A 50,789-nucleotide genomic window follows, 5' to 3' on the forward strand; every position below is an offset into this window, starting at 1 on the left:
ACGGTTATAGCGATCATGTGGAGGACATCGTCAGCGCTGCACCCGCGTGAGAGGTCATTAGCGGGTTTGGCGAGGCCCTGAAGCACAGGGCCTATGGCCTGCGCCCCACCAATACGCTGGGCGATCTTGTAGCCGATATTGGCGGCTTCGAGATTGGGGAACACAAAGACGTTGGCATTGCCCTTGAGCGGTGAATCCGGCGATTTGGCATGGCTGATTGCCTCGACGAATGCCGTGTCGAACTGTAATTCTCCATCGATGCACAGAGCAGGCTTGCGCTCCCGCACCGTCCGGGTTGCCTGAACGACCTTTGATACGCGCTCATGCGCAGCACTGCCGCCGGTGGAGAAGGACAACATGGCAACGGCCGCATCTTTTTCCGTGAGCTGGCGATATGAATCGGCCGACTGTATGGCGATATCGGCAAGTTGCGCGGAATCCGGTTCCACCACGAGGCCGCAATCGGCAAAGACGAAAGCGCCTTTCTTCTGATGATGAGACTGGCACAGCAGCATCAGGAAGAAGCTTGAGACGAGTGATGCGCCTTCGGCCTTACCAATGATCTGCAGGGCATGACGCACCACATCGGCAGTCGTTGCAACTGCGCCAGCCACCGTCCCGTCCGAATCGCCTTCGCGTACCATCATGGCGGCGAAGCCGAGTGGCGTCTTCACGATTGCCTCAGCCTGCTCTTCCGTCATGCCTTTGGCCTGACGCAGCCGATAGAGTTTTTGCGCATAATCCGCGCTTTTGTCCGATACTACTGGATTTATGATCGCGATCTTTGAGCCGTCAATCTGCCTGCTGATGACGCTTTCGGAGCCCAGAAGCGTAATGCGGGCAATGGCTTCACGTTCGGCACGCAGCGCCGCATCGATGATACGCGGATCTTCGCCCTCGGCCAGCACGATGTGACGTGGCCTCGAACGGGCTTTCTCAAAAATCTTTTCCAACGGCAGCATGGCGCAATCTCTTCAAAAGGCCGGGAGTTGCGCTCCCGGCCTGATCACTGACGGACTGGTTCAGACGGGCATTTGCTGGCACATGTCGGCCTTGTCGATGCCGGCCACGACAACGGGCTTCTTCATCGCATCACGGCGGAATGGTTCGCCCAGTTCCTGATTGAGCACGACTTCGATGAAGGTGGTCACCCCCTTGGCCTGCTCGTCGATTGCCGTCTGCAAGGCTTCGGTCAGCGCCTGCTGGCTATCGACGGTCACGCCTTTCAGGCCGCAGCCATCCGCCACCTTGGCGTAGCTCAGGTTCGGATTGAGCTCGGTGCCGACGAAGTTGTTGTCGTACCACAGTGTCGTGTTGCGCTTTTCGGCACCCCACTGATAGTTGCGGAAGATGACCATGGTGATCGCAGGCCAGCCCTTGCGACCGATGGAGGTCATCTCGTTCATGGATATGCCGAACGCGCCGTCGCCTGCAAAGCCGACCACTGGCGTGTCAGGCTGGCCGATCTTGGCGCCGACGATGGACGGGAAGCCATAACCGCAGGGGCCGAACATGCCCGGTGCCAGATATTTGCGTCCGTGTTCGAAGCTTGGATAGGCGTTCCCGATGGCGCAGTTATTGCCGATGTCGGTGGACATGATGGCGTTCTTCGGCATTCCAGCCTGTATGGCACGCCATGCCTGCCGCGGCGACATGCGGTCCTTCTCGCGCTCGCGCGCACCGGCATTCCAATGCGTGCCCGGATCGTCATCCTCATGATCCATCGAGGAAAGCTGCTGCAACCAGGCGGATTTGCGCTGATGGATGAGCTGCTTGCGCTCGTCGCGACCGGCATTGCCCGCATTGGCTCCCATCTGGTCGAGAATCTGCTGCGCAACCTGCCTGGCATCGCCGCAAATGCCGACCGATATCTTCTTGGTGAGGCCGATACGATCAGGATTGATGTCGACCTGAATGATCTTTGCATCCTTCGGCCAATAATCGATGCCATAGCCGGGCAGGGTCGAGAACGGATTGAGACGGGTACCGAGCGCCAGGACCACATCGGCCCTGGAGATCAGCTCCATCGCGGCCTTGGAGCCATTGTAGCCGAGTGGACCGGCGGACAGTGGATGGGTACCGGGAAAGGCATCATTATGCTGATAGCCGCAGCAGACCGGCGCATCGAGCCTTTCGGCAAGCGCGATGGATTCAGGGATCGCACCGCCGATAACGACACCGGCCCCGTTAAGGATGACCGGGAATTTCGCATTGGTGAGAAGCTTTGCAGCCTCGGCAATGGCATCGCGTCCGCCGCTCGGGCGTTCCAGCCGGACGATCTGTGGCAGGTCGACGTCGATGACCTGAGTCCAGAAGTCACGGGGAACGTTGATCTGTGCCGGTGCACAGCCGCGCCATGCCTTCTCGATCACGCGGTTCAGCACTTCGGGAATGCGGGTCGCATCGCGCACTTCTTCCTGATAGCAGACCATCTCTTCGAACAGCGACATCTGGTCAACTTCCTGAAAACCGCCCTGACCGATGGTCTTGTTGGCAGCCTGTGGAGAGACAAGCAGCATCGGCGTGTGGTTCCAGTAAGCAGTCTTGATGGCAGTCACGAAGCCGGTTACGCCGGGCCCGTTCTGAGCAATCGCCATACCCATCTTGCCCGTCACGCGGGTATAACCGTCGCAGATCAGCGCCGCATTCGTCTCATGGGCGCAATCCCAGAAGGTAATGCCCGCCTTCGGAAACAAATCCGATACCGGCATCATCGCGGAGCCGATGATCCCGAATGCATGTTCTATCCCATGCATCTGCAAAACCTTAACAAATGCTTCTTCCGTCGTCATTTTCATGGCAGTGAATTCTCCTAAGCTACTTTCTCATAGGTTGGCGCGGTGGCGTTTTGGGCCGTTAGCGCGTTTTTCCTGTCTTCAAGGACCATCTGGGCGAGCTTTGCGCCGATCATCATCGCCGGTGCATTTGTGTTCCCGGAGACGATTTCCGGCATGATCGAGCAGTCCGCGACGCGCAAACCTTCAATGCCGCGCACACGCAGTCGATTGTCCACAACGGCGCGTTCATCGATGCCCATCCGGCAGGTGCCGGTCGGATGGTAGATCGTGGTGGAATTGTTTCGCGCCCAATCGAGCAATTCGTCATCGCCATCGAGATCGGCTGCCGGTCTGAACTCCTGCGAAATTGCAGACTGGAGAGGTTCAGTCCGGGCGATGCGGCGTGCAATGCGTATTCCCTCAACCAATGTCTGCTGGTCATTTCTTGTCGCCAGGTAGTTGGGTTGAATGACTGGATGGTCGAACGGATTACCGGAACGCAAAGTGATCGTTCCACGACTTTCCGGTCGTAACTGGCACACCGATTGGGTGAAAGCGGAGAAGGGATGCACACCTTCGCCAGGGCTATCTGCCGACCATGGCTGGATGTGAAACTGAATATCTGGCGTGGCGAGCTCCGGTCGCGTCTTGACGAAACCGAAGACCAGGCTGGCGGCCATCGTCATGGGGCCGGTTCGGAACAACGCATATTCGAGACCTATGGCGGCCTTCCTGAAGAGACTGCGAACTTCATCGTTCAGTGTCGGTTCGTTGCATTTGAAGACCAGTCGGGCCTGTAAATGATCTTGCAGGTTCTGGCCCACTTCCGGCGCGTCACAATGCACAGAAATGCCGTGAGCGGCCAGTTCTTCAGCCGGACCGATGCCTGACAGCATGAGTATCTGTGGCGAGCCGATTGCTCCTGCGCACAAGATTACCTCATGCCTGGCTTGGATCGTACGACGTGTGCCGTCCGGGCGCTGATATTCCACGCCAGTCGCCCGACCATTCTGGATGACGACACGCATGATATGGGCATCGGTTTCAACATTCAGATTCTGTCGGTGACGAACCGGGCGCAAGAATGCGGCTGCAGACGAGCATCTGCGTCCTTTGTGCATAGTCAATTGAAAATGCCCCACGCCCTCCTGTGTTGCCCCGTTATAGTCCGGGTTGTAATCGTAGCCATTCGCACGGGCTGCCTCGATCCACTTTTCGCAGATTGCCCGCTTCAGGCGTGGATCCGATACTTGCAATTCACCCGCGGTCCCGCGGTCTGCGGTCGCCGGACGATGGAATGTTTCGAAGCTCTCGAAAATGGAGCCCACATCCTGCCAGGACCAGCCGGAATTGCCAAACTGCGCCCAGCGATCATAGTCTTCTTTCTGCCCGCGCACATAAAGAAGACCGTTGAGCGACGATGAGCCGCCGAGCACTTTGCCACGTGGCCAGTTCAGGCTGCGTCCGTTCAAACCTGAATCGGGCTCTGTCTGATAACACCAGTCATAGTCGGGGTTGTGCATTGTGCGAAAATAGCCAACCGGAACATGGATCCACGGATTGCTATCCTTATGACCGGCTTCCAGCAGGTGAACAGTGACCGAAGGGTCTGTGCTGATCCTGTTGGCCGCAATACAACCCGCCGAACCAGCGCCAACTATGATGTAATCTGCTATTTCATTCATAAAGAACTTCCTCCTGACAGGATCCGTATCGCGGACGGAAACGGATTCCCTGTCTTGCACCTGCCTCAACCCGTGTGTTCTGCCAGTGGTTTGAATTTGACGTTTGATACCCGTCCGAAATGGAGCTTGTTTCAAACGTCAAATCCGAAAAATCCAATTGATCGTAGATTCTGACATTTGCCCGGCGCGAATATACCAAAGGTGCAAACGTCAGGTTCAGACCACTAGATCCGTTTTCGCCTGCGCTCGATTGCAACAGCGGAAGCCAACGACACCGCAGCGGCAAACACTACGTAGACACATACCCAGAAAGGATCGTTGTTATTGATGGACATCAGATAGGTGGCGATCATTGGTGTCAGACCGGACGCAATGATGCCTGAAAACTGATAGACGAAGGATATGCCGGTATATCTGACGGTCGGATCGAACAGATCTGCAAACAGGGCGGCTTCTGGCCCGTAACACATCGGATATATGATACCGAAAGGCAGTACGATACCCAGAACGATCAGTACCGGCTCGCCTGTCGACATGAGCCAGAAAGCGGGAAATACGCTCAAACCCAGCAGGAGAGATCCCCATGCGTAGGTGACAGGTCGTCCGATCCGGTCCGACAGGCGCCCGAACAGCGGAATGAATACGATCATAACCACAGCGGCGGCGCAGACCGTCCACAACGCAGCCGTACGATCAAGCCCTGCAAAACGGGTCAGATACAGGATCGAGAAAACGGCAAAGATGTTGAAGAACACGCCATCTATATAACGGGCACCCATGCCGAGAATGACATTACCCGGGTAACGTTTGATCATTGTCGTAAAGGGGATCCCCTGGTCTCGACCGCGAGACGCCGCCTTGGCCTTTTCGAATTCCGGGCTTTCATGGATGTTCGAGCGAATCCACGTACCCAGAAAGACCAGGACGATCGATCCGATAAAGGCTGCACGCCAGCCCCATGCCATGAACTGCTCATCCGGCAGAAGCGACAGAAGCGCCATGACGCCTGACGACAGGAACAAGCCAAGAGACAGGCCGATCTGTGGCAGGGAAGCGTAGAAGCCACGCTTGTCCTTCGGCGCATATTCGTAAGCCATCAGCACCGCACCGCCCCATTCGCCCCCGATACCGATACCTTGAAGTATACGAAGGAACAAAAGAGCCACGGGCGCCATCAGACCGATAGATTGATACCCGGGCAAGAGCCCGATGGCGACAGTAGCGCCACCCATCATCAGCAAGCTGATGATCAGCATTGCCTTCCGACCGATACGGTCGCCGAAATGCCCGAAGACAAGCCCGCCCAACGGTCGAGCGACAAATCCTACCGCAAAGGTCGCGTAGGCCAGCATGATGGAAACTGTTTCGTTATCCGATGGGAAGTAAAGGTGGTTGAAGACGATGCCTGCCACCACGCCATATAGAAAAAAATCGTACCACTCGACGGTCGAGCCGATCAGGCTGGCAATGACGACTTTCCTAACATCATTCGTCTGGCTGCTGCTCCTCACAGCATCCATTGTTGTATCCGACATGACGCCCTCCTGCGTTTTGACGGTTATGGTCCGATCCACACTCCTCCTGCGGATCGCGACGCCTTTAGCCTTCGTTCAAAACGTATGAGAGTCAATCATTTTTTGAGACGTTATGTCTCAAAAAATATCAACCTGTTGAATTTGCCGGATATAAATTCACTTGGTTACGTCTTCCGGCTGGGTTAAACCACTAGGAAGCCCCACTGTGACGTAGTGTTTTCATGAAGAATGATCCCAATAATCTGATTGCCAGCCCAAGTATAAGAAACCTGCAGATTCTTGAGTTGCTGGGCCGTCAAAGACGCGCAATGACACCCGTAGAAATTATTGAAGAACTCAAGCTTCCCAAGCCGACCGTGCACCGTTTGCTGGCCTATCTGGAAGAGCAGGGATTTATCGCCAGGAATATTGATGGGAAGAGTTATTTGCCCGGTGCTCGGTTTCGCGAGATGGCAATCGGTGCCATGCATGCTTCGCTGAGCAGCCTTCCGAGCAGAAACGTTCTGATTTGGCTCAATCAACAGATCGGCGAAACATGCAATCTGGCGGTTCCCGACAATGATGCGATGATTTATGTTGATCGCGTGGAAACGCAGTGGCCGCTACGTATAGCTCTTCATATCGGTTCCCGTGTGCCGCTCCATGCCACTGCGGCCGGAAAAATCACACTCAGCCTGCTTTCAGAGGAAGCGTTCGAACGTTATCTCCTTACTGGAGACAAGCAGTCCTTTACCAACAAAACCATTATCGACGCAACGATGCTTCGAGAGGAAATAGAGCGTGTCAGGGCGCGTGAGTTCGCAACAGATCAGGAAGAGCTTGTTGATGGCATGATTGCGGTTGCGGTACCGGTCATGGATGCGCGGGGAAATTTTTGCGCGACCCTGTCGTTCCACGCGCCCACCCAACGGTTATCTCTGGAACAGGGGCTTACTCATCTTGATGAGCTTCGACAAGCAGCGGAAAAGCTCGGCAAGTTTATTTGAGTTATCGCCGTCGTGTAATCCCGCGCAAGATTCGTTTCCGCTCTGTCAGGTGTGATGAGGAGTTGTTCTTCGATCAGGCGGATATCACTCGGCTGAAAGTGCCTTCGACCAGATCGGCGGAGACCGTCATCCCGCCGGTCTGAGGATGGGGGACTGCTTTTTCCTACGCTGTCGCCACCGTCAACAAGGCGCCCCTTATGTTCATGAGGCCGGATTTCGGGATGCCATCAATCTTCAGACGCATTGGGATGACAACAGTTCAATTCCTGGGTTCGTAACCAGTCGAGCAACTTCTGCAATCGTTCTTTCGCTGGATGGCTGGTCAGAAATACCGCCCAATAGGTTGGACCGGGCAAGGATATATCGGATAGCAAAACCAGCGTACCTGCATCTAGTTGATCAGCAACAAGAAGCTCAGAGGCGAGCACCGCTCCCTGACCCGCTACAGCAGCTTCGAGCGCGTGGACTTCCTCCGAAAATATCTGGGCGATGTGCGGTCGGTTACCATCCACTTGTGCAAGAGATTGCCATCGTTCCCAGTTTGGAGCATTGGCCGATGCGGATTTCCAGCGGTAGTGCATTAAAGGCAATGTGAGTATCCGGTCCGGAGAGAGCATTTTCTGGTCTGCCAGCAGCGAAGGGGCACATACCGGCACGATCCGGTCCTGAAAAAGCCGATGCCATTCGCCGTCCGCTCCCGGTTGTTCTGCGTATCGGACAGCCATATCGATATGTGAGGCGTGCAGATCCGCTACATCATCATCTGCTTCAACGGCAACGCCGAACCCGATCTGCTCGCGTATTTGCGGAAGTCGCCGCATAAGCCACCGGCTGGCAAAGGCCATGGTGACTGAAATATTCAGCGGCCGGTCGTGGTCTTCGAATAGCTGATCCAGAGCAGCTGCGATCTGGTCGAGTGAATCGCGAAGCGCCGGAAACAATTTTTCTCCTGCCGGCGAAAGTCTGATCGGACGCGGGTAACGCTGAAACAGCTCCACCCCGAGTATTTCTTCCAATTGTCTTATCTGATGACTGATCGCCGTCGGAGTTAGATGTAGTTCTTCAGCCGCACGCGTGAAATGCAGATGACGGGCAGCGGCTTCAAAAGCCCGCAAGCTGTGAAGTGGCGGAAGCTTTCGCAAGTGCACACCCTCCGTACGTTCAGATTGGCTATGATGAATCTAATTCATCCAGCCCCTGAGATATACGCTTTCGCCAGATCTTCCCACAGCTGATACTTCAACTGTCAACAGGCATCTACACCTTCGGAGGCACGCAATGTCCAGTGGCGTTAACCCGAAAGCGGACCAGAGCGGTCACCCAACAGGCAAACGCCTGTCTCTGGAAAAACCATGAAAGGTAAAACTGATGAGTTGGCTATATCTTGGAATTGCCGTGATCCTGGAGATCACGGTTGCAATGAGTGCGGGCAAGGCAAAGGGTTTCACTGACCCTGGATGGACTGCGATGACACTTGTCAGTGGTGCCGTCGCAACGTTCTTTCTGAGCCTCGCGCTCCTGACCTTTGACGTCGGTGTCGGCTACGCCATCTGGACATCGGCTGCTGGCGTCGGAATCGTTGTTCTGGGAGTATTGTTCTTCGGCCAAACTCTCAACTGGAAAAAATCTCTCGGCATTCTCCTCGTAGTTGGGGGTGTCGTTGGCCTTCGCCTGAGCGGCGCGGCGTGAAGTTCCACTGATCGCTTTTCCTCGATCCATTCATCCTGAAAGGATTATCTAATGACAATGACAGACCAGAAAAATACCGGTAGCGCCCGGGCATGGATAAGCTTGCTTCTCGCCGGAGCTTTCGAGATTGGATACGCGCTGAGCGTTGGTGGCAGTCAGGCATTTACCATCATGGGCTGGTCGATAGCAGCGCTCCTGTTCTTCCTGTTGACGCTATATTTTCTCAGCGTTGCCTTACGAACGATAGATGTGGGGATCGGTTATGCCGTGTGGGCTGGCATCGGTTCTGTTGGCGCGGCCCTTTTTGGCAGTATCCTGCTCAACCAGTCCCTCACCCTGATCCAGGCCTTCTGGCTTGCAGTCATAATTAGTGGCGTCATCTGGCTGAAGCTTGCCGACAGTGCAAAGCTTCAAGAGCAGTGCTGATGGATAACCTGATCGGCTTTGATTTCAAGAAACTCATGGAAGAGGCCGTTGCCTTCTCCGAAAACATGCTTTTCGGAGAAGGCATTCCATTTACCACCTTTGTAGCAGGCAGAAATGACATTGCTCCCGGAAGCATTATGACCGGGTCCAGGAGCTCCATGATCCGACCGCGCATTACAAAAATTGAGGCTATGAGCAAAGGCCAGGTCTGGGGCACATCACAAATCTTCGTCAGAAACAGTACTTCTGGCTTCAGGCAAAGCTTGTACTCTGTGCTGTATGAGCGTGCGGCTCGCAGGCATCTGGCAAATGTTCCCTGCAGCAGATCGCGACGAAGCAGCAGGGGATGGCATCCAGCAGGCAACCGGATGCTCCGTACGTTTTTAGGCTAGATCTTGCAATGGCGTGCCATCATTTCGGCCAGCTCGTACCGTCCTTCGTCCCTAAGCTTACTGATAGCTGCTTTCATGTCTGTCGATCTCTCATCCTGACCGAGTTTGAACTTGATCTCCATGTTTTCAACCGGCATTTCGTAACCGACAATGTTGGGCAGGCGCCGCTCCAGGCCGCCGGGGCCGAGTTCTTTCATCTGCCATGGCTTGTCACGTTCCTTTTCCATATGCTTGACGAGTTCATGGAGGTGTTTCGCCGTCGCTGCTTCCGACAGTATATTCGGAACACCGTGGATATGAGCCACCATGAAGCTCCAGGTCGGCGCGCTGTCTCTGTGTGGATAGCCCGGATACCAGGATGAAGACACATAATGACCAGCATCCATCAGAATTGCGATCGATGGCAAGCCGCGCCTGAGAAAATCGGCGTGATTGTTAGCTGAAGCCACGTGCGAGACCAGCGTGCCGTTCGTGCCTCGTGTTCGATCGATCATGAAGACAGGATGAGAGATTGCAATGCCACCCTCATGGCTGGTGAGCAGGGTACCGAGCACCGTCCTGTCAACCAGATCAAAGACTTCTGTCATGTCGGACGGTTGGAAATAAGGTTTTGTATAGAGCATAGGACATCTCGTGGATTCAGGAATGTATCGGGGGCAAGCGATCAGACCATGGGCATTTGGCTTCCAGCTGGCCTGCGAGTTCGAACAGCAGATTCTCGGCCCCATAGGGGCCAATGAACTGGCTACCAATCGGGAAGCCATCAGACGTTTCGTGAAGTGGAACGCTCATCGCAGGCAAGCCGGCAGCGTTGACCGGATGGGTGAAAGCGGTCAGAGCCAGAAACTGCCGGGCAAAGCTCTTCCAGTCGGGCGAACGCACATCGAGCAATCCGAGTGAAAATGATCCAACCGGCATAACCGGGCATAGCACCACATCGCATTCTTCAAAAAGACGACCAAAACTGCGCGCCGTGCTGTTGGCCGTCAACCGGGCCTGAATAACCTCCGTCGCGGCCAAACCATCGCCGTAGGCGGCCAGCCCCAGATTTGAAGGCTCAAAATAGAGATCATTGGCAGGTTTTGCCATTGTCGCGGCAACATCAGCCACTTCAATTGCCGTGTAAACGGCAATCAGTTTTTGCACGGCATCCGCCAGCTCAACACCGTCAAAATCAGGCTTCACCGAAACAACGCTATGTCCCAGCCGTTCGCATAGTGCAATCGTCGCCTCAAGTGCCATCACTGTCTGCTCATCCAGATCATTGTGAAGATCAGACCGCTTCCAGACGCCGATACGAAGCTTCCGCGGTGCCGTTCTGACACTGTTGACGAAAAGGTCCGTCTTTGCGGGAGCTGCATAAAGCGAACCCGGTTCAAGCGCATCTGTCAGATCAAGCATAATCGCGGAATCGCGAACCGAACGGGTCAATACATGATGGCTAACCATTCCGCCCCAGTTTTCTGTCGAGACCGGACCGCACGGGACACGCCCGCGCGACGGACGCAGCCCGAAAAGCCCTCCACAAGATGCTGGAATGCGGATTGAGCCTGCACCGTCATTGCCATAAGCCACAGGCACCATACGTGCAGCGACGGCTGCCGCTGCACCGCCAGAAGAACCACCGATGCTGCGCGTCACATCCCAAGGGTTGAGAGCCGCACCATGCAGCGAGGATTCCGTCGCGATATTGCAGGAAAACTCAGGCAGGTTGGTCTTGCCCACCACCACAAGCCCCGCGGACTTGTACCGTTTGACGAGTTCATGATCGCGCTTTGAGATACTGCCATATGCCGCACGGCATCCGAAGGACATGGCCGCACTGGCATAGGAAGGACAGTCATCCTTCAGCAAAACAGGAACACCGCTCAGCGGACCCTCTGGCAGCGTCTGGAGTTGTTCCTCCGCTTGATCGCGCATCTCATGAATAACCGCATTCAGTTCAGGATTGCACCGATCAATCGCTGCAAATGCTTCCTGGACAGCCTCACGCGGCGACAGAATTTTTTCACGAATGGCCTCTCCCAGACCGACCGCGTCAGTCCGGGTGTAGTCAAAGGATATAGACGTCATGGGTTATCCCAATGCCAAGCTTACAAAATGAATCGTTCTACTGTGTCTTGCTGACCGTCCAGAAACGGTGCGTGTCGCCAGCCCATCCTTGATAATCATTCACTTTTGGGCCGATGGCGGTGATTGACGGGAGGTTCACCAGACCGAGGATCGGTACTTCCTCGCCCATCAGCTTGTTGAGTTCGTTGAAGAGCTTCTTGCGTTCTTCGACATCGCTGGTAGCTGAAACCTGTTTGAGAAGATCTTCCGCCCTGGCATCATCCCACTGGCGCGCAGCATCGGCCTTCTTGTCTCCAATCATCGACTGGAAAGACAACAACGGATCAAGGCGTGCTGAATACGCGAAAACTGCAAGTTCATATGCTCCACGGCGATACTGATCGAGCTGGGTCGCCCAGTCACGCACTTCGAGTTGCGCATTAATGCCGGAAGCCGCAAGGAATGCCTGAATGATTGTGGCAACCTGCACACGGTTCTGGCGATTGGCAACCAGAAGACTGATCGGCTCGCCCTTGTATCCAGCCCTGGTCAGCAGTTCCTGCGCTTTTGCTGGATCGTAAGCAGGCCATGCGGCTGCCTGATTATCTGAATAGATGGTGTTTGGTGCGATGACTGACGGGTTCGGTTTGTACATGCCTTCGCCAATCGCCACAGCCAATTGGTCAAGATCGATCGCGTGAGCAATCGCCTGGCGCATCTGCGGATTTTTCAGTTTATCGGATGCTGACTGAATCTGAAGGACCATCCATGCGGGTGTCTGCTGCACTTTGACCTTCATGCCCTTCGCTTCCAGATCCTTGACGCCAGTTGGCTCCACTTCATCGATGAAGTCAATTTCACCGGAAAGCAGACCATTGGTGCGCGTGCTTGAATCGGGAACAGTCATGAACTGAATAGTCTTTACATGACCCTTCTTGTTGCCAACCAGTCCGTCGGCATCGCCGGGCAGAGCCACATATTGATCGAAACGGATCAGGTCCAGATAACGACCACGCTCCCATTTGGAAAAAGTATAGGGACCGGTGCCAATCGGCTTCACAAACTTGCCATCTGCATCAACGGAATCCGGGCTCAATATCCATGGGGTACATTGGATCGTAGCCATGGTGATGACGAAGTTTGGTGCCGGTGCTGCAAAGCTGAAACGTACCGTGCTGTCATCGACAGCCTCGACCGACTTCAGTTCGGAATCGACCTTGCCATTGTAACGATTGACGCATTGAAACGCCGTGTCCGGCCTGAGATAGCGCTCGAAATTCCATACTACATCCCTGGCGGTCAACTCTTTGCCATTCTGGAACTTGATGCCTTTGCGCAGTTTGAAGTCATAGACTGTATGATCGGTATTTGCGGTCCAGCTCTCCGCAAGCATTGGCTTGACGGCGAGATCATCGCCATAAGCGACCAGACCTTCAGCAATATGCGCCACAACCATATCAGCGTTGGCATCACGATTGACGCCCGGATTGATGCTCGCAACATCGGAATGAATGGCGACGCGCAAGATCCCGTCTTCTGCGGCATGAGCCTGGAAGGATGTGGCGCTGAGACCAAGAAGCGCGATGCCAAATGCAGCGCCTGGTGAAATTCGATAGGTCATTTTGGTTTCCCCTTTTGTTTTTGATTTTGCGGTATGGTCAGCTTTGTGACCTCAGAACATCCGCGAAAAATGCTTCGACGGGCTCAAGCACTTTGAATGGCTCGTGAGCCACACCCGGCACCCTGTCCCTGCGAACGGCGATGCCTTGCATTTCAAAAGACTTTGCCAGAGCTTCAATGCGGTCGATGCGGCAATCGCCCTGAAGATCCGCGCCCTCCATCCAGAAGGCGCTGCCACGTGGGATGGCTATCTCCCAGGTCGCGGTGTCCTCCTCTCCGATCACCGTATGAACTGTAACGGCCTTCATCGCTTCAAGATCAATGTGGCAGCCAAAACGCGTTTCAACATCGCGGACACCAACCCACCAGTCATAATCGGGATCCAGCAGGGTTACGACGCCTGGCGCCCCGATGGATACAGCCTTGAGCCTGTGAGGATGCAGCATGAAAAAGCGCTGGCAGAACTGACCGCCGCCCGAAAAGCCGTACATAATGGCACGACTGCTTTTAAGGCGATATTTGGCCGCCACTTCGTCGATCATCGACAGCAGAATATGGTCAAAGCGAATGCCGTGGAACTCGATGCGTTTGTAGTTGGCAAGATCTTCCTGCACGACGATGCCTGCAGGGAACAGCGGTGCCAGCACGATGCAGCGGCGCTCTCTCGCAAAATTTGCGAAGTAATCCCGGTATTGTGCTGCTGTCCGTCCTGTGCCGTGCACGATGACGATCAGTTCATGCGTTTCGGTGCCGTCCTCATCATAGTCTTCGGGGACGAAGAGGCAGTAGCTGAAACGCTGATCGAACTGGCTAGCAAAGAACGTGGTTGCCCCGAAATCGTAGAAGCTGAGTTTTTTGCCATGGCCCTGCCGCCTGGTGACTGGATTCTCGTCAGTGATGGACATGACCGCCCTCCTCTCCGGAATTCGTATTTGCATTCTCACCGCGCCATTTGAGTTTGACACCGCCCTCGCCCGTCAGTTCGAGCATCGGAATGGCTGACAAAAGACGGCGGGTATAATCGTTCTTCGGCGCGTCAAAAATTTCATCGCGCGTTCCTTGCTCGATAATGCGACCGTCGTTCATGACGACCACACGATCGGCAATCTGTTCGACCACACCCAGATCGTGGGTAATGAACAGGCAGCCAAAGCCATAGCTCTTCTGCAGCTTTGCGAAGAGGTCGAGAACCTGCGCCCGCACAGTCACGTCAAGTGCCGAAACTGCTTCATCGGCAATGACAAATGCCGGTCGGCGCACGAGAGCACGCGCAATCGCCACGCGTTGACGCTGGCCACCCGACATTTCATGAGCATAGCGATTGGCATAATCTCCACCCAGGCCGACATCCTCCAGTGTTTCGCGAACACGGTCCACTTTCTGGCCGGACGAAAGCTCTTTCGAGAAGCGCAGCGCCTCACCGACCAGCTCGCCTACTTTCATACGCGGGTCGAGCGATGAATAAGGGTCCTGAAACACCATCTGCGTGTGATATCGATAATCCTGATAACGGGATGAACGTCTTTCAACAGGTTGCCCCTTGAACAGCAGCTTACCTTCGTTCGGCCTGATCAGCCCGGCCATCACACGAGCAGCTGTGGTCTTGCCCGAACCGGAGCCGCCAACCACGGCAACAACCTCGTTCGGCAGAACCTCAATCGTAACCCCATGCAGGGCTCGCTTGCCGCCAGCTTTCCTGAACCAGCCTCCCCGGCCCTCAAAATCAACAACAACATCGCGCACGCTGATCAGTGGATCAGCCTTTGGAACTGTGCGCGCAGGCCCACGAACCGGCAATGTCGAGAGCAGTTTGCGTGTGTAGTCATGGCGAGGTTTTGCGAGCACATCAGCGGTATCACCTGTTTCAACCACTTCACCATTGCGCATGACAACCACACGACTGGAATAGCGCGCAATCATTGGAAGATCGTGGCTGATCAGCAAGACAGTCGTGCCACGCTCCTGCGTGAGACCAACCAGCAGCTCCATTACTTCGCGCTGGATAACCGCATCAAGCGCCGTGGTCGGCTCATCCGCGATCAGCAGATCAGGCTTCATCAGCATCGCACAGGCGATCATGATGCGCTGACGCATTCCGCCTGAGAACTCATGTGGAAATGCCTGTATCGCCCGTTCGGGATCGGCAATACCGACACGCAACAACATGGCTCTGATCCAGGCGGCATGTTGCATTTTCTCTGCTGGAAAATGCAGTTCAAGGCCTTCTTCAAGCTGGCGCCCGATGGTCAATGACGGTGTAAGCGAGGTCATCGGCTCCTGAAAGATCATGGCAATGCCATCGCCGCGAAGCCCGCGCAACGCAGTCGGCGACATTGTTGATACGTTCTGTCCCTTGAAGCGGATCGAACCATGGCCTGTTTTGATGGACGCCGGAACCAGCCCCATAATCGCCCGCGCGAGCATGGTTTTGCCGGAGCCGGATTCGCCAACGATACCGAGAATTTCGCCAGCGCGTATGGAGAAGGAAGCGCGCTTTACGATCTCCAGCGCACTATCACCGACACGCAGGCTGACATCGTCGATTTCAAGCAGGGGTGCAGAAGTCATGAGCGCTTCCTCATGCGTGGGTCGAGGCGGTCGCGCAACGCGTCACCAAGAAGATTTATGCCAAGCAGCGACAGCGAGATTGCAAGACCGGGGAAGATACCAAGCCAGACGGCCTGCTCAATGAAATTGCGGCTTCCGGCCAGCATGTTACCCCACGTCGGCGCTGGCGGCGGCACACCCAGGCCCAGAAAGCTGAGAGAGCTTTCTGCCAGAATTGCCCAACCGCACATTGAGGTCGCCATGACCAGAACCGGCGCCAGACAGTTCGGCAGAATATGACGCACCATGGTATAGATTTCCGAGTTTCCCATGACGCGGGAGGCCTCAACGAACTCTCGTTCACGCAGGCTCAAAACCGTACCACGAACCACCCGGATGACCGACGACATATAGGCCAGAGCGAGCGCGAGGATGATGCCATTCTTGTTAGCTCCAAAGACAGCCAGCAAACCGAGCGCCATCAATATCCCCGGGAATGCCAGCAGCGCATCATTGACCATCATCAGTAACCGGTCGAACCAGCCTCGCAGAAAGCCACTGATAGCCCCGATCAGCACACCGCCGAGCGTTGCGAGGAAGACCGTGAAAACGCTGATTGAAACACTGGCGGATGCGCCTTGCATCAGTCGGCTCAGCTGGTCACGTCCGAATTCATCTGTGCCCAGCCAGTGTGCAGCATTTGGCGGAGCAAGACGGGCAGCAAAGTCGAGGCTCAGTGGATTGTAAGGCGTCCAGAAGGAACCCACGACCGCCACCGTGAGAAGCGTTGCAGTCAGGGTTCCGCCAATCAGCGCGTTGAGAGAGAGATTTTTCATTTCGCCGTCACCTTCGGGTCGAAGAACGGATACAGAAGATCCACGATCAGATTGACCAGCACATAAACGCAGGCTGTGAACAGCAGACAGCCCTGAATGACGGGATAATCGCGGGCAAAGATCGCATCGACGAGAAGCCTGCCAAGTCCAGGAATTGTAAAAACCGTTTCCACAACAGCGATACCGCCAAGCAGATTGCCAAGGATCAGCCCCAATAATGTCCAGGTCGGGCCGAATGCGTTGCGAAAAGCATGGCGCCACATCACCGTTGCTTCAGACAGTCCCTTGGCGCGTGCATGGGTAATATAATCGAGGTTCAAAACTTCGAGCGTCGAGGCGCGGGCCATACGCAGGATGACGCCGATCTCATGCAAAAATAGTGTGGTGACCGGCAAAACCAGATAGAGAAACGCTTTCCATGGGTTCTCACCGAAGCTGACATAACCCACAATTGGTAACCAGCCGAGCTTGAGGCCAAATGCAAGCAACAACAACAAGCCCATCCAGAACGCCGGAACCGAAAGCAGCAAGGTTGCACAGGTCACAAGCGTGAGATCAGTCAGACTGTTCTGCTTCCACGCCGCGATCATTCCGAGCGGAACAGCGACGAACGTAGAAAGCACCACTGCCGACAAGACGATACGCGCACTTACCGAAAAGCGCTCCAGAACCAATGCCAGAACCGGTTGCTGGTTGGCAATGGATACACCAAGATCGCCATGCAGAACATTACCGCCCCAGATCAGAAACTGGGTGAAGATACTGTGATTGAGGCCCAGCTGCTCGCGCAGTGCGGCCAGCGTCGCAGCATCCGCAGAATCGCCCAGCATCAGGGCTGCAGGATCGCCCGGTATCAACCGGACAATCACAAACACAGCCACTGCCACAATCAGCAATGTTGGAATGGCCATGCCTATTCTGGAGAGCGCAAAGCGCAGCATTTCGTTAGCCTTCAATAAAGAGGGATTTTGCGCGAGGCGCGGCGTCAGACGGTAGCGGCGTATAATCGTGCAGACAGTAGGTCGCAAACTGGCGGTTCAAGGCGGGCAGCGGTGCGATTTCCATTATGCCAAGCGCAGCTTCCATCACCACCATGGCGACTGTAGCCGTGATATTGTCGTGATTGCCGGGACGCGGTGGACGGCAGACTGCATAAGGCGTCAGGAAGTCGTCAAACAACGCTTCTTTCATCTCCTTGCGACCGATTTTCCCATCGTGCGCTTCCAAAGACTTCCGCACGCGCCAGTCACGGTAAAAGCTCTCGGGTACAAACGGGATGCCAGTGTCGCGCAGCTTGGTCAGCGCAATCGGGTTGACCCAGTGATTGGCGTGAACGATGAGATCATTTTCCGGCAAGATCGGGAAGGATTCATCCGGAGCGCATTCAAAATCGATACCGAAGCCTGCACTGGTCGCAATCATGATATTGTTTGAGCAGGATTTTGGCGTTGAGGCCACAGCCTTGATGGCTTTGGCAAAATGCTCCTGCTCCAACACTTTGCGACGCACAAGACCGAGCGGAACGCCCAGTTTCTTGTAGTCGCGTTCGCATTCCAGGTAGTTTGCGGTAATCGAGATGCCCGCTTCGTTAAAGCCACTGCGCGCCAAACCTCCCGCCTCGACAAAGGTTACGAAATCTGGACCGCAGTTATTGCGAACACGCAGCACAATGCCGGTTTCTGCACATTCTGAACGCCAGTCCCAGTTCTGGCCGTGCACGAGATTACCCGATGCGCTTTTCGCGGGCATGATGAGAGCGCCAGTACAGCCATCATCCTGCTCTTCCGGATCGGCCGAACCCGTCTCCGCACGCGCCATCGCAACTACTTCTGTGCGTGCATTGATCATAACGATATGTTCGAACGGCACATCTGCGCCTTTGGCGATACCACGCATTTCCTCGACATAGGAGGCGTCAAATTCTTCAATCCGGCCTGCAAACTCCTCGATGAGACTTTGCCTCCGCGCTGGCGAGAGCCCGAAAGTGTCGAGCGTTCCAGAGTAAAGACCAGCGCTACGCCGGATGCGCTCTCCGGCGAGAACCCCGTATTGGCGTCCGCGCTCTTCGGGTACACCCGAAACTGTGATGAATGGAAACGGGGCTATTGGCATACTCAATCCATATTTTGTATTTTATATCCTCGTAATACAATTCTCACTCCCCCATTGCGGAGTCAATAGTTTTTTATTAGAATAGGAAACAATTCAATTGTGACTTTGCCGGCAAGGGTGTGACCCGGCCCGGATGTTAACGTCGCCATGGGAAAGAAAAGATCTATTGCGAAATTTCGCCAATTCTCCAGGTTTGCGGTTGATGGGAGACGCACATTCAAAAGGCGGCACACGTGACTATGAACAGTAGGAGATCAACGGAACACGCACCCAATCTGAGCAGCCTTCAGGCAGAAGTTGCGCATAAGATGGTCTCCCTTATATCTGCTGCGCGCTGGAATATTGGTGACAGACTGTCGGATGCTGCGATTGCAAAAGAGCTTAGGGTGTCTCGCTCCCCCGTTCGTCAGGTTCTCAATCTTCTTGTATTGCAGGGTATTGTCAGCCAGACACCAAATCGCGGGTATCAATTGCATCGACTTCCCGAAGCAGACGAGCTCAACGACAAGCTTATTCCTCCTGCCGAAGCAGAAGAGCTGTATCGCCGGCTCATGAGCTCTCGCGCTTCAGGCGCGATTGAGGATGAAGTGTCGGAGGCGGAACTCGCGGATCAGCTTGGAGCAACGCGCGGTGCCATACGGCGAGTGCTTATGCGGTTTGCGACGGAAGGACTTGCGGAACGACTTCCCGGGCATGGCTGGCGCTTTGCCGAGACACTCGACAATGAGCGCGCCGTGAACGAAAGCTACGCCTTTCGCCTTGTGATTGAATGCGGAGCGCTTGCGCAAACGGATTATACCCCTGATCTCCATCAACTGGCGGCATTGAAGCGGGAGCAACGGGACATACTTGTTCTGCCGCTCGAAAAGCTCACGAGAGATCTGTGGTTCAATGCCAATGCGAATTTTCACGAAACCATTGTTTCATGGGGAAATAACCGCTTTTTCACGCAATCCGTACGCTGGCAAAATCGCTTAAGGCGCATGACAGAATATTCCGATTTCGATCGATTGGGTGAAGATCGCATCCGAAAGGCTTGCAAAGATCATCTTGGTATACTGGAAGCCATCGAGAACAGGGAATTCGAATTTGCGGCTGCATTGTTGAAACTTCATATTAGCCGTTCTGGTTCCGATGAGGTTTAATGCTAGCGTTGGCATTCTGAGGTGATCATCCCGACACTAATCTCACCGGAAGCACGGTATTAGTGCGGATCTGCGGCGACACACACGGCATCTGCAACCTCTTCTACCTTGCTCATATCGAGTATGCTCGTAGCGATGCGAACAGAGCTGGTCGGATTGATTGAAAATTTGGCACCTGGCGCCACTGCGATATGTCGCGCGGCCAGCGTCACCATGGCATAGGGTTCGGACGTTACCGGAACGAAACAACACAACCCGTCACCACCCGGCATTGTGATACCGCGTGTGGCCAATGCGTCGGAGAACTTTCGTGCTCGATCCTGATAGATCTGTTTTGTTTGATTTAATCCCGACTGTGTTTTCTCGTCGGTCAGCAACCATGCGACGGCTGCCTGTAGAATACGACTGGTCCATCCCGCGCTGAAACTGCGATATCCCTGTATCTGCTCAACGATCGCCCTCGAGCTGGAAAGTACAGCAAGGCGCAGGTCCGGTCCGAGTGACTTGGAGTAAGACAGGATATGGATGACACGCCCGGGAAAGCGGGTACCAAGGGTCTGCGGCGACCTGAACGCTATATCTCCGACGCCATCATCTTCGATAATGAGTGCGTCACTCGTTTCAAGGATGTCGCCCAGAATTGCCATGCGCTCACGGGTAACGCAGCAACTCGTGACCGAATGCGTTCGCGGCTGGAACAGGAAAGCTGATGGTTTGCGCTCCAGGGCGGCGGCAAGAGAATCTGGCAAGGGCCCATCGCGATCACAGGCAACTGAAATGATCGGAACGCCCAGATCCTCGAGAATATCGAGAAGGCGCATTGCAGTCGGATCTTCGATCGCGACCGGCGCGTCAGGCGGCAAAAGCGCGTGCAAAATTGTGTAGACGGCATTGTATCCGCCATTTGTGGCCAGAAAGGCTTCCGGCTCATAAGGCCAGGTGAGGCGTGCAGCTGCCTCCAGTTCCGGCAGAATAAGTGTCCTGTCGTAACTGTTCAGGTTCTCCGCACGCGCGCCATGTAGCAGCGCGCCATCAAGGGAAGGCAAAAGCTTCGGGTCGGGAACGGCCTTGGAGAGGTCCAGAACATCAGGACCGTAGTCGCCGAAGCTGGCCAGACGTTCCGGTCTCGCCACAAAACTGTCACCACTGACCCACGTTCCATTTCGCCCGCGTCCGGTAATGATCTTCTGCTTGCGCAATTCGCTCCATGCTTCGGAGATCGTCGCCGGGCTGATTCCGAGCGTATAGGCGAGATCTCGCACGGGGGGCAATTTGGTTCCGACCGGGAGAATACCTTTACGAATAATATCTGCAGTGTCGCGCGCTATTCCGCGCGTCGTCCTGTTCTTCAACTTCTGGGAAAACCAGTCTGGCGTGAAATTCTGCGGCATGAATCTCATTTCGTTTAATGTTCAGTAACGTAATAGCATTTGATCAGCAAAAACTGAACATTTAATGTCGTCCCCATAATGAAAATTCTGAAGGACGGAAAATGTCGATCACGCTGAGGCTGGCTGTAAGGGACTGGGACTATCTGACGCCGTTGGCGCTTGGCGACGTGCGCTCATCAAGGATAAATGTCATTCTTGATCGTGTTGGCACGCTCGTATCACATCCTGGCCTTGATGAAGCTCATGACGCGGCTGAAATGTCCTTTAGCCGTTATGCGTCAATGCGCTTTGAGGGCGATGACCGCATCGTCGGCATTCCGAACTTCATTATGCGAGGCTTCCGCCATCGGTGTGTCATCACCCGTCGCGACTGCCACGTTCGTAATTTCGCGGATTTGTCGGGTAAGAAAATTGGTGTCACGGGATGGCGTGATTCCGGCAATATCTGGACGCGTGCCGCGCTGCGGCTTGAAGGGGTGGGAGTTGACGATGCCCGTTGGTATGCGGGACGTCTCACCGGGGCCCACCCCATTACCGATCGCCTTGATGGCTTCGGACGTCCTGGCCACATCGAAGCCATGCCGGGAGAAAAACCGATGATGGAAATGCTTCGTGATGGCTTTCTTGATGCGGTTTTCACGCCATTCATGCCTGACGGATTTTTCGGCAAGGAACCCGGTTTTCGTCAGTTGCTCGACGATTTCCGTGGTGCTGAACGCACCTATTTCGATCAGGTCGGCTATGTCCCTGGCATGCATCTGATTGGTATCAAGCCAAAGGTCCTGAGCGATAATCCATGGGTAGCAGACGAATTGAGTGCGCTTCTGGATGAAAGCCAGCGCGTCTGGACGGCGAAGCGGCGCAAATACGGGGATACAACGCCGTGGATGATCGACGAATTGCTCAAGGTCGCCCGCGATCTGCCCGAAAACTGGAGCGAAAGCGGACTGACAGCCAATGAGGCAATGATCGACGATTTTGCTGAAGAACTACACGTGCAGGGCATATTGCCACGCAAGCTCACGATAAACGAACTGTTTCCGTTTCACGCAAGCGGAAACTAAGCCCACATTTCATCTTTCGGGAGGTTGATATGAAAATGACTATGATAGCAGCGGTCGTTCTGGGTAGCTTGTCTGCGCATGCGGCGGTCGCCGGGGAAGCGATCCCGCAGCAGACTTTGAACGAAGCACTTCGAGCACGCTTGCCACAAGATCTGGTTACAGCTGGCAAGATGGTTGCTGTCAACAGCGGTTCCTTTCCCCCTTACGAAATCATTGACGGGGCAAACATGTCGGGCGCGAGCGCCGATATGTCAGAAGCACTTGGTCAGCTTCTCGGCATCAGGATCGAACATGCAACGGTTGGCGGACTGCCCGCCTTGCTGAGCGGTATCAACGCGGGAAGATATCAATTCGGCTTCGGTCCCGTGGGAGATTTTCCTTCTCGCCAGGAGGCCAATGATTTCGTCGACTGGGTGCGCGAGTACGTGGTCTTCGCTGTGAAGGCAGGCAATCCTGAGGGAATAACATCCCTGGATACAGCATGTGGCAAGCGCGTTGCGGTAATGGCAGGCGGTTCCGCTGAGAAAGTCATCAAGGAACAGACGCAGAAATGCACTTCCGATGGAAAAGAAGCCATTCAGGTGCAGTCCTATACCGATCAGCCCACATCGATCCTTGCCGTTCGCTCAAATCGAGCTGATGCATTCTTTTCCTCACAAGCGCCGCTAAGCTACTTCATTCAGCAGTCAAATGGACAACTGGAATTGTCTGCTGTTGGACAGAAGAACGGCTTCGATGATCTTTTTCAGGGAGCAGTGGTTCCAAAGGGATCGCCAATTGCCGAAGTATTGCGTGACGGCCTTCAGATGTTGATCGAGAACGGTACCTATGCCGCGATCATGAAGAAGTGGGGTCTCGAAAAGAACATGATCAATGACGCTGGTATTAACCTTGCCGGAAAGGCCACACAATGAGCACGGCTCATTTTGCTGCGGGCGACGTCAAATTACATGACGTTGCCCGCGCTCATCAGCCATTTCCCGTAGGACGAGTACTGCTATGGAGCGTCGTGGTCGCGGTGGCGATGAATTTTGCCTATATTGTTGCGGTCAATCCGAACTTCGGTTGGCCGATCGTCGCAGCCTATTTCTTCGACCCGACAGTAATGAGCGGGCTCTCCATTACCCTCGGCCTGACCATAGTAGCCATGATTATCGGTGTAGCGCTTGGTCTTGTACTGGCTGTCGCGCGTATGTCAGATGACAAGCTGGCCAGTTCGCTCGCCGGCCTGTTTATCTGGTTCTTTCGCGGCACTCCACTGCTGGTACAACTCATCTTCTGGTACAACATGTCGACGTTGTTCCCGAAGATTTCCATCGGCATTCCCTTTGGCCCAACGTTCGCAAGCTGGAACACCAACGATCTGATCACACCGGTTACCGCTGCAATTGTCGGCCTCGCCCTTAATGAGGCAGCTTATATGGCCGAGATTATCCGTGGCGGCCTTTTGTCGGTCGATAAAGGACAGGCCGAGACCGCTGCCGCCTTCGGCATGACCCGCATGCGGGCCCTGCGCCGTATTGTCATTCCACAGGCCATGCGTTCGATTGTGCCGCCAACCGGCAATCAGCTGATCAGCATGATCAAGGCGACCTCGCTGGTGAGTGTCATCGCGATGGCCGACCTGCTGTATTCGGTTCAGTCTATCTACAATCGTACCTTTGAAGTGATGCCAATGCTGTTGGTAGCGGTTCTCTGGTATCTCCTGATCACCTCGGTTCTTAACGTCGGGCAAAATGCAATTGAACGCCATTACAATCGGGGTGAACGCGGTGAGCCGACAGGAAAAGACGATAGTCCTGCAATTCAGCCAGCGCAGGAGAATACATGATGATCGCGTCGCACAGTACTCAAGAACAAAAGCCCGTTGTAAGCGCCAATGACGTCCATAAGGCTTTTCATAATGTCGAGGTGCTAAAGGGAATTAATCTTAGCGTGTCGGCGGGTGAAGTTGTGGTTATACTGGGGCCGTCCGGTTCCGGAAAGTCCACTTTCCTGCGCTGCATCAACAGGCTCGAAACGATCGACCGCGGTTCAATCTTTGTCGGTGACGAGCAGATCGGCTATCGACTGCACAAGGACCGTCTGACGGCGCTATCCCACAAGGCGATTGCGGCACAACGCAGCAGCATCGGCATGGTCTTTCAACAATTCAATCTATATCCGCACATGACGGTACTGCAGAATGTAATCGAAGCACCGATTGGTGTTCACGGTCATAATCGCGGGGAAGCGATCGCAACAGCGAAAGACCTCCTGGCGAAAGTGGGCATGTCACACAAGCTGAACGCCTATCCGCGGCAATTGTCCGGCGGCCAACAACAGCGTGTCGCAATTGCCCGCGCGTTAGCGATCCGTCCAAAGCTGATGTTGTTCGATGAACCCACGTCGGCTCTCGACCCCGAACTGGTGGGCGAAGTGCTATCGACAATGCGTTCACTTGCAGACCAGGGACTGACAATGATCGTCGTTACCCATGAAATCGGCTTTGCGCGTGAAGCCGCGGATCGGGTCGTTTTCATGGATGGCGGCAAGGTTGTAGAGGAAGGTCCGCCGCAGCAGGTTCTCGAAAATCCTCAGCATCCACGAACGCGCAGTTTCCTGAGCCGCTTTATCTGACGGACATTCACGCGGCGGGCTGGGTCCCTGCCGTGTGGACAATTAACCCTTTCCCTACTCAACCGGAATAACAGGAGGCCTTGCATTCCATTTGGCGAGGCAAACGATATGACACAGTCGCGACAATTTGCGGAAATCAGGGATTTCACACCAAATACCGGAACATTTCTCAAGATCCGTCATCATCTGCACGCAAATCCGGAACTGTCGTTCGAGGAAGAAAAGACGGCCGCTTTTGTCGCAGAAAAACTGGAAAGCTGGGGGTTTGACGTCACCCGCAATGTGGGTGGCCACGGCGTTGTTGGCAGACTAAGCGCCGGTGAAGGTAACCGCAGTATCGCAATTCGGGCAGACATGGACGCGCTTCCGATCACCGAGGCGACCGGGTTGACATATGCCAGTCGCGCACCTGGCAAGATGCATGCGTGCGGTCACGATGGTCACACCACAATGCTGCTGGGAGCTGCTGAGTACCTGGCTCGCACGCGCAACTTTAGTGGAACCATCAATCTGATTTTCCAGCCCGCCGAAGAAGCCGGCGAAGTGAGTGGCGCACAGGCCATGATCGCCGACGGACTGTTTGAACGCTTTCCATGCGACGCAATTTTCGGGCTCCACAATCATCCAGGAGCACCCGAGGGCACATTTCTGACCCGCTCGGGCCCGCTGATGGCTGCAGCCGATACGGCCTTCATCAAGGTTTTGGGTAAAGGGGGGCATGCATCACGTCCACACCTTACCGTCGACCCCGTTATGGTCGCGTCGAGCCTGGTTATGGCTTTGCAGACAGTAGTATCACGTAATATCGACCCGACAGAAACGGCAGTAGTTACGGTTGGCACCATACATGGCGGTGAGGCAACGAATGTAATTTCCGAAAGCGTAACGCTTGGTTTGAGCATCCGCTCGTTTGCACCACGGATTCGCGATCTGCTTGAGACCCGTATTCGATCTCTGGTTGAGAGCCACGTCGCGGCTTATGGCGCAACGGCGGAAATCGAATATCAACGAGGCTATCCGGTCGTCGTGAACTCCGAACCCGAAACAGAATTCGCAACCGAAGTTGTGAGGGAACTGGTAGGTGAAAACAACGTGACCGTCTGCCCGCTCATTCCCGGCAGCGAGGACTTTGCCTACTTTCTGGAGAAAAAGCCGGGTTGTTTTCTGCGCCTCGGCAACGGTGTCAATTCCGCGTTTCTACACAATCCAAAATTCGACTTCAACGATGACAATCTTCCGGTAGGTGCAGCACTTTGGGCACGGCTTGCCGAGCGTTTTCTTAGTTCTGGTTCGTGCACAGCTGCTTAGCATGTCAAACCCGAAACCACAAAAATCCGGATCAATGTACTAATAAGGAAATTGCGAACAAAGTCGCGAGAGAACCTGACGGGATACGGACACTACCGCTCCAAAAAGAGGCACATATGTTGCGCCCCGAACTGGATCAGGAACCCATGCGCAACTTTCATCCATGCATTTCGCGTTGGGGTCCATTGTTTGCATCTGCCGAGTGTCGAAGTCGCGTAGAGGTTGCTCTCAGAGTACGGCTTGCCCGCACCGGACGTATCGGGCGTGATCGATCACCTGTTCGAACAGTTTCCGGATCCTTGCCTGCCTGTTCCACGAGTGCGTCGATGGTTCTGGCTTCGAACCCTTCTGCACGAGCAAGCGCATAGGTCGACGGGCCAATGACACACCCCTGGGTGGCAAAAAATCAACCAGTGCGTCCCCCCGCTGCCTTGCACAGTCAGCAGCGCTGCGGCAGCAAGTCCTCGCAACAACGTGCGGTTTAGGGTTCGACTGACGCCAAAGATCAGCATGAACGCTTCTCCAGCGCCGCGCGCCATGCGATAAAATGTTCTGGTGCAAGGATTTGAACCGAACCGGAGACAGATGTGCTGGAAATTATGCCCGGATACTTGCCGGCATCTTTAGCATCGATCAAGATCGTCTCCAGTCGGCCTGGTATCAGCGCGGTCTCGATACCGAGCGCCTCTACGGACCAGTCGTATAATTTGTCATCAGACGTGGAAACGATTTGAAGTTGCCCGCCTTGAGGCATGGTGATGTCGCCTGTATCCGGGCAAGTCTCCTGCGTGATGTCCTCGAATCTGTAGCGCCAGCCCTGCGCACCGAGCGATACCCGTACCGTTGTTACAGACATGCCGCCTGATGGCTCCTCAAGCAAAAGCTTTCTTGCCTCTTCGCACGCCGTTCCCATAATACCCTGCGCGTCGTTGCAAGGATTTTCCGGTTGCTCCGGTGCCGCGAGCGCCGAACTGTTGGCGGATAGAAGACAGAGCACAGTGAGCACCGACAAGTATCTGATGATATGCTGGTTCATTAGTTGGTATCCTCCTGTGTCGGGATGCCCGAATGGCGGGGAAATATTGATTATGGAGTCGTGCTCACATTACCGAGGCCCGCGAGGCGCTGCGCAATCCCTGCCATCATCATTGGAGAAATCTCATCATGCAGTTGAGCGAGAAAACGCATGGCCTGGCGATAGTCGCCTTTAACCGCCAGTTTGTCGGCGGCCATGATGAGAGCCATGTCGCGACGGCCCTCATCAACCTTAATCGCCAGATCGTAAGCGATGTCCGGCTTTCCAAGCAGTGCGAACTGGGCTGGCACAGCGCTCACATAATGTTTGAGCATCGCGCCCTGCATGCCCGGCTCGTCACCCAGCCCAAGGATATCGTTCAGGAGCTTTTCTGACTTCGCGCTTTCTCCCGCACCGGTAAGGGCCTCGGCAAGGACCAAGAAGGTTTGCGCCTTTTCTAGTGGTGTTGTAAGTGCGGATGCCTCTGCAGCGGCATCGTCCAGCATGGCGACCGCCTCCCCCACCTTTCCATTTTTCTTAAGGACCAAGGCAAGCTTGGGTACGAGCTGAAGCACAAAGGCGCGCTCGGGAGCTTCTTTCATGGACCGGCGAGCGTTTATATCGGCGGTCGCGCGTTCGTCGGACGAAGAAAGACCCACCGACAGGCCCGTCCAGATCGCAAATTCAAATGCCGAGGGTCCTTGCACTGCGAGCGCATCCACGAGATCCTTCGCAGCTGTGGCCGCTGCTTTCGGGTCGATCTGCGACCACGCCTCGAATACCTGGAAGACCTGTTCCGGCGTCAGGCTCACCTCTTGATCGAGAGCCTTGTCGAAGGCTTGCCTGAGATAAAGGGCTGCATCGTCACTGAATCCGATCGCGGCCTGCGATTTTGCGACTTGCACCATCAGTGTGAGCAGCATGGGATTCATGGGAATGCGATTGCGATATTCGGCAATCCCGGCCAGGATGGCGCGTCCTTCGTCGGGGGAACCGGCATCGGCAAAGGCTTTGGCGATCGACATACTGTGCGACGTCATATCGAGACGACCGACAGGGTTTTGTTTGTCGGTGAGCAATGCGTCAGCCTCACGCAGCGACTTCAGAGCGTCGTCCTTGTCCCCCTTAAGTATCAGCGTCCTGGCATAGGAGATCAGGAATTCCGCCTTTCCCGATACCGCCGACAGTTGCCGGTATGAGGCCATCGCCTGGTCCACATCGCCATCGAAAAGCTGTGTGCTGGCCAGCGCCTGCATGACGCGTTCCCGACGGAACTGATCCTGACCTGACACGAGATAGGTCTGGATTGATTCGACCAGACAGTCCGTATTGACCGCCTCGGCACACCGCCCCATCACAGTAGCGCGGTCCGCAGAAAGCTTGGGCGGTATAGTATCCGCTGAGGCAGGCGAAGGTTGAAAAAGTATTGCGAAAAGGAGAGGCAAGAATCTGTTCATAGTTCCGGCATGCACTTCCAATTGTCTGCGGCTCTTCCCTTGGGACGCGCCGTGCGTTGATCAGGCAGGAAAGAACCCGGATCAGTTGGTTACTGACTGTCCGGGTCCTTCATCTGCGAGAAAGGAACGTGCTCTAAGCCCGCTTCCACTCGAAAAACCAATGTACCGCAGTCCATCATGGTGTTCAAATGTTCCCCCGCTTGCCTGCCCAAATGACGGTGATCTGATCGGGCCGGCCTCATGATCACCCCAGAATGTCGTGGTCTGGTTATTAAGCGATCTGACCTAAACTTTATACTGGTGTGCCGCATTGCAGCAGACTGCATTGCTCAATATCGACCTGTTTCGTTTTCCCTGTGACGCGATACGTTCCGGTGCCAGAGACCATTTCAAGGTCCCATGCGGAAAATAACCCTGATTGTGACGCTTCCATATACAAGCTATGTGCAAATGGGCCCATGTAGCCTTCAAGACGCCGAAAAAAGCCCATACGACGACGAGAGGTTTCGAGGTCATGCGCCTTTTGCGCAAACAGGTCGTCTGCGACAGCAGCAGATACTGGATAGCAGGAGCCTTCCCCTTGTCGATTTAACTTCTGGAACTAATTCCATTCCATCGCCGTTTCGTTATCGCAATGCAAAAGGAAACCGAAATGGTTCAGTCAGGCGAAAATGTTTTCGGAACAGATCGGCGCGCTTGGCACGGAGGGCGATAGTTTATCATCCCGCCTATCATGTGCTTTTATTCACATCGCATCAGTAGATGCTTTTACCTGACGCACTATATGCTACTACCACGCCAAGCTTGGAATTTCAGTTAAGTGCCGGTACCGCTACATCTCAGTTTCAGCGAGTTTATTTATCCCAGGTAATGATCTCCATGAGGCAGAACGAATGACGCAAAGCGATCTTTCAGGCAATTCCTCTCAAACGGTTCCCTTGCAAATCCATGACATCAAGGTCATTGACAATGCAAAACTGAAAAAGGCTATCACTGCCGCCGCCTTGGGCAACGCGATGGAGTGGTTTGATTTTGGTGTGTATGGCTTTGTTGCCTACGCGCTGGGCCAGGTATTTTTCCCCAACGCGTCACCAGGAACCCAGACCATTGCCGCTCTGGCCACATTCTCTGTACCGTTTCTCGTACGGCCACTTGGCGGGCTGTTCTTCGGAGTGATGGGCGACCGGTTCGGTCGGCAGAAAGTTCTTTCGCTCACCATCATAATCATGGCCGCGAGTACTTTTTGTATCGGTCTTATTCCGTCCTACACAACCATTGGAATTTGGGCTCCGATACTTCTTCTGATTTGCAAGCTCGCGCAGGGATTTTCTGTCGGCGGCGAATATACGGGAGCAGCGATCTTCGTTGCAGAATATGCGCCTGACAAACGCCGTGGCTTCCTGGGCAGCTGGCTGGATTTCGGGTCTATTGCGGGCTTTGTGCTCGGGGCTGGTTTCGTTGTCTTTCTCAGTATCATGGTTGGTGAGCAGGCTTTTCTGGACTGGGGTTGGCGTGTTCCATTCTACCTGGCAGCTCCGTTGGGACTGATCGGACTTTATCTGCGTCACGCCGCCGAAGAAACACCGGCATTCACCCAGCAACTTGAAGCACTCGAGAAAGAGGATCGTGACGCCATCGAGGATCGACCGATGGTGTCGTTCAGAGAGATCGTCAGGAAGTATTGGCGCGCATTGAGTGTTTGTATCGGAATGGTGCTTGTAACAAACATCACCTATTACATGCTTCTAACCTATATGCCGACCTATCTATCGCAGAGCCTTGGTTATTCAGAGGACCGCGGCGTACTTATCATAATCGTGGTGATGATCGGCATGCTGTTTGTCCAGCCCGTCGTAGGTTTTCTCAGCGACCGGTTCGGACGTCGGCCATTTCTGGTTATTGGGAGCGTTGGGCTTTTGTTGTTTTCCGTTGTTGCTTTTCATCTCATTGCAAGTGGAAAAATCGCGACGATTTTTGCAGGTCTGCTGATCCTTGCAATTCTGCTCAACTGCCTCACGGGGATTATGGCATCGACATTGCCCGCGCTTTTTCCAGCCCGTATTCGCTATAGTGCTCTCGCGGCTGCATTTAATATTTCCATCATAATTGCTGGTTTAACACCTACAGTTGCCGCATGGCTCGTCGAGACGACAGATAATATTTATTTGCCTGCTTACTATTTGATGTGCGCAGCAATCGTCGGACTCGTTACAGCCTTCTTCCTGCCCGAGACGGCAAACCGGCCATTGCGTGGAGACACCCCGAGCGCATCGAATAAAAAAGAGGCCAGATTGCTGCTGCAAGAAGCCTATTCCAATATCGAGCAGCGTGTTGAAGCAATCGACGCGGAAATTCTTGTGCTCGAACAGCAAATCGAGGAACTGCAGTTGCGCAGACAGTCACTGGTCGACCGCCACCCCAAGCTGTCATGATCGATACGGAATTTGTGTTATTGCGCTTGGCACGACTGTCTTTCAGGGCATGTTTTTCATCATTTCATGGGTAACGGGCATCATATTCTCATTGAGGTGGTGCATAACCCAAAGTGAGCCTGCCAATGCGATACCTACAATAATGAGCGTAAATATCAGCGCCATCAGCGTCCAGCCGCCCTCCGAGCTCGGGCTCATATGCAGGAAATAGATCATGTGAACTACGATCTGAACAGCGCCGATGCCCATGACGAGCATGGCGGTCAATTGTTTACTTGCAAAAACGTCACCCATGACCAGCCAAAAGGGGATCGCGGTCAGAATGACGGACAGAATAAAGCCTGTCATGTAACCGCTGAAGGTCGCGTGGACTTCATCTGGTCCGGATGCGTGCGGATCGTGATGGTCTGAGGGTGCCCCGTAATGCTGGTCTTTCACGCTCATCCCAGGACTCCCAATAGATAAACGAAAGAGAAAACGCCGATCCATATCACGTCGAGAAAATGCCAGAACATCGAAAGGCACATAAGACGTCTGCGGTTTTCGACGATCAGCCCGTGACGCATGACCTGCAACATCAGTGTGATCAACCAGATGATACCGAAAGTAACGTGCAGTCCATGCGTGCCGACAAGGGTGAAGAATGAGGACAGAAATGCCGAGCGACCTGGCCCTGCGCCTTCTCGAATGAGATGGCTGAATTCATAAATCTCGATTGCCAGAAATGCCGCACCGAAAATGCCGGTAATGGCCAACCAGAACAATGTTGCAGTTTTTTCATCTCTCTGCATCTGCAACATGGCGAAGCCATATGTAATAGATGAAAGAAGAAGCATTGCCGTATTGATTGCGACCAGATTGAGATCAAACAAATCTGCTGGTGAAGGTCCCGCAGCATAGTTGCGACCGAGCACGCCATAGGTGGCAAAAAGGACAGCAAATATCAGGCAGTCGCTCATCAGATAGAGCCAGAAGCCCAGCGTTGTGCTGTTTTCCGGGTGATGATCTTCCGCCAGATAAAACTGCGGCTTCTCGGCTTGATCTGGATGTATCTCTGTCATCGGCCTATCCCGCGAGAAGTTTTGAACGGGCGTCTTCTGTCGCCGCAACTGTTTCAGCGGGGATATAGAAGTCACGTTGATAGTTGAATGTGTGTCCTATCGCTGCGATCAGCAAAGCGGCAAACGACAATATTGCCAGCCACCAGATGTACCAGATGAGGGCAAAGGCAAGGACTACGCTCAGTGCTGCCAATACGACACCAGCGCCTGTATTGCGCGGCATATGAATGGGGCGGAAGCCAGTCAGCGGTCGTTCATGACCGCGGTTTTTCATGTCATACCAGCTGTCGAGATCATGAACCACAGGCGTAAATGCGAAGTTATATTCAGGCGGCGGTGAAGAGGTCGACCACTCGAGAGTCCGACCACCCCAGGGATCGCCTGTCAGGTCACGCATTTGCTCCCGTTTCATATAGCTCACCACGAGCTGGATGAGAAAGGAAGCTATTCCAAACGCGATCAAGACGGCGCCGAAAGCCGCAATGACGAACCAGATTTGCAATGAAGAATCTTCAAACTGGCTTACCCGCCTGGTAACTCCTTTGAGCCCCAGAACATACAGCGGCATGAAGGCGAAGACGAACCCGATCTGCCAGAACCAGAAGCTCATCTTGCCCCAGAATGGATCAAGCTTATAGCCAAATGCTTTTGGCCACCAGTAAACGAGCCCTGCCATCAGACCGAAGACAACACCGCCGATAATCACATTATGGAAATGCGCGATGAGAAAGAGCGAATTGTGCAGTACGAAATCGGCCGGAGGAATGGCAAGCATCACACCCGTCATGCCGCCGATCACGAATGTCACCATGAAGCCGATCGTCCATAACATGGGTACTTCGTAGCGGATACGTCCGCGATACATTGTGAAAAGCCAGTTGAACATCTTCGCCCCTGTAGGGATGGAGATGATCATTGTCGTGATACCGAAGAACGCATTGACCGAGGCGCCGGACCCCATTGTGAAAAAGTGATGGAGCCACACAATATAGGACAGGATCATGATGACGCAGGTTGCGTAGACCATCGATGCATAGCCGAAAAGACGCTTGCCACAGAAGGTCGCGACCACTTCGGAAAAAATACCGAAAGCTGGCAAAACAAGAATATAGACTTCCGGGTGACCCCATATCCAGATGAGGTTGATATACATCATCGGATTACCACCAAGATCGTTGGTGAAGAAATTCGTTCCCACATAGCGGTCCAGCGAAAGAAGGGCGAGCGTGGCGGTAAGGATCGGGAACGTCGCCACAATGAGCACGTTGGTGCACAGTGAGGTCCAGGTGAAGACCGGCATTTTCATGAAGGACATGCCTGGAGCACGCATCTTGACGATGGTCGCAATCAAGTTGATACCAGACAACGTCGTGCCGACGCCCGCGACCTGCAAGCCCCAGATATAGTAATCGACACCGACGTCGGGACTGTAGTCAATGCCTGACAAGGGTGGATATGCCAGCCAGCCGGTTCGGGCGAACTCTCCCACGAAAAGCGACATCATGATGATGACGGCGCCGCCGGTTGTCATCCAGAACGAGAAATTATTGAGAAACGGGAATGAAACATCACGCGCACCTATCTGCAGCGGGACAACATAGTTCATCAAGCCTGTCACAAATGGCATTGCCATGAAGAAAATCATGATCACGCCATGCGCCGTAAATATCTGGTCGTAATGGTGCGGAGGCAGATAGCCTTCATACCCGTTAAACGCTATTGCCTGTTGGATGCGCATCATGATCGCGTCGGCAAATCCACGCAAAAGCATGATCAATGCGAGAATGACATACATGATGCCGATCTTCTTGTGGTCCACGCTGGTGAACCATTCGTTCCACAGATACCCCCACAACCTGAACCAGGTAATCAACCCTACGACAGCGACCCCCCCAATTGCGACCACTATGAAGGTCACCAGGAGGATTGGTTCGTGATAGGGTATCGCTTCCAGGGAGAGGCGCCCGAAGATCATACTCGTGGAACTGTCACCGCCAATCATGATAGAACATTCCCGAAGTTACTGTTATCCGATTGCAGATTCTTCAATCTTTTGGTCTTGCTCGTACGGTTCGACCCGGCCGCAGAACCAGCATTAACCTCCGCCACGCCATCGGCACAAACCGGCTTCAGGGCATATTGTGCATGTCATGACCTTGCTCCTTGTGAGCGTCGGGTACTGTTTGAATATCAGTTGCGCTGGACTGCGCGGCATCAACATTATGACGATTGTCGTGTTGTAACCGGGCCTTGTTTTCCTGACTATCGAGGCCTGCCCCACCCGTCCGGTCGATATGCATCATTTCACTCATGCACATCTGGCCGGGGCGAACACACATGTTGAGAACGGCTTCGAAAAGTCCGCTTTCAACGGCACCGAAATAACGAACTGGCTCCCGGATGCTCGGCTTTTCGAGCTTCAGATATGTATCCCTGTTCAGGGCGGTTCCATTCTGCTTCACGCGGCTTATCCAATCGTCGAAACCGGATGCGTCCAACCCGTGAAACTGGAAGCGCATATGCGAAAAGCCTTCGCCGCTATAGTTGGATGAAAACCCTTCATACTCACCGGCCTTGTTGATGACTGCATGAAGCCGTGTCTGCATTCCCGGCATCGCATAGATCATGCCGGCGAGTGCTGGAATATAGAAAGAATTCATAACCGACGAAGCCGTGATCTTGAACTCGATAGGTGTGTCAACTGGTGCCGCCATCTCGTTGACAGTGGCGATGCCGTACTCAGGATAAAAGAACAGCCATTTCCAGTCGAGCGCTACAACTTCGACAGTCAGGGGTTTGGTTCCTGCCTCGACGGGTCGTGTGCCATCGATGCGATCCAATGCCCGATAAGGGTCGAGTTTATGTGTATTCACCCAGGTGATCGCGCCCAATGCAATGATAATCAGCAGAGGAGCAGTCCATATGACCACTTCAAGCGCTGTCGAATGATGCCATTCCGGATCGTATCTGGCCGCGCTGTTCGACTGCCTGTACCGCCACGCGAAGAAAAGCGTGAGGAAGATAACCGGGACGATAATGATCAGCATCAGGATCGTCGAAACGACGATGAGATCCCTCTGCTGGGCTGCGATGTCTCCGGAAGGTGACATTACGACCATATTACATCCCCCCAGCCAAAGCAGAAGAACCATGGCTGGTATCGTTTTTCGCGTGAAACTGACGAATGTGTCCATGTAACCCGACCTACATTCTGTTCCTCCATCATGATAAGGCACAATCGCAATTCGGAAAGACCCAATTTTCAGTTTATGTAAATCACGCGCTGAACCCGGCCTTTGAGCAAATATATTCGCTTTTTTTTTGAACCGTTCCTTGATAACCTGTAATTGTGCGACATCATAAAGCACATGATACGTTTCCATTGGAGAGTTTCATGAGTTCGTCCGCCACGCCGACATCATCTGGTCTTGAACAGGACGCACGACGCATCCACAGCGACGGAAAACCTCTGTCGCCGGGAAATGTCGCCATCGGTGTTGTTATTGGCCGAACATCCGAATTTTTTGATTTCTTTGTATATGGGCTCGGTTCCGTTCTGGTTTTCCCCAAGCTGATTTTTCCATTTGCCCCTGACCCGGTAACGGCAACCCTGATGTCATTCGCGATTTTCTCGCTGGCATTCATTGCGCGACCAGTGGGTTCTTTCGTCTTCATGTGGATTGATCGCCATTACGGGCGAGGAACTAAACTCACGCTGGCTCTGCTTATTCTGGGCGGATCAACGGCTTCTATCGCCTTCCTGCCCGGGTTCGAGACGATCGGATACTGGGCCGTGTTTTTGCTCGCCCTGTTCAGACTGGGTCAGGGCTTTGCCCTCGGAGGTGCATGGGACGGACTGGCTTCTCTGCTGAGCCTGAGTGCGCCGACAGGCAAGCGCGGCTGGTATGCGATGATCCCGCAATTGGGCGCACCCATCGGCTTCGCACTGGCAAGTGTTCTCTTCGCCTATTTCGTGCATAATCTCAGCGAAGCAGATTTTCTCACATGGGGTTGGCGCTATCCATTCTTTGTGGCCTTCGCAATTAACGTTGTCGCGCTGTTTGCGCGCCTTCGCATCGTTGCGAGCAGCGAGTTCGGCGCAGCGATGGATGCACAGGAACTGCAGCCACGACCCTTATTTGAAATGCTGAGCAAACACAGCATCGATGTCGTTCTGGGTGCTTTCGTGCCACTGGCAAGCTTTGCGATGTTTCACCTCGTCACGATCTTTCCACTTAGCTGGGTCGTCCTATCTGGCGCACAGCCGGCTGAACGCTTCCTCTGGGTTCAGGTGGCAGGCGCTGCGGTGGGTCTGATCGGCATCATCTTGTCCGGATTTGTTGCTGATCGCATCGGGCGACGTAACGAATTGATGATTGGCGCGATAATTATTGCCCTCTTCAGCTTTTCTGCACCTTTCCTTCTTGATGCGGGCAGCGCGGGTCAGGATGCCTATATTCTGATAGGTTTTGGTGTTCTTGGACTAACATTCGGTCAATCGTCCGGCGCGGTTTCTTCTCGATTCACACAATATTATCGCTATACAGGCGCCGCTTTGACGTCAGATCTTGCCTGGCTTGTGGGCGCGGCTTTCGCGCCGCTCGTGGCACTCGGCCTCGCCAGCAGCCTCGGAATAATTTTCATCGGTGGTTATCTGATATCCGGTGCAATTTGCACACTGGCAGCTCTCAGCTTGTCGCGCGTACTGGACCAGAACTGACGAGAAATCCGGAACGCTCACGCGAAACGAATTCTTGCTGTGATGGCATTATTGTCCCGTGCCGACATTTCAGCCAAATCAGGGATATATTTCAGATCCTCAGGGGAGAAGCTGGAGCAACAAGCCGATTTCGTATCGTTATGCGCTTATGCATGACGTGAGATCACGAAGTTGTTGGCGTGAACTACGCATCCCGCCTGAACCGTCCGGACTTGTATATTTTTGCCTGGTACCAGCGATCGCGACCAGGCAGGAAAGCGATTGGCGGCTTCAATACTGGCTGGCGATTTCCCTGGTCCGTCTCGCATATCAGCCATGCGTTTTTCGAACTTGCAACATTCACGGTCCGAACCTATCTAAGCATTGTTCAGTTTCATTCCTCCTCCCGGAAACTGGACCTTGAGCGCGGCACTCCTCCTCCCAGTCGCGCTTTTCAGATCGGCCCGCTTCGCACTCCTCCTCCTAAACGCGAAGCGGGCTTTTTCGCTTTCAGATTGCATTGCAGATTATTAGCAAGCGTTACATTCTGTTATTTCTAGATATTCGAACGTCGGCTTAGTCTTCAAGGGCACTTCCTGACAAGGAATTGCACCCGCCTCGCGTAAAGCAAAGCCCCCCGCCCAACGTGGGGCGGGTCCTCCAGCCTGCAAGCAAGGGAGGCATTTAACCGGTTTTCCGAAGACCATCCGGTCAGGCGATAACGTCGACGATTCGAACAGATAGCGTGCGCCTCGCCCCGCCATTCAGACAGGCAATAAGGTGTCCGGCTTGACATCTGCGATACTTGTATAGGTGTGTGTTTCCCGCACGCCGGGCAATGGCAAAATAACTCTTTGCAAAAATTCCTGAAAGAGCGACATGTCAGGAATTCTCGCTTTCACCAGATAGTCAAATCCTCCCACGACCATATGGCATTCAAGAACCTCGGGAGCCCTGGCGACCGCTTCCGCAAATCTGTCGAATACATGAGGAGCGGTGTGATCCAGCCTCACCTGAATAAAGACAAGGGTGCCGCGACCGATCTTCTGGGGATCGATAATTGCCCTGACAGCCTTGATAAAACCTTCTTTAAACAGACGTTTGACCCTCTGACTGGCACCCGTTGGCGACAAGCCCACCTGCTCTGCCAGATCCAGGGTCGTTCGACGTCCGTCCTCCTGAAGCAACCGCAGAAGTCTTCGATCTATTTTGTCCAACTCGTCCATTTCTCAATCCACGCAAGCATATGCTATTTTAAGCGAAAAACACTTGTTCTTCGCAATATCAGTGTATTTAGTCACGCCGATTCCCGCAATACCCTCCGCTAATCAAAGTGCGGATGGAGACTGGAACTGATCCACTCCGGGTCACTCAGATACGGAGGGGGAGATGGGTTCTGCCGTCAAAGCAGGAAACAAAAACCGGAAACTCGCGTTCATTGCGGGGTTTTCGATGGTAATCATCACTGCAATACAATTTGTCGCTGCACGGTTCAGCCTGAGGGATCATCTGACAGCCCCCGATATAGTCACACTGCGTTTTGCCGGCGCTGCACTCATCTTCGTTCCGCTGATCCTCAAAACTGGTTTGAGGCAGTTGAAGGAGCTTGGCTGGCAGCGTTCCCTCGTGTTAGCGGCGCTTGTAGGCTTGCCCTATCCGCTTCTCATAAACTGGGGATTGAGCTATGCGCCCGCCGCGCACGCCGCCGCGCTTTGTCCAGCCTCGATCGTCTTCTGTTCGTTTTTGTTATCGATGATAATTCTCAAAGACGCTGTCACGAAAACACAATCGGCAGGTATCACCGCCATTATGATAGGCCTTCTGCTCTTCTTTACAGATTCCGGAGCGGCCAAAAGTTTAACCGGAGATATTCTGTTTGTTTTGTCGGGTGTGATGTTCGCTGTATATGGCATTTGTGTTCGATATTGGGGTGTCGATGCGGTCACATCTACTACCGCCGTTGTACTTTTATCCTGCCTGTCGCTACCCGTGTTTCATTTAGTTGTACCAGGCAAGTTAGCAATGGCACCAATGGCGGAAATTGGCGTACAGATAATTATACAAGGCTTTTTGGCCGGCGCGGCTGCGCTGTTTCTCTACACATACGCAGTGACCCAACTGGGACCACAGGTTTCATCGCTTTTCATGCCTTGCGTTCCCGTTATTACTGCTTTTTTCGGCATGATCTTCCTGGGTGAAGCTCTCGGCTATAATCAAATTCTGGCGATTTTTATTATGATTACCGGCATGGTTCTCCCAGTTGTTTACAAAGGCATATGTCTTCTGCCGCATAAAAATTTCCGGATTTATGACGAGGCGCTCCTCAAGGCGAACCTTGGACCCGTTTATGGGCATTTTTTTCTAAACAGCCGGAAGGACGTTGATGACCAGGTGAACCAGACTACCCCCGGTCGTAGCCGCGCTGCCTTTGTTTCCTCTTTGGACCGAAGAGAGGCGCGACATCGATGCCCATCCCTAACGCGAAAGTAGTGGCAACCTTGAAACAGACAAGACCGCGAACGTTGACGCGACCGTCCTCATACACACTGCAACATTTTTCCGGCGGAGACAGGCAGTAAGCTTGCGATCCACTGACAGGCCACGATGAAGATCTATCAGCAATGAGGTTTCAGTAATGTTTCACCAGGCGGCAAACGCTCGACGGGGAGCCGTCCAGCGCCGGAAGTCCCGGACCAGACAGACTGTCGACCCTGCGTTCAGTCGGGCCACAGTATGACATGACGACTTTCTTTGATCGGCTTCATTAGTGCGTATTCCGGTCGCGGATCGTTCAGTACCTTAAGCAGTACTTCAGCCACGACCTCCGCTTCGCCTTCATGCAGATTGCAGGGGTCCAGAAAAAAGCGACCGAGCTCGACCTCATGATTGCGTACAATGATCGGTGGCTCGGCAAGTGCCAGCGCTTTTGCCAGGCCCGATGCAGTGAAACCAGAGGCAGGCTTCACACGTATCTCAAGCCTCTCAAGCGGATTGCCGGTCGGGTCCGGAACGATTTCGGTAATGATCCCGTTCCTGCGGGCAAGCGAGTCCTGCCAGAGTTTCAAGGCCTCTTTTTCACCCTTACGAATGCCAACGTGGTCCCGGTTTTCCCAAGCCTCCAAAGCAGCAATCACGCCAGCAATGCTTTCCTTGCCGACCTTCATGCCACGGCCGATGCCACGGTTCTGAAGAAATGCTGCACGAACCAGATCCTTCCGCCCGGCAACAATACCGCTGGTCGGTCCACCCAGAAACTTGTGACCACTATAAATCACAACATCGGCGCCTGCCTTGAGAAAGCCTTGCAGATCATACTCAGAGGCAGCATCGACAATGACCGGCACATCCCTGGAATGACATATTTCAACAAACTGCTCCAGGGGTAACGCTCCATACTGCACGGTATGGTGCGAAACGACATAAAGAGCAGCAGCCGTTCTTTCAGTAATAGCATTGGCCAAATGGTAATCATGCGTGATGCTGACAGTGCCCGCCTGAACCACTGTCGCGCCCGTGAGCCGGATCGCCTGATCGATGTTTCCGCCGAAACTCACCAAATGGCCGATTTGCACAATAACTTCATTTTTTGCGTCCGGACTGATGTCCGGCAGTCGTTCTATGGCCAGTAGATCGGTTCCGGTAATGGTGCCAGCCAGTGCCAAGGATATACCGCTGGCACAGGAAGCCGTAATGAAACCAGCTTCTCCGCCAGTCAGACGTGAGACGGTCTTGCTCCCAACACGATGCAGGTCGTCCATTTCGACAAACTGGGGTGCGATCTCTGCCATAGCCCGGATAGCTTCCGGCACCATTATTGAGGCTCCGAGCGCGGTCATCGTGCCGGACACATTTATGACAGGGCGCAATCCCATGCGGTCCCGGACCGTTTGATTGTGACGAAGATACTCCAGGCCGGGCCTGGCGATCGACTTATCCATCAATGTGTCCTTTCGGAAAGATCTCAAAAATCGCTTCCACTTCAACTGTGATGTTGTTTGGCAGGGATGCAACTCCGATCGAGGAGCGCGCATGCACTCCATTTTCACCGAAGACTTCGATAAGAAAATCGGAGCAGCCATTGATAACCTTGGCGTGATCCTCGAAATCATCAACTGCGTTGACAAACCCAAGGAGCTTGACAGCACGCTTCACACGCCCAAGGTCTCCGAGATGGGCCCTCAGCACAGCAACGAGGTTCATACCCACCAGTCGGGCGTGGCCGTTTGCAATTTCAACTGTGACATCGCGACCAACCTTGCCCCTGTGCATGACACCATTGGCCTCCACTGGCCCCTGTCCTGAAATGTAGAGCATGGTGTCCACTTCCAGAACGTTACGGAACGTACCGATGGGTTCAGGTGCAGGAGGAAGCTGTCGTTGCGAGGTGGTGTTCTCTCGGTAGCAAGACATGCAGCACGGATTCCTAGTTGAGTTGAGCTGTTCTGAAACGAGACAGGAATGACTGAAGACGATTATTCTCGTTGGCCTGTTCCAGAAGCTGCAAAGGTGGCCCTTCGGCAGCGATCCGACCGTCGTCCATAAAGACAATGCGATCACTGGCATCGCGAGCGAAGGCAATCTCATGCGTGACCATGAGCATCGTCATTCCTTCCTGTGCCAGCTGGCGCACCACATCAAGGACTTCTCCGACAAGTTCAGGATCCAGGGCCGAAGTGATTTCATCGAGCAACAATATCTTTGGCTCCATTGCGACAGCGCGTGCGATACCCACGCGTTGTTGCTGGCCACCGGAGAGCTCGGATGGCAGTTTATCGATCCTGTGGCCAAGACCGACCCGCTTCAACCAGTGCTCCGCCAGTTCCCGGGCTTCGTCCTTCGGTTTCTTTCGTACCTTTGTCAGACCTAACATGACATTCTGAGCGGCTGTCAGATGCGGAAACAGGTTGAAGCCCTGAAACACCATGCCTGTTTCAGCTCGCATTCTGGCTAGGTCTGTCTCACCACGAAGTCGCTGGTTTTGGGTGTCGGAGTATCCGACCTCCCTTCCATCAATCTGGATCGAACCCTTATTATAAGTCTCCAGGAAATTCACACATCGCAGGAGCGTTGTCTTACCGCTGCCGGATGGACCTATCACTGCTACGACTTCTCCCCTTGTTATCTGCATGTCGATGCCTTTCAGCACGGGGATGTCGCCGAACGATTTCTGCACGTTCTCGATCTTTAGAAGCGGATTTCCGGTTGCATTCATGACTAGTCCCGAATGTAAGCGTAACGCCGCTCAACGGAACGGCTGACCAATGAGAGTGAATAGTTGATGACAAAGTAGAAAAAGGCGCCAAGCAGATAAAGCGGCATCGCTTCATAGGTGCGCCCTATGACTTCGTTGATCGACTGCATCAGATCGACCACTCCTAACAGCGAAATCAGTGCACTACCCTTGACCGCATCGGTAACTCCATTGATCCAAGGCGGCAAAAAACGTCGCACAGCCTGCGGAAAAATCACGTACTGGAGGCGTGGAACGAAAGTAAGCCCAATGGCTTTTGCAGCTTCCATCTGTCCTTTCGGGATAGATGCAATTGCGCCACGGACGTATTCGATGACCTGTGCCGCCTTGAATAGCGTCAATGCGACAACACCTGCCCAGAATGCATTGATTGATATACCCAGTGGTGGAAAGCCGTAATAAACGACGAAGATCAGGACCAAAATCGGGATGCCGCGGATACAGTCACTGAACAGGCGAATAAGCCACTTGAGCGGATCCGGACCGTAGACCAGTCCTACGCCAAGGACCACGCCTGAAACAAGCGAGAATAAAACGACCAGCGCCGACACCCAGAGCGTTATCATAAGGCCGTGGCCGAGAAATGGTAGTGCGTAAATGACCGCAGACATGGCTCACCGCTCCACTTTGAAACGACGTTCCAGCTGGCGAAGACCGAGCAGGATCCCATATCCGGTCACCAGATACATCACGGTGGTCACGATATAAACCTCAACAATCCGGAACGTGTTAAAGTTGATCCACTGCGCACCATAGGTAAGTTCAGGGACCGCGATCACAGAAGCAACGGACGTATCTTTGAACAGGGATATAAACGTATTGGAAAGTGCTGGAAGAGTGATGCGCGTCATTGTCGGCAGGCGAACATGGATCAGTCGCTGCCAGTGTGTCAGACCAATCGCCTTTCCGGCGTCGATCTGACCACGGGGAACTGCCTCTAGTCCGGAACGAAAGACCTCAACCAGATATGCCCCTGCGTAAAGAGACAAGGTGGCGACAAAAGAGACCGTCGGGCTATAGGCGATATCGACGACGGTTGGGATGCCATAAAATACGATGTAGACGAGCAAGATGAGCGGCACATTGCGGACAATCTCGACATATGCGGAAATCAGACTGCGCGCGGCTTTGCCAGCCGACACGTACCAAATGGCCAGAAGAAGGCCGATCACTGCACCTATCAGGATCGAAAGCACCGCGAGTTCGAGACTAAGAACAAGTCCCTGCCAGAGCTTGTCGAAATGCCGCCAGATCAGGTTAAAGTTCATATGATAATTCATGTGCGGGCACGAACCTCCATACACGAAAAGGGCCCGGACACAGATGTGTCCAGGCGTTTCGGTTTCATATGGAAGGAAAGCCCGGCTTACGCTCAGGGGGCTGCAGACCGAAGAAGTCCTTGAAAGCAGCATCGTATAGAGCGTTTTGATGGCCGAACATGGCAATCGAGAAGGCGGTATTAACAAAAGTGAGCCAATCCAGGTCCCCCTGACGTACACCTCCGCCGTAAAGCATGGAGTTCCATTGCTTTCCCGCATCGAAATATCGATCCGGATTTCTGGAAACCAGCCAGCGCACGTTTGACAGATCGACCGCCGACGCATCCGCACGGTTTGAATCCAGCGCCTGGAATACGTTGGCCTGTGTGTCGATCTGCATAACCTGTGCGTCGGGGAGAACGGCATGCACAGTCGTTTCGGCATCAACGTTCTGCAGGATGGCGATGCGCGCATCGCTTCCTTTGGCCTTTAAATCGTCGAAGGTTTTCGCTGCCGATCCCGGTTTCGTCAACAAGGCAACCCCCTCCACATAGTAGGGGCGCGTAAAATTGATCAACTGGGCACGTGCGCCGGAGATAGTCATGAACTGGAGTGTGATATCGACTTTGCCGGTTACGATGTTTGGAATTCGCTGCTGTGCATCCTGTTTTACAAACTCAACCTTGGTCGGGTCATCAAACAATGCCTGAGCGATGATCCGTCCCATGGTGATATCCATACCCACCAGTTCGCCAGCGTCATTTTCGAAATGCCACGGCGCGTTGGTACTGCCTGTGCCCACGACCAAATGCCCGCGATCCAGAACAGTCCGCAACAGACTGTCGCTTGCGGCCTGAGCTGCCGCTTCTCTCACGTTCAGTGTGGTCGCTGCCGCCGCTCCCAGCGCCACTCCCCCTAGTCCGAGTTTCAGGAATTCCCGGCGTTCGTTGCCCGCGGTCATTTTTTCCTCCGCTTTTTTCAGTCGTTCCCTTGTATTCTTTTGTCAGTCTTATATATTGGACTGTATTCTTATATTTAAGACGATATCGCATGACATGAGTTTTGGCAACCTGCGTCAGAACGGAAAGGTTTATATGGCTTCGACACAATCTGGCGCTGCTACACGGGTCATGCGGAAGCCGCGCGAACGGGGAGTGGATCGCATCCTCAAGCTTTTCTCCTATCTGCAAAGCAATGGTGGTCCGGCACGGTTGGCCGCGTTGCCCGAAGCACTCGACGCGCCAAAATCCACGATCTACGATCTCGTCAACATTCTGGGCGAGTCCGGTTTACTGGAGGTTCGGGACGCGCAAGTCTATTTCGGCAAGGTCATGCAGATTTACGGCGCCAGCTATCTGCGAGCCAACGATGTTGTGGCGCGTGGACGAGAAATGGTGGACCATCTGGCCAGGGAGACTGGCGAAACTTGCGAACTATGTATCAGGTTGCGAGGCAAACAGGTCATCGTTCATGCTCGCCCGGGTTCCCGCCCGCTGCGTATCAGCTCTGAAGTCGGGTCGCAGATTCCTATCCCTTGGACAGCGTCGGGCCGGCTCATGTTATCACAGCTGTCGGAGGGGGAAATCGAGACCGTTCTGGAGCCGGAAGACCGGTTACTATCTGACGGCAGCGCTCTGGACGTTGCCGCTTTCATCACTGAGTGCCACGCTCACCATGGCAAGCGGATCGCACGAACCGTCGGTGCGATCAATAATTTTACTCAGTGTCTGGCCGCTCCTCTTATAGATTCAAGGGGATACGTTGAAGCTACCATCTGCTTTGTACTCCCTATTGATATTCCCGAAGCGAGAAGACGGATACTCGAATCCAGGCTTGGCGAAGCAGCAAGCAGCATTTCCTTTGCGACCTCGGGTTAATGAAGCTGTCTCCCGCCTTGTTGATTTCGACGTTAAAACCAACCGACTAACCAGACGCCTTTGCGAGATGACAAATTGCGAGGAGGCGTTATGACATTGTAGGGCCAGAACCGAATTCCGGTCGCGATTCCTATCAATGTCGGGGCCTGTCTCACCCGGAAGGCCAAAGCAACGGATCAAAAGCTACGTGAAGCGGCACGTCCCCTGGAAGCCAGTCGAGGCAAACCCCGCATCGACGCAAAAGGATTGCGGGTCCCAACGGTCAGAACCACGGAAACGGGAGCCGCAATCACATTCGCACGGCGGGTAGCAATAGCGATACGCCCATCCGGTTGACGGACCTTGTGGCCGATATTGACCGGATGACTGGCTTCAGTTTCTTATACGAGCACCTCCAGACCGGTCGGTCACTTTCCGGTCTGCGGGTATTCCATCCGGTCGTATCCGCGACCGCAAAACCTTTCAATCCGGGCTTCCGCACTATACCTGGTTGTCGCCGCCATCATTGATGTGAACACAATCTGCACCGGCCGCGTCAAAGATGCCATGCCCAACACGAGACGGTCATTCCGGATTATCTGCTCTCAAGCCTGTCGCCAAAGGGAGGGAGGACACCTGGTGTAGAAGCGACAGAAATTTGCGACAGATCATGATGGTGTTTGACCACCTTTAGAAACACGATATGTGTTCACTTTTTGTTCAGTTGAATGTATCACTCTGAGTCGAACATTACCCAGTTTGAAAGTGACCGCCCTGATGAATATAGCGGCTCCTGACTACCTGTCCCGTCTGAATTCGCAACAACGCCTTGCTGTAGAGCACGGCGTGAAACAGACCGCGGCTCCGCTCCTTATTATTGCCGGGGCCGGTTCGGGTAAGACGAATACTCTCGCTCACCGCGTTGCTCATCTTATCGTCAATGGCGCGGATCCGCGTCGTATTCTTTTGCTGACGTTTTCGCGACGTGCTGCAAACGAAATGATTAGTCGCGTCGAGAAAATAGCGACAGCAGTAATGGGCAACGAGGGCAGCGTGATGATCGGTGCCCTCCACTGGTCTGGTACCTTTCATGCGATAGGCGCACGGGTATTACGTGAGTACGCACACCAGATCGGTCTTGATCCGTCGTTCACGATACATGATCGTGAAGATTCTGCGGATCTGATGAACCTCATTCGGCATGAGTTGGGTTTTTCCCGCCAGGAAAATCGCTTTCCAACAAAATCCACCTGTCTTTCAATTTACTCGCGGACGGTCAATTCCCAGAAATCGCTAACGAGCGTTCTCAAGGAGGCTTTTCCTTGGTGCAGCAGCTGGGAGGAACAGCTCAAAGAGCTTTTTGCTTCCTATGTTGAAGCCAAGCAGGTTCAGAACGTCCTCGACTATGACGATCTTCTGCTGTACTGGGCCCAAATGACGAGAGAGCCAGAAATTGCGGTCGAGCTTGGTAGTCGTTTCGATCATATTCTGGTGGATGAATATCAGGATACCAACAGTCTTCAGTCTTCTGTTCTTCTCGCACTCAAACCCAACGGCTGCGGATTGACGGTGGTAGGCGATGACGCCCAGGCTATATATTCGTTCCGCGCAGCTACGGTTCGCAACATTCTCGAATTTCCCGGATACTTTCAGCCGTCTGCATCAGTTGTCACTCTTGACCAGAATTACCGCTCGACGCAGCCAATCCTTGAGGCTGCGAATGCGGTGATCGATCTTGCCTCCGAGCGTTTCACGAAAAACCTTTGGTCGGAAAGGCAATCCATCGAAAAGCCAAGACTTGTAACCGTCACAGGTGAAAACGAACAGGCGGCCTATGTAGCGGAACATGTTCTGGCCAATCGCGAATGTGGTATGAAACTGAAATCACAAGCGGTTCTCTTTCGCACGTCTCACCACAGCGGGCCGCTTGAGGTAGAACTTACCCGCCGCAATATTCCGTTCGTGAAATTCGGAGGGCTCAAGTTTCTCGACTCAGCCCACGTAAAGGATGTGTTGGCGGTGCTGCGTTGGGTTGAGAATCCTCGCGACAGGGTTGCCGGTTTCCGCGTTCTTCAGCAATTGCCGGGGATTGGTCCCTCTTCCGCTGCCACCGTTCTCGATCTTGTCGACGGGAGAAGCCTTGATGAGGTCCTCTCAGGCTTTACGCCACCATCGCGTGCAGCAGCTGGCTGGCCAGAGTTATATCAACTGGTGGCCGATCTGACGATTGTGCACGGCGACTGGCCTCTGGACTTCGAACGCGTGCGACTATGGTATGAACCTCACCTCGAACGAAATTACGATGATGCCCCTGCACGCCTTGCAGATCTGGTACAGCTGGAACAGATCGCTGCATCTTACCCCTCTCGAGAGCGGTTTTTGACCGAACTGACGCTCGACCCGCCGAGCGTGACGAGCGATCAGGCGGAAGGAACACACAAGGATGAGGACTATCTTATCCTTTCGACAATACACTCAGCCAAGGGGCAGGAATGGAAAGCAGTTTTTTTGCTCAATGGCGTCGATGGCTGTATCCCGTCGGACCTGGGTATCGGCGTCAAGGACGATATCGAAGAAGAGCGACGCTTGCTCTATGTCGCTATGACCCGCGCTAAAGATCACCTGGATATTATAACACCGCAACGATTTTACACATATGGCCAATCAGCCAAAGGGGATCGACATGTTTATGCGGCGCGTACGCGGTTCATCCCTCATAACATTTTACCTCTTTTCGAACGGACAGTCTGGCCGAAGGCGGCGTCAACAGAGACCCCCAGCAGCGGGCGACCTGGCCAGGGCCTGATCGATCTCCGCAAGTGCATACGCGGTATGTGGAAATAAAAGATCAGCTTTTAAATTCCACCGTAACAACCATACCCAAAGTCTTCCCGATATCCGCCTCTTCTCCTGAATGGCGAAAAAGCTGGAAACGGGGTTAAACGATCTGATGGCGCTGTCATGTCTGGATGGCGCCTGTTTGGCAATGTGATTTTGGTGATGTTTTAGCTTTGCGGGTCGGGTGCAGTCATGTCTCCGGCCTGTTTTTACGGCACGATATGACCGCTGGCCCTGATGTTGTCCGCGAGAACCGATCCCTATCATATTGTCGTGCTGTTGATGCGCAAGACAGCACCGCGGGTTCTTCGACTCGTGCGGTCCGTTCCGCTTTTCTGTCACATCATACCATCATCACTCCGCCAACTGTGGTGCCCCGAAAGGCAAAGCTTCTTCGCTTCTGTATACCTAGACTGAAGCCGGTGCCCGGTGATCAGGCAGAAAGTCCGGCTGGAATTGTATATTCCGCGCCATGATCGCCCAGGCAATGCGGGCAATCTTGTTTGCGAGGGCGACCGCAACGAGTTTGAAGGATTTCTTCGCCAACAGGGTTCGCGCCCAGCCCGCCAATGGAGATTGGGTCTTACCATTCTTCATCCTGTAAAGCGCGGCATGTGCCCCGACCACCTGAAGCTTGCGCATGCGTCTGTTGCCCATTTTGGAAATGGAGCCCAGCCTTGGCTTTCCACCTGTTGAATGCTGTCTGGGAACAAGGCCCAGCCAGGCTGCAAACTCTCGCCGGTCCTCAAACAGCTTTGCGTCCGGCACGCTGGCGGAAAGACAAGCGGCGATGAGGGGCCAATTCCAGGAATTGTCGAAAGCCGGAGACTGACATCGTCGTTGCGATGCGCAGCGAGGATCGCCTTGTCAAGCTTTGCGATCTGCCCTTCGATCTCTATCAAGGTTGTCACTAGCGGTCCGAGAGCAATACGAACGGCTTGCGTGATGTATCGTTCATCATCTTCCAGAATGGCGATTAGCTGTCGTGCGTTGTGAGCCCCCTGTGGTACGACAATGCCAAGTTCGGCAAAATGACCACGCAGGGCATTGACGTGCATAGCGGCAATCTAGGTGAGATTCGTATTGCCTCATCGAAAAATGCTCCCGAACGGATAGCATATTGCCTCACCAGAATGCTCCCTAAGCCCTGCTGAGCGCTGGTAGTTGTTCATCTTCGCCAGACTCGTTTCCGAATATCATTCTATGCGCGCGATCGCGACGCCAGGCTTTCACCCGTCGTTGCACCGTACGGATTAGTGCATCAGGATACTCGCCGGGATAAATGCTTTGAAGTCGCTCCAGTAGCTCCCGGCCGGTTCTCCATGGCTCAGCTTCAAACCAACTGTAAAGATCATTCGTGACGTTAACCAGCGGGTCAGGCCGCCGTCGCTCGCGTTTCAGTTTTGGCTTTGCTTTCGCGGTCGGACGAACTTCGCCCTCCGTCCACGCGATACGCAGGCTTCGCAAAAAGCTCTCGATATCGGGAGCCTCGCTTGAGGGTGCTCCCTGATGCGCAATGTCGGCAAGCCGCTGTTGTCCTGCACGAATGTTTCGGAGGAGCATCACAGGGTCGAGTTGCTCACTCATGCGCACCAAGGGGTCGCGTACCTCGACCGCCGTCCTTGCATCCGACAATAGCCGTTGATGTGGCGTCGCGGGAGAAGAGTAGAGCTTCTTGACCATCGCTCCATTTCGCTGCTTCTCGAGCAATTTAAACGACGGTTGAAAGAAGTTCACGAACAAGCGTACCGAACGATAAAGCTCCGCAAGTGTTGCTGCAGCTTCAACACCCTCATACCGATGATAGCCAACAATTCGGCGGACGACCGATCCGTTTTTCTGCTCCACATAAGCCTGATCATTTTTGCGATATGGCCGACAGCGAGTGAATTCGATATCTGAATGAACGCAATAGTCCCTGAGGGTCTCGTTGATGAATACGCTATCGTTATCCGTATCAAAGCCAAGCAGCGGGAACGGCATCATGCGGCGAAGCTCGGTCAAAACTTCCGTCAAGAGCTTCTGTTCGCGAACAATCAGAGGCGCGCACTCGGTCCAACCGGTCGCAATATCCGTAAGGACAAGAGTATGAATAAAGCTGCCGCGTGCGTTGGGACCGGAGTGCGACACAAGATCGGCCTCGATGAAGCCAGGTGCGGGATCACCCCAGTCGGAGAATTTTCGAATTGGGATACTCCGCTTCAATGCCGATGAAGCAACGGAACGTCGGCGTCGACGGCCGCCTGCTGTTTCTCGCACGCTTTTCAATGCACGGTCGATGGTAGCCGCACTCATCTGTAGCAGAAGTGTGCGGACCTGATCGTCTAACTTCAAATGGCCATGTTGTTCCATCGCCGAGATCAGAATTGGCAGCAAGGGCTTCAATCGTTTGCCGCAGATGCGGTCAGAGGCTTCCCACAGAACAATAAGAGACTGTCGGGTCGCCTCGTTATAAATCTGCGCCCGCGTTCGCGATTGCGGTTGCTTATCTGCCCCCCGCAATAAACGCATCGCGTGTTTTCGATGCATCCCACTGATCGATACGAACTGATCGAGGATCTGCGATTTTTCCTCCCGCTTTCCGGCCGCATAGCGCTTTGCCAGAGCAGCAACCAATTCCTTCTTCGTCGTCACGCTGATCAGCCTCATCTGATTTGCTCCGCACCCACAAATGCTGGGAGCAAATCAGATGAGGCAACGGCCAACAATCAGGGAACATTTCTAGTGAGGCAATGCG

Annotated in this window: 43 protein-coding genes and 1 pseudogene; 15 read left to right on the top strand and 29 right to left on the bottom strand. The window is 54.0% G+C overall.

Annotated elements, in window-relative coordinates:
- From pta to AAE521_RS24170, 4 genes are all read right to left on the bottom strand, one after another.
- Window positions 1-962 (bottom strand): phosphate acetyltransferase (gene pta, locus AAE521_RS24155; RefSeq protein WP_342060205.1); only part of this gene is annotated, 962 nt, incomplete at its 3' end.
- Between the two features lie 60 nt (window positions 963-1,022).
- Window positions 1,023-2,798: a sulfoacetaldehyde acetyltransferase gene (xsc, locus tag AAE521_RS24160; RefSeq protein ID WP_342060206.1), complete on the bottom strand. Its 1,776-nt coding sequence runs from the start codon at window positions 2,796-2,798 to the stop codon at window positions 1,023-1,025.
- Window positions 2,799-2,812: 14 nt separating this feature from the next.
- Window positions 2,813-4,462, bottom strand: coding sequence for a GMC family oxidoreductase (locus AAE521_RS24165; protein ID WP_342062770.1), 1,650 nt, complete (start codon window positions 4,460-4,462; stop codon window positions 2,813-2,815).
- A gap of 224 nt (window positions 4,463-4,686) precedes the next feature.
- A complete protein-coding gene (locus AAE521_RS24170; protein ID WP_342062771.1) occupies window positions 4,687-5,997 on the bottom strand; it encodes an MFS transporter in 1,311 nt (436 codons plus the stop codon).
- Between the two features lie 221 nt (window positions 5,998-6,218).
- Between AAE521_RS24170 and AAE521_RS24175 the strand changes: the two genes are divergently transcribed.
- Window positions 6,219-6,983, top strand: coding sequence for an IclR family transcriptional regulator (locus AAE521_RS24175; RefSeq protein ID WP_071634365.1), 765 nt, complete (start codon window positions 6,219-6,221; stop codon window positions 6,981-6,983).
- A 227-nt stretch (window positions 6,984-7,210) separates the two neighbouring features.
- Here the strand turns inward: AAE521_RS24175 and AAE521_RS24180 are convergent, their stop codons facing one another.
- Window positions 7,211-8,131 (bottom strand): LysR substrate-binding domain-containing protein, encoded by a 921-nt coding sequence (locus AAE521_RS24180; protein WP_235817749.1) that lies wholly within the window; start codon window positions 8,129-8,131, stop codon window positions 7,211-7,213.
- Between the two features lie 220 nt (window positions 8,132-8,351).
- Here AAE521_RS24180 and AAE521_RS24185 point away from each other — a divergent pair, with 220 nt between their 5' ends.
- Genes AAE521_RS24185 through AAE521_RS24195 form a run of 3 tightly spaced genes read left to right on the top strand, consistent with a single transcriptional unit; the run spans window position 8,352 to window position 9,490 of the window.
- Entirely contained in the window at window positions 8,352-8,672 is a 321-nt protein-coding gene (locus tag AAE521_RS24185; protein WP_342062772.1) for a DMT family transporter, read from the top strand.
- 51 nt (window positions 8,673-8,723) lie between these two features.
- Window positions 8,724-9,098, top strand: coding sequence for a DMT family transporter (locus AAE521_RS24190; protein WP_071634359.1), 375 nt, complete (start codon window positions 8,724-8,726; stop codon window positions 9,096-9,098).
- Window positions 9,098-9,490 (top strand): hypothetical protein, encoded by a 393-nt coding sequence (locus tag AAE521_RS24195; protein ID WP_071634357.1) that lies wholly within the window; start codon window positions 9,098-9,100, stop codon window positions 9,488-9,490. Before AAE521_RS24190 ends, AAE521_RS24195 begins: the two co-directional genes overlap by 1 nt.
- Here AAE521_RS24195 and AAE521_RS24200 read toward each other — a convergent pair.
- From AAE521_RS24200 to AAE521_RS24235, 8 genes are read right to left on the bottom strand one after another with little or no spacing between them, the layout of a single operon-like run.
- Window positions 9,487-10,113: an FMN-binding negative transcriptional regulator gene (locus AAE521_RS24200; RefSeq protein ID WP_071634355.1), complete on the bottom strand. Its 627-nt coding sequence runs from the start codon at window positions 10,111-10,113 to the stop codon at window positions 9,487-9,489. The genes AAE521_RS24195 and AAE521_RS24200 overlap by 4 nt on opposite strands.
- Before the next feature lie 16 nt (window positions 10,114-10,129).
- A complete protein-coding gene (locus AAE521_RS24205) occupies window positions 10,130-11,563 on the bottom strand; it encodes an amidase (protein WP_071634353.1) in 1,434 nt (477 codons plus the stop codon).
- A 37-nt stretch (window positions 11,564-11,600) separates the two neighbouring features.
- The gene (locus AAE521_RS24210) at window positions 11,601-13,163 is read right to left on the bottom strand and encodes an ABC transporter substrate-binding protein (RefSeq protein WP_071634351.1); all 1,563 of its coding nucleotides are present in this window, start codon (window positions 13,161-13,163) and stop codon (window positions 11,601-11,603) included.
- Window positions 13,164-13,200: 37 nt separating this feature from the next.
- Window positions 13,201-14,067: a hydrolase gene (locus AAE521_RS24215; protein ID WP_071634349.1), complete on the bottom strand. Its 867-nt coding sequence runs from the start codon at window positions 14,065-14,067 to the stop codon at window positions 13,201-13,203.
- Entirely contained in the window at window positions 14,054-15,730 is a 1,677-nt protein-coding gene (locus tag AAE521_RS24220; RefSeq protein WP_071634347.1) for a dipeptide ABC transporter ATP-binding protein, read from the bottom strand. Before AAE521_RS24220 ends, AAE521_RS24215 begins: the two co-directional genes overlap by 14 nt.
- Complete coding sequence (locus AAE521_RS24225; protein WP_342062773.1) at window positions 15,727-16,545, bottom strand: ABC transporter permease; 819 nt, start codon at window positions 16,543-16,545, stop codon at window positions 15,727-15,729. Before AAE521_RS24225 ends, AAE521_RS24220 begins: the two co-directional genes overlap by 4 nt.
- Window positions 16,542-17,486 carry an ABC transporter permease gene (locus tag AAE521_RS24230; RefSeq protein WP_071634343.1) on the bottom strand — a complete coding sequence of 315 codons (945 nt, stop codon included), beginning with the start codon at window positions 17,484-17,486 and terminating at the stop codon, window positions 16,542-16,544. The genes AAE521_RS24225 and AAE521_RS24230 overlap by 4 nt, the downstream gene beginning before the upstream one ends.
- Window positions 17,487-17,490: 4 nt before the next feature.
- Window positions 17,491-18,657, bottom strand: a complete 1,167-nt coding sequence (locus AAE521_RS24235; protein WP_342062774.1) for a C45 family autoproteolytic acyltransferase/hydrolase — start codon at window positions 18,655-18,657, stop codon at window positions 17,491-17,493.
- 239 nt (window positions 18,658-18,896) lie between these two features.
- Here AAE521_RS24235 and AAE521_RS24240 point away from each other — a divergent pair, with 239 nt between their 5' ends.
- Window positions 18,897-19,802, top strand: coding sequence for a GntR family transcriptional regulator (locus AAE521_RS24240; protein WP_071634341.1), 906 nt, complete (start codon window positions 18,897-18,899; stop codon window positions 19,800-19,802).
- A 59-nt stretch (window positions 19,803-19,861) separates the two neighbouring features.
- Here the strand turns inward: AAE521_RS24240 and AAE521_RS24245 are convergent, their stop codons facing one another.
- Window positions 19,862-21,193: an aminotransferase-like domain-containing protein gene (locus AAE521_RS24245; RefSeq protein ID WP_342062775.1), complete on the bottom strand. Its 1,332-nt coding sequence runs from the start codon at window positions 21,191-21,193 to the stop codon at window positions 19,862-19,864.
- A 101-nt stretch (window positions 21,194-21,294) separates the two neighbouring features.
- Between AAE521_RS24245 and AAE521_RS24250 the strand changes: the two genes are divergently transcribed.
- The 5 genes from AAE521_RS24250 (at window position 21,295) to AAE521_RS24270 (ending at window position 26,184) form a co-directional block, all read left to right on the top strand.
- Window positions 21,295-22,257 (top strand): substrate-binding domain-containing protein, encoded by a 963-nt coding sequence (locus AAE521_RS24250; RefSeq protein WP_342062776.1) that lies wholly within the window; start codon window positions 21,295-21,297, stop codon window positions 22,255-22,257.
- 29 nt (window positions 22,258-22,286) lie between these two features.
- Entirely contained in the window at window positions 22,287-23,171 is an 885-nt protein-coding gene (locus AAE521_RS24255) for an ABC transporter substrate-binding protein (RefSeq protein WP_342062777.1), read from the top strand.
- A complete protein-coding gene (locus tag AAE521_RS24260; RefSeq protein WP_342062778.1) occupies window positions 23,168-24,088 on the top strand; it encodes an amino acid ABC transporter permease in 921 nt (306 codons plus the stop codon). The genes AAE521_RS24255 and AAE521_RS24260 overlap by 4 nt, the downstream gene beginning before the upstream one ends.
- Window positions 24,085-24,876, top strand: a complete 792-nt coding sequence (locus AAE521_RS24265; protein WP_342062779.1) for an amino acid ABC transporter ATP-binding protein — start codon at window positions 24,085-24,087, stop codon at window positions 24,874-24,876. Before AAE521_RS24260 ends, AAE521_RS24265 begins: the two co-directional genes overlap by 4 nt.
- Window positions 24,877-24,984: 108 nt before the next feature.
- Window positions 24,985-26,184, top strand: coding sequence for a M20 aminoacylase family protein (locus AAE521_RS24270; protein WP_342062780.1), 1,200 nt, complete (start codon window positions 24,985-24,987; stop codon window positions 26,182-26,184).
- A gap of 505 nt (window positions 26,185-26,689) precedes the next feature.
- On the opposite strand, the gene AAE521_RS24275 is transcribed toward AAE521_RS24270, so the two are convergent.
- Together AAE521_RS24275 and AAE521_RS24280 are read right to left on the bottom strand one after the other, a co-directional pair.
- Window positions 26,690-27,220 (bottom strand): cytochrome c oxidase subunit II, encoded by a 531-nt coding sequence (locus tag AAE521_RS24275; protein WP_342062781.1) that lies wholly within the window; start codon window positions 27,218-27,220, stop codon window positions 26,690-26,692.
- Window positions 27,221-27,270: 50 nt separating this feature from the next.
- Complete coding sequence (locus AAE521_RS24280; RefSeq protein ID WP_342062782.1) at window positions 27,271-28,554, bottom strand: tetratricopeptide repeat protein; 1,284 nt, start codon at window positions 28,552-28,554, stop codon at window positions 27,271-27,273.
- A 995-nt stretch (window positions 28,555-29,549) separates the two neighbouring features.
- On the opposite strand from AAE521_RS24280, the gene proP reads away from it, so the two are divergent.
- Complete coding sequence (gene proP / locus AAE521_RS24285; protein WP_342062783.1) at window positions 29,550-31,088, top strand: glycine betaine/L-proline transporter ProP; 1,539 nt, start codon at window positions 29,550-29,552, stop codon at window positions 31,086-31,088.
- A 42-nt stretch (window positions 31,089-31,130) separates the two neighbouring features.
- Here the strand turns inward: proP and cyoD are convergent, their stop codons facing one another.
- The 4 genes from cyoD to cyoA all read right to left on the bottom strand — a co-directional run bounded on the left by cyoD (window position 31,131) and on the right by cyoA (window position 35,343).
- On the bottom strand, window positions 31,131-31,532 hold the full coding sequence (gene cyoD / locus AAE521_RS24290; RefSeq protein WP_071634207.1) for a cytochrome o ubiquinol oxidase subunit IV: 402 nt from the start codon (window positions 31,530-31,532) through the stop codon (window positions 31,131-31,133).
- Window positions 31,529-32,149 (bottom strand): cytochrome o ubiquinol oxidase subunit III, encoded by a 621-nt coding sequence (gene cyoC, locus AAE521_RS24295; protein WP_342062784.1) that lies wholly within the window; start codon window positions 32,147-32,149, stop codon window positions 31,529-31,531. Before cyoC ends, cyoD begins: the two co-directional genes overlap by 4 nt.
- A gap of 4 nt (window positions 32,150-32,153) precedes the next feature.
- Window positions 32,154-34,151, bottom strand: coding sequence for a cytochrome o ubiquinol oxidase subunit I (gene cyoB / locus AAE521_RS24300; RefSeq protein WP_342062785.1), 1,998 nt, complete (start codon window positions 34,149-34,151; stop codon window positions 32,154-32,156).
- Between the two features lie 127 nt (window positions 34,152-34,278).
- Window positions 34,279-35,343, bottom strand: a complete 1,065-nt coding sequence (cyoA, locus tag AAE521_RS24305) for a ubiquinol oxidase subunit II (protein WP_374865165.1) — start codon at window positions 35,341-35,343, stop codon at window positions 34,279-34,281.
- Window positions 35,344-35,543: 200 nt separating this feature from the next.
- Between cyoA and AAE521_RS24310 the strand changes: the two genes are divergently transcribed.
- Window positions 35,544-36,869: an MFS transporter gene (locus tag AAE521_RS24310; RefSeq protein WP_342062787.1), complete on the top strand. Its 1,326-nt coding sequence runs from the start codon at window positions 35,544-35,546 to the stop codon at window positions 36,867-36,869.
- 743 nt (window positions 36,870-37,612) lie between these two features.
- On the opposite strand, the gene AAE521_RS24315 is transcribed toward AAE521_RS24310, so the two are convergent.
- The gene (locus AAE521_RS24315; protein ID WP_342062788.1) at window positions 37,613-38,074 is read right to left on the bottom strand and encodes an Lrp/AsnC family transcriptional regulator; all 462 of its coding nucleotides are present in this window, start codon (window positions 38,072-38,074) and stop codon (window positions 37,613-37,615) included.
- A 163-nt stretch (window positions 38,075-38,237) separates the two neighbouring features.
- Between AAE521_RS24315 and AAE521_RS24320 the strand changes: the two genes are divergently transcribed.
- A complete protein-coding gene (locus AAE521_RS24320) occupies window positions 38,238-39,338 on the top strand; it encodes a DMT family transporter (RefSeq protein ID WP_342062789.1) in 1,101 nt (366 codons plus the stop codon).
- Window positions 39,339-39,565: 227 nt separating this feature from the next.
- On the opposite strand, the gene AAE521_RS24325 is transcribed toward AAE521_RS24320, so the two are convergent.
- The 6 genes from AAE521_RS24325 to AAE521_RS24350 all read right to left on the bottom strand — a co-directional run bounded on the left by AAE521_RS24325 (window position 39,566) and on the right by AAE521_RS24350 (window position 44,319).
- A complete protein-coding gene (locus tag AAE521_RS24325) occupies window positions 39,566-40,786 on the bottom strand; it encodes an aminotransferase class V-fold PLP-dependent enzyme (RefSeq protein WP_342062790.1) in 1,221 nt (406 codons plus the stop codon).
- Window positions 40,779-41,258, bottom strand: a complete 480-nt coding sequence (locus AAE521_RS24330) for a RidA family protein (RefSeq protein ID WP_342062791.1) — start codon at window positions 41,256-41,258, stop codon at window positions 40,779-40,781. Before AAE521_RS24330 ends, AAE521_RS24325 begins: the two co-directional genes overlap by 8 nt.
- A gap of 13 nt (window positions 41,259-41,271) precedes the next feature.
- A complete protein-coding gene (locus AAE521_RS24335) occupies window positions 41,272-42,060 on the bottom strand; it encodes an amino acid ABC transporter ATP-binding protein (protein WP_071634215.1) in 789 nt (262 codons plus the stop codon).
- Window positions 42,061-42,062: 2 nt separating this feature from the next.
- Entirely contained in the window at window positions 42,063-42,710 is a 648-nt protein-coding gene (locus AAE521_RS24340) for an amino acid ABC transporter permease (protein ID WP_071634216.1), read from the bottom strand.
- Between the two features lie 3 nt (window positions 42,711-42,713).
- The gene (locus AAE521_RS24345) at window positions 42,714-43,367 is read right to left on the bottom strand and encodes an amino acid ABC transporter permease (RefSeq protein WP_342062792.1); all 654 of its coding nucleotides are present in this window, start codon (window positions 43,365-43,367) and stop codon (window positions 42,714-42,716) included.
- Between the two features lie 76 nt (window positions 43,368-43,443).
- Window positions 43,444-44,319: a transporter substrate-binding domain-containing protein gene (locus AAE521_RS24350; protein WP_342062793.1), complete on the bottom strand. Its 876-nt coding sequence runs from the start codon at window positions 44,317-44,319 to the stop codon at window positions 43,444-43,446.
- A gap of 133 nt (window positions 44,320-44,452) precedes the next feature.
- On the opposite strand from AAE521_RS24350, the gene AAE521_RS24355 reads away from it, so the two are divergent.
- Together AAE521_RS24355 and AAE521_RS24365 are read left to right on the top strand one after the other, a co-directional pair.
- Window positions 44,453-45,235 carry an IclR family transcriptional regulator gene (locus tag AAE521_RS24355; RefSeq protein ID WP_342062794.1) on the top strand — a complete coding sequence of 261 codons (783 nt, stop codon included), beginning with the start codon at window positions 44,453-44,455 and terminating at the stop codon, window positions 45,233-45,235.
- Window positions 45,236-45,991: 756 nt separating this feature from the next.
- Window positions 45,992-48,058 (top strand): ATP-dependent helicase, encoded by a 2,067-nt coding sequence (locus AAE521_RS24365; RefSeq protein ID WP_342062795.1) that lies wholly within the window; start codon window positions 45,992-45,994, stop codon window positions 48,056-48,058.
- 402 nt (window positions 48,059-48,460) lie between these two features.
- On the opposite strand, the pseudogene AAE521_RS24370 reads toward AAE521_RS24365, so the two are convergent.
- Both AAE521_RS24370 and AAE521_RS24375 read right to left on the bottom strand, forming a co-directional pair.
- Window positions 48,461-49,104 (bottom strand): annotated as a pseudogene (locus tag AAE521_RS24370) (IS110 family RNA-guided transposase); the annotation flags it as partial.
- Window positions 49,105-49,192: 88 nt separating this feature from the next.
- Window positions 49,193-50,701, bottom strand: a complete 1,509-nt coding sequence (locus tag AAE521_RS24375) for an integrase catalytic domain-containing protein (RefSeq protein ID WP_342062163.1) — start codon at window positions 50,699-50,701, stop codon at window positions 49,193-49,195.
- Window positions 50,702-50,789 lie beyond the last annotated feature (88 nt).

This window comes from Brucella cytisi, from assembly GCF_038433355.1.
GTDB lineage: Bacteria > Pseudomonadota > Alphaproteobacteria > Rhizobiales > Rhizobiaceae > Brucella > Brucella cytisi.

Bases quoted from the DNA above. Each gene is read 5' to 3' on its own strand.
- xsc (WP_342060206.1), bottom strand. From the start codon at position 2,798: ATGAAAATGACGACGGAAGAAGCATTTGTTAAGGTTTTGCAGATGCAT.
- AAE521_RS24165 (WP_342062770.1), bottom strand. From the start codon at position 4,462: ATGAATGAAATAGCAGATTACATCATAGTTGGCGCTGGTTCGGCGGGT.
- AAE521_RS24170 (WP_342062771.1), bottom strand. From the start codon at position 5,997: ATGTCGGATACAACAATGGATGCTGTGAGGAGCAGCAGCCAGACGAAT.
- AAE521_RS24175 (WP_071634365.1), top strand. From the start codon at position 6,219: ATGAAGAATGATCCCAATAATCTGATTGCCAGCCCAAGTATAAGAAAC.
- AAE521_RS24185 (WP_342062772.1), top strand. From the start codon at position 8,352: ATGAGTTGGCTATATCTTGGAATTGCCGTGATCCTGGAGATCACGGTT.
- AAE521_RS24190 (WP_071634359.1), top strand. From the start codon at position 8,724: ATGACAATGACAGACCAGAAAAATACCGGTAGCGCCCGGGCATGGATA.
- AAE521_RS24195 (WP_071634357.1), top strand. From the start codon at position 9,098: ATGGATAACCTGATCGGCTTTGATTTCAAGAAACTCATGGAAGAGGCC.
- AAE521_RS24200 (WP_071634355.1), bottom strand. From the start codon at position 10,113: ATGCTCTATACAAAACCTTATTTCCAACCGTCCGACATGACAGAAGTC.
- AAE521_RS24205 (WP_071634353.1), bottom strand. From the start codon at position 11,563: ATGACGTCTATATCCTTTGACTACACCCGGACTGACGCGGTCGGTCTG.
- AAE521_RS24210 (WP_071634351.1), bottom strand. From the start codon at position 13,163: ATGACCTATCGAATTTCACCAGGCGCTGCATTTGGCATCGCGCTTCTT.
- AAE521_RS24215 (WP_071634349.1), bottom strand. From the start codon at position 14,067: ATGTCCATCACTGACGAGAATCCAGTCACCAGGCGGCAGGGCCATGGC.
- AAE521_RS24220 (WP_071634347.1), bottom strand. From the start codon at position 15,730: ATGACTTCTGCACCCCTGCTTGAAATCGACGATGTCAGCCTGCGTGTC.
- AAE521_RS24225 (WP_342062773.1), bottom strand. From the start codon at position 16,545: ATGAAAAATCTCTCTCTCAACGCGCTGATTGGCGGAACCCTGACTGCA.
- AAE521_RS24230 (WP_071634343.1), bottom strand. From the start codon at position 17,486: ATGCTGCGCTTTGCGCTCTCCAGAATAGGCATGGCCATTCCAACATTG.
- AAE521_RS24235 (WP_342062774.1), bottom strand. From the start codon at position 18,657: ATGCCAATAGCCCCGTTTCCATTCATCACAGTTTCGGGTGTACCCGAA.
- AAE521_RS24240 (WP_071634341.1), top strand. From the start codon at position 18,897: ATGAACAGTAGGAGATCAACGGAACACGCACCCAATCTGAGCAGCCTT.
- AAE521_RS24245 (WP_342062775.1), bottom strand. From the start codon at position 21,193: ATGCCGCAGAATTTCACGCCAGACTGGTTTTCCCAGAAGTTGAAGAAC.
- AAE521_RS24250 (WP_342062776.1), top strand. From the start codon at position 21,295: ATGTCGATCACGCTGAGGCTGGCTGTAAGGGACTGGGACTATCTGACG.
- AAE521_RS24255 (WP_342062777.1), top strand. From the start codon at position 22,287: ATGAAAATGACTATGATAGCAGCGGTCGTTCTGGGTAGCTTGTCTGCG.
- AAE521_RS24260 (WP_342062778.1), top strand. From the start codon at position 23,168: ATGAGCACGGCTCATTTTGCTGCGGGCGACGTCAAATTACATGACGTT.
- AAE521_RS24265 (WP_342062779.1), top strand. From the start codon at position 24,085: ATGATGATCGCGTCGCACAGTACTCAAGAACAAAAGCCCGTTGTAAGC.
- AAE521_RS24270 (WP_342062780.1), top strand. From the start codon at position 24,985: ATGACACAGTCGCGACAATTTGCGGAAATCAGGGATTTCACACCAAAT.
- AAE521_RS24275 (WP_342062781.1), bottom strand. From the start codon at position 27,220: ATGAACCAGCATATCATCAGATACTTGTCGGTGCTCACTGTGCTCTGT.
- AAE521_RS24280 (WP_342062782.1), bottom strand. From the start codon at position 28,554: ATGGGGCGGTGTGCCGAGGCGGTCAATACGGACTGTCTGGTCGAATCA.
- proP (WP_342062783.1), top strand. From the start codon at position 29,550: ATGACGCAAAGCGATCTTTCAGGCAATTCCTCTCAAACGGTTCCCTTG.
- cyoD (WP_071634207.1), bottom strand. From the start codon at position 31,532: ATGAGCGTGAAAGACCAGCATTACGGGGCACCCTCAGACCATCACGAT.
- cyoC (WP_342062784.1), bottom strand. From the start codon at position 32,149: ATGACAGAGATACATCCAGATCAAGCCGAGAAGCCGCAGTTTTATCTG.
- cyoB (WP_342062785.1), bottom strand. From the start codon at position 34,151: ATGATTGGCGGTGACAGTTCCACGAGTATGATCTTCGGGCGCCTCTCC.
- cyoA (WP_374865165.1), bottom strand. From the start codon at position 35,343: ATGGACACATTCGTCAGTTTCACGCGAAAAACGATACCAGCCATGGTT.
- AAE521_RS24310 (WP_342062787.1), top strand. From the start codon at position 35,544: ATGAGTTCGTCCGCCACGCCGACATCATCTGGTCTTGAACAGGACGCA.
- AAE521_RS24315 (WP_342062788.1), bottom strand. From the start codon at position 38,074: ATGGACGAGTTGGACAAAATAGATCGAAGACTTCTGCGGTTGCTTCAG.
- AAE521_RS24320 (WP_342062789.1), top strand. From the start codon at position 38,238: ATGGGTTCTGCCGTCAAAGCAGGAAACAAAAACCGGAAACTCGCGTTC.
- AAE521_RS24325 (WP_342062790.1), bottom strand. From the start codon at position 40,786: ATGGATAAGTCGATCGCCAGGCCCGGCCTGGAGTATCTTCGTCACAAT.
- AAE521_RS24330 (WP_342062791.1), bottom strand. From the start codon at position 41,258: ATGTCTTGCTACCGAGAGAACACCACCTCGCAACGACAGCTTCCTCCT.
- AAE521_RS24335 (WP_071634215.1), bottom strand. From the start codon at position 42,060: ATGAATGCAACCGGAAATCCGCTTCTAAAGATCGAGAACGTGCAGAAA.
- AAE521_RS24340 (WP_071634216.1), bottom strand. From the start codon at position 42,710: ATGTCTGCGGTCATTTACGCACTACCATTTCTCGGCCACGGCCTTATG.
- AAE521_RS24345 (WP_342062792.1), bottom strand. From the start codon at position 43,367: ATGAACTTTAACCTGATCTGGCGGCATTTCGACAAGCTCTGGCAGGGA.
- AAE521_RS24350 (WP_342062793.1), bottom strand. From the start codon at position 44,319: ATGACCGCGGGCAACGAACGCCGGGAATTCCTGAAACTCGGACTAGGG.
- AAE521_RS24355 (WP_342062794.1), top strand. From the start codon at position 44,453: ATGGCTTCGACACAATCTGGCGCTGCTACACGGGTCATGCGGAAGCCG.
- AAE521_RS24365 (WP_342062795.1), top strand. From the start codon at position 45,992: ATGAATATAGCGGCTCCTGACTACCTGTCCCGTCTGAATTCGCAACAA.
- AAE521_RS24375 (WP_342062163.1), bottom strand. From the start codon at position 50,701: ATGAGGCTGATCAGCGTGACGACGAAGAAGGAATTGGTTGCTGCTCTG.